The following is a 54,828-nucleotide window of genomic DNA, read 5'->3' as shown; positions in this document are numbered from 1 at the left end:
CGGAGCAGGCCAAGAAGCTGGAGGCCGGGGAGATCACCAGGGAGGACTATGACCGCTGGCGGTACAACTACCCCAAGTACGACACCACCCTGCGGTGGGCAAAAGTTCCCTCACAGGAATTGAGTGATTTCCTGGTGGATGCACTCAAAGATAGCCCCGATACTGATGAATAGACAGCAAAAGCCCTTACCGACGTTGCCATCGGTAAGGGCTTTCTAATATGGTTGTCCTCACTTATAAGCCGCAAAAGAACATTCTTTACCCGCAATCCACTGGGGATACAGAATGATACGGCCTATGGGGAGCGTTATCAAATCGTTATCAAAAGAGAGATATAAAACCGCAAAATCGTTGTGCCGCAACGGGTTCGGAGTTTCAAAAACTCACTCCCACTCCACCGTGGCCGGGGGCTTGGACGTGATATCGTACAAGACCCGGTTAATGTGGGGCACCTCATTGACGATGCGGACGCTGACCCGGTCCAGCACCTCGTAGGGGATCCGCGTCCAGTCCGCCGTCATGAAATCGCTGGTGGTCACACTGCGCAGGGCGATGGCCTGGTCGTAGCTGCGCCCATCTCCCATAACGCCTACCGAGCGCAGGTTGGTCAGCACGGCGAAATACTGGCTCATCGTCCCCTCAAGCCCCGCCTTTGCCACCTCATCCCGGAAGATGAAGTCGGCCTGACGGAGAATATCCGCCTTCTCCTTGGTGACCTCGCCAATGATGCGAATGGCAAGGCCGGGCCCCGGAAACGGCTGACGGGATACCAGATACTCCGGCAAGCCCAGCTCCCGGCCCAGCTGGCGCACCTCGTCCTTAAAGAGCATCCGCAAAGGCTCGATGATCTCCTTAAAGTCCACATAGTCAGGCAGTCCGCCCACATTGTGGTGGGATTTGATGACGGCGGCGTCCCCCAGGCCAGACTCGATCACATCGGGATAGATGGTGCCCTGTACCAGATAGTCCACCCTGCCGATCTTCTTGGCCTGCGCCTCAAAGGCCCGGATGAACTCCTCCCCGATGATCTTTCGCTTCTGTTCCGGCTCGGTAACTCCGGCCAGTTTTCCCAGAAACGTCTCTTCTGCATTGACGCGCACGAAATTGATGTCCCACTTGGAAAACGCCTGCTCCACCTCATCTCCCTCATGGAGGCGCATCAGGCCGTGATCCACAAATACGCAGGTGAGCTGACTGCCCACAGCCTCCGCCACCAATGCGGCGGCCACCGAGGAGTCCACTCCGCCGGAGAGGGCCAGGAGAACCTTGCCCTGCCCCACCTTCTCCCGCACCAGGCGGATGGCGGTCTGCTTATAGTCCCCCATGGTCCAATCTCCCTTGGCGCCGCAGACCTCGTAGAGGAAGTTTCGGATCATGGCGGTTCCGTTTTCGGTATGGTTGACCTCCGGATGGAACTGGACGCCATAAAAGCCCCGGGTCTCATCGCAGATGGCCACATTGGGGCAGGCCTCGGAATGTGCCATGAGGGAAAATCCCTCCGGTACCCGCTCCATATAGTCCCCGTGGCTCATCCAGGTGACGCCCTTCTCCGGCAAACCTTTGAACAGTTTGCAGGAGGTGTTGAAAACGGTCTCGGTTTTGCCGTACTCCCGAGCGGTGTCCGCTTGGGCGGCAGTGACCCGGCCGCCCAGATTGTGGGCGATGAGCTGGCAGCCATAGCAGATGCCCAGAATGGGCACTCCCATTTGAAACAGACCGGGGTCGGCCTGAGGCGCCTTGGGATCGTATACACTTCCAGGCCCGCCTGTGAAAATGATGCCGATGGGCTCCATGGCCCGGAGCTCCTCAAGGGACACAGTGCAGGGCTTGACTTCACAATAGACCCCACATTCCCGCACCCGGCGGGCAATGAGCTGATTATACTGACCGCCGAAGTCTAATACGATAACTGTTTGACGCGCCATACCCATGGCCTCCCTTATCTTTCCTTCTCAATCGTAGTATGTGGGCTGGATGACCCGTTTTTCCCCCAACTCCTCAGGGGCGCCTCCCACAGGCGATCTCCCCGCCTGATCGGCCGACCACAGGAACGCGTCCAGCTCTCCATGTTCAAAGTAGAGGTTCTGCTCTACCTTCTCCTCGTCCCGGACAGGCAAAAAGGCAGACAGCTTTACCGCCCGGTGGCCGCACTGGGGACACCGGTAAGCGATGATGCCGCAGGCATACATGCCCGTTGGGATCTCCGCCTTGCGCTCCACAGGGATGAGGTGCTTGATATAATATTCCGGCTCTCTGTGAGGTACAAAGTGGCCCACCCGCTGCTCCGGCATGGCATAGAGCTGCTTTCGGATGATCTCCATCTCAGTGGTACATTCACTGCACCAGTCGTCGTGGAACTTCTCCCGCAGCTTTCGAAACAGTGCCATCTTACTTCGCCGCCTGGGCTCCCGCGGTCACCAGGGTCTCCGCCATCAGGTCGGCTTTCGAGATGCCGGTGAGAATGTAGTCGCTGTCCATCCGCCAGCGCTTATTGGAGGTAAAGGTATTCACCCGGATCTTCATACCGTCCACGGTAAAGAGAAAACTCACCCGGCTGCTCCCCTCCAGGAAACCCGCGCCGCCCCGGCCGTCGTCCACACAGACGTTGCTCAGCGCGCTGGCGGGCCGGACATATGCCTTGGTGGGATTCCAGCGAAACAGAAGGGCCACCTGGGCGTGAACCAGATCCACCACCACGGTGCAGCCATCGGCGTTAAAGGTGTGGTTGGGCACAAAGCCGGTCTCTTCCAGGCCCGCGAGAGTGCGCCCCTTGGTCTTATCATAAAATTTCCGCCCCAGGAACCCCCACCAGGCCACTGCCAGGCCAAAGCCCAGGATACTGAGGATAAGCCCCACCTGCTCCGGCAGCATGACCCCCAGCACGACGGCCAACACCATGACCACAAATGGGCCAAAAATGTTCAAAAGCAAATAGAGGGGGTTGATCTTTTGCATCTTTTCTACGGTTTCCATGTCTTTTCCTTCTTTCATAAAATTAGTCCCAATCGGACTTTTTATTCTTTTTCCGGACAAAATAGGCGGGGAAAATGCCCAGTTTGGAGCCCAGCATGTGGAGCAGAGGCATTACGACCACTATGGTGGCCAGCTGAACCATAAGTACGGGCGTCTCCGTGGCTTGTTCCTCGTTGAGCACCGCCGTATCCCCCACCATGTCCACGTAAAAATCCGTACGGCTCAAGGGCTCGCTGTGCTGGATCTGATCCAGGAAGGTCTCACTGCTGGTCAGATCCTCATAGACCACCCGGCCAAGGGGCAGGCGCTTGTCTGTGGTATAGTAATCGTCCCCGCCCAGCATCTGGACGCTCTCCTCATTGATCCAGGCGGCCACCAGTTCCCCGGAGGGAAGGGTCAGCGCCTGAAAATATTTCCCGCCGTAATAGCCCGCGCCTCGGTTGCGGTACTCAATACCGGGAGAGATCACGGTAAAGGTATCGTGACTCAGAAGGTCTTGCACGCTCTGTGCCTGAAAGACCTCCTCCCCCGCCGCACCGCCGATCTCACCGTCCACCGGCTTGTGTGCCTCCACCTGGGCGGCATAGTTCTTCTCCGCTAAGATCCCGGCCACCTTTCCTGTGCCCATAGATACTAAAAAAGCCAGGGCCAGGCAGAGCCAAATATCAAAGGGCAGCAGTCTTCTCCTCATGGTTCCCTTCCTCCTTAAATCTTTATAATGTCAACAGGGTCTCTCTCATAGCCGCCTCCTGCCTTTTCTGTCCATTTTATGATCCGTATTATTTTATCTCAAATGTGGGCATATGGCAATACGAAATTTCCCCGGACTTTTCCCTCATATTGCCCCCAAAAACGGCCATACTGGACAGGAGAATATCTGCGAGGAGGCTTCCGCATGGTCATTGCCTTTTTCCGAACTATCATCTTATACCTGCTCATTATCGCGGGCATCCGGCTCATGGGCAAGCACCAGGTGGGCGAGCTGGAGCCCTCCGAACTGGTGCTCGCCCTCCTCATTGCCGATCTGGCCGCCGTACCCATGCAGGACTTCGGGATCCCTCTCATTTCCGGCGTCATCCCCATCCTCACGCTGCTTTCCATGACCATGCTCATCTCCATGCTGTCCATGAAGAGTATCCGTTTCCGGGCCCTGCTGTGCGGGCGGCCCTCCATCATCGTGGAAAACGGCAAGCTCCACCAGCGGGAGATGGCCAAAAACCGGTTCACGGTAGACGAGCTGATGGAAGAGCTGCGGATGAAAGGGATCACCGACATCTCCACGGTGAAGTACGCCATTTTGGAGACCAACGGCCAGCTCTCTATACTCCCTTACGCCGGGGAAAAGCCCCCCACCGCCAAGGATATGGCCCTCTCCCCGGAGGACGGCGGGCTGCCCCTTATCATCATCAATGACGGACGTATTTTGGAGCACAACCTGAAGACCAGAGGCTATGACCTGAACTGGCTGGAAAAGCAGCTCCACTGCCAGGGCGTCAAAAAAGCGGAGGAGGTCTACCTGCTGACGGCAGACGAAGGCGGGCGGGTCTATTTTTCCCGCAAGGAGGAAAAAGGATGAAGCGGATCTGGATCGCACTGGCCATTCTGCTGGCTGTCCTATGCGCCACACTGTATCACAGCGTTTACCTGAGTCATTTCACCCAGGATCTGTCCTCTCTGCTGGAGGCGGCGGAGACAGAGGCAGAGAGCGGAGATTGGGACAAGGCGGCAGCCCTCACCCAAACCGCCCAGGACAAGTGGGCACAGCGGGAGTGCTATCTCCACATCACGCTTCGCCACGATGTGACCGACAATATCTACACCGACTTCCGGGAGGTATGGGAGTTTCTCCACTGTCAGGAGTCTGGAGAATACTCCGCCGCTAACGCCCGGCTCATCGCGGGACTGGAGCTTCTCTCCGAGGCGGAACGGCTGACCCTTCAAAATGTGCTCTGAGGGAAAAGAGGCGCCTTCCATCAGGAAGGAGCCTCTTTTCAATGCCCTCGATGCTTTTTCCGTTTCTTCTCCTGGCGCAGTTGGAACTGCCGTTCCTCCTCCGCCTCCCGTTCTGACCGGGACTTTTCCCTGCGGATCGTCTTTCCCTCCTGGTGCTGAAGCTTCAACGCCTCCTGGGCCTTGGTGCCCACCGGAGCCCTGGTCAGCTGCCGGGCCGCCTCCCGTCTGGCCCGCTTGGGGTTTGGGCGGGAAAGCCTCGACCTCCCGCCCGGCAGAGCGGGCGAAAACGCCAACTCCCGCCAACGGGCGAGCAAAAGCTGATAGACCTCGCAATCCCGCGGCTCGGCGCCGAAGGTGAGTTTGCAGACGGAGTAGTCCGCACCCTCCCAGCGCTCATACAGTCCTACCCAGAAGGGGTCGTCAAAGTAGACCGTGAATGTACAGACGTCGCATTCCATAGAGCATCCTCCTTTTTTGCGCTTTCCCGGGGAAGGGACAACCAAGGAGGCAGGTTACTGACAGCTTTCGCCGCGCCCGGACTACCCGACCGGGCCGTGTTTTTATCCCCATGCGCTGTGGAACGCTTCTATCATAGCGGCCCGCCGCCCATTTTGTCAAGGTTTTTGACTTGAGGAGGAAAAAGGTGTATCATACCTTCCAGGGGAGGGCTTACTATGGAAGACTTGATACAAATATTCTACTTTATCCTGGGCCTTCTCCTGCTCTTTGCCCTTTTGGTGGTGCCCCTCATCCTCACTGTCTGCAATATCTATAACCTTTTTGCGAAGTCTCCCTTTCGTTCTCAGGTCGTGGACGGTCTCACGTTCGTGTTGGGCCCTGCCTACATGTGGTTTTTATCGGCAGTCTGGTCTGCCCCGGAATGGGATGTACCCCTCTGGACAAATATAGAGCCCTACTTTCACACGCCTCTGGCCTCCCGGCACCTGCCCACCCTTCTGGCTCTGGCGGCCTGGGCCTGGCTGTCCTACTATCTGCTCCGGTTCCCCAAAAAGCCTCTGCCTCCTCTGCCCACGGCGCTGTGTATCTCCGGCCTGGAAGCCGGCGCCGTCCTTACCGTCGTCTATATTGTCCAGCTTTCCCCCCATTGGCTGGAGGGCGTCTTTATGCCCCCTGACGTCGTTTACATGCTCCTCTTTCCCATCAATTACCTTCTCTGCTCCGCCCGGCTCCTCCGCCGCGTCATTACGGCCCAGACCGAGCGGTTCCGGGCCGCACCTCCCAAAGGCGCACCCTTTCTGGATGCCTGTCAACAGCTTCTCACCCATAGCTTAGGGTGGATGGGCGCCGGATTTCTGCTCGCCCTTCCTCTGCTGGCGATCCTGCTGGGCGTTCTCGCGCTCTTTGGCCAGGCCCCTGACGCCGCCGTCCGGGCCTTTACCGAGACCAGCGACTGGGCCTTGTCCCAGAATATCTCCCCGCCGCCCATAGAGTACCACGGTCACTATCTATGCACCGTAGCAGTGGGCGGACATCCCCGGTTGGTCAAGCCCACCCGGCAGGGCATCCGCCACGGGCAGCGTATCATGGTCAACCGCCAGCTGTGCGTGGCCAACGCCTTTGAGCAGCTGCTCATGGAGCGCGCTCCCCGGCTCCACAAGGCAGTGCGGGGCTTTTACGACAACCACGGCTATCCCCTCTCCCAGAAGATCACCACACCTCTGCGAGCCGACATCACCTATCTGCTGATGAAACCGCTGGAGTGGCTGTTCCTTCTGTGTCTCTACACCTTCGACGAAAAGCCGGAAAACCGCATCGCCATGCAGTATACCGGGAAATAAAAAACGCCCCGCCAAAGGGCCGGACTTATAAGGAAGTATTTTATGTAGGGTACGGAGCGACTCGCTATGAGTTGCTCCGTATTCCTTTTTATGCCGGGATTCTGGTGGCTTCTTTGGGTTGAAGTTCGTCCATGAGTTTCTGTATCTCCTGCTCCGTGGGAACATCAATCATTCCCACGCCGGTGAAGTAGATATCCACCTTCACATGGCAGTGCCCGTCGTACTTGTCGTTGTTGTGGATTTCGATGCGGCGGATCAAGGTGTTTACCAGCTCAGGGGTTAGCGTCCTGACCTCAGAGAATTTCCGAAGGGTTTTCAGCAGCAAACGGAGGTCTACCTTGTTCTGCTCGGCAGTACGGAACTTTTCTTTTGCTTCAGATAGCTGTACCGTTAACTGCTTCTGCTCAGCTTCATAGCTCTCGGTCATTTTCATAAACCGCTCATCGGTGATTTTTCCATCCATGTTCGCTTCGTACAGTCCTTGGATTGCTCTGTCTATCTGCTGGATGCGGCGCTCTCCATTCTCGACAGTAGTTCGGAGCGTTTGCAGATCCGCCTGTCTGCCCACACTCTGCTTCTGTGCCATCAGGTAGAGGAATACTGGCTCATAGCAGCGGATGAAATCAGACAGGTCACTGACAGCTTCCAGCACGATTTTCTCCAGTACCACATCCCTGATATAGTGGATTTTGCACTTTCCCCGTCCGTCCTTGTAGTTAGAGCATCTCCAGAACTCCTGATTCCGTTTCAGACTTTTAGCGGCGCAGAAGTGGAGCTTCGCTCCGCAGTCCGGACAGAATACCAAGCCGGAAAACAGGCTCTTTCTGCCTGTGGCTGTAGGTCTGCGTTTATTCTGACGCAGCTCCTGTACCCGCTCCCACAGCACTTCGGAGATGATAGCTTCCTGTGTATCGGGAATGATTTGCCACTCTTCCTCCGGTTTATAGACCGTCTTGTGTACCTTGTAGCTGACTGTGGTTGTCTGAAAGTTCACCGTACAGCCGGTATACTGACGATTGGCTAAGATGTTCTCCACGGTACTGCTTGACCATTGGTACGGTTCGGCGGGAAGAGGGTTGCTGACCTTTCTCCCCATAGAGTGATAGTAAGCTGTAGGAACTAAAATCTGCTCCTTTTCCAACTGCTTGGCGATTTGCAGCGGTCCTCTTCCGGCAAGGCACAAGTCGAAGATTTTTCGTACCACCTCGGCGGCTGGATCGTCTATGACCCATTGTTTTGGGTTAGCTTCGGACTTCTTGTAGCCATAGGGCACAGAGGAAGAAATACGCTCGCCCTTTGCTGCCTTGGACTGCCACACCGCCCGTATCTTCTTGGAGGTCTGGGCAGCGTACCACTCGTTGAAGATGTTGGAAAAGGGCATCAGCTCTGTTCCGGTGTTGCTGCAGGTATCCACATTCTCCTGAATGGCGATGAAACGGATGCCAAGCGTGGGGTATTGGATTTCAAGATATTTGCCCACTTCAAGATAGTTTCTGCCGAAGCGACTGAGGTCTTTGACAATGATTGTTGAGATCTCGCCAGCTTCCGCCATGCGCTGCATCCGCTGAAAACTCGGACGCTCGAAGGTCGTACCGGAGATTCCGTCGTCTCCTGATGTCAAGAGAAAACCAAAGAAATTAAAGAATTTTTCATCACTTTTTATCGGTCTGTGTCAAATCAGGAATCATAATCCACGGCACATTAAATCTGTGACGGAGAACACGCCAATACCAGCGGAGTTCAAATCAGCAATCAGTTCCATCACCCAACCACTATCCCTGCCCAGACGGGCAAAGTCTTTTATCAACAGAGCGTCGGCCCGTCCTTGCCGAACAGCTTCAAGAAAATCATTCAGCCCAGGCCGGTCAAAGGTCAGGCCGCTGGCCTCGTCCTGGGATTCTCCCACAACATTGAGCTGATGCTTTTCTGCAAAGCTGCGAAGATAGTTCATCTGATTTTCCAAAGCCCATGTATCAGGTGAGGCAACGCGCCCATAGAGCCAATATCGTTTCTTATCCCTGTTCACGCTCCGCAGCCTCCTTTTTTGTGGTATCGGCAAGTAGCCGTTGATATTCGTCCCCGCATTTCCAAACGATCTCGATAGAAGTAGAACTGTAAATGTAGATGTTTTGGATCAGCAAATCCACCAGCTCCCGTGTCAATGTCCTGACATTGGTATAGGGAATGATGTTGTAGGTGGAGAGTTCTTCTTCCTTTGCCCGCCGTTTGGCATCCCCCAGCTCTTTGATTTTGGTTTCAAGCCGCTGGATATGTTTTTCGCACTGTCCTCGCTTATGCTGGTAGTCCTCCGCGCTGACTTTGCCGGACACCATATCCTCAAAAGCCGCCATCTTTTCCTGCTGGCGCATTTGGATTGAGTTCTGGTGTGCTTTGATCTGCCGGTCAAGGCGTTGGTTGTAACGGGTATCTTTTGCGGACTGGCGCTGCTTCGCCTGAACCGCCCCTCGGACAAGCTGGGCCATCATGCGGATAGCTGCCAAAACCGTCTGTTCCAACTCCTTTTCATCTATCCTGTCCTGTGGGCAGCCTATATCCGGCTTATACCTGTCGGTCCGGCACACATAGCAGGGGTGGGCAGATTGCAGCCGCTCCATCGCAAGCCCACAGTGGCCGCACCGGATCTTCCGATAGAAAACCCGTGTGCTTTCCCCGGCAGAGCCGGGATGGGAGTTGCGGTTCAGGCTCTTGGCCGTATTGAAAATCTCCTGCGTTATGATTGCCGGGAACGCTCCATCCACAACCGTCCACTGATCTTCTGTGACAGCCTTGACCCGGCTGGAGCCTACCTTTTTCCGGGTGGTCTTGCCATAGATCGCTTTGCCGGTGTACCGCTCATCATCCAGTATCTTGCGAACCATAGCAGAAGTCCAGTAGTTTTTGCTCTGGTCTACACAGTTCCACCTCCGGTTTACTTTTTGGAGCCGTTTTCTTTGCAGCGGGGTCAGTACCCCTTCTGTATTAAACTTTCTGGCAATTTCCGTAGTAGACAGGCCGCTGGTAAAGAGGTCAAACACACGCCGGACCACGGCGGCGGCATCCTCGTCCACCAAAAGAGTGTGCTTATTCCCAGGCGCTTTCTGATAGCCAAAGAACGCATAGGGGGCAACACAGTAGCCTTTTTCGGCAAGCTGCTTTTTGGTCGATCTCACTTTTTCCGACAAGTCCTTGCTGTAAAGGTCGTAGATCACATTTCGGAAGGACACATCAATCAAGCCCGCAGAACCGTACTTGTGATCCTTGCTGTCGTAGGAATCATTGATGGCGATAAATCGCACGTCCAGGAAAGGGAAAATCTGTTCCAGATAGTCTCCAACCACGATATAGTCGCGGCCAAACCGAGACATATCCTTGACGATGATGCAGTTGATCTTCCTCTGGCGTACCTGTTCGAGAAGCCGCCGGACGGCTGGCCGCTCCATGTTCGTCCCAGAATAACCGTCGTCACAAAATTCGAGAATCTGCGCCCCGGCAAATTCAGGCCGCAGCTCAATGAAACGGCGGATGTAGGCACGCTGATTGACAACGCTGTTGCTTTCGTTTTTTTCATCGGACAGGTCGCCGTCCTCGGCGGAGAGCCGGATGTAAATGGCGATCACATAGTTCAACATCTGCTGTAAGACCTCCGGCATCGTGCTACACCTCCTCCTGAAACAACTTCTTCATCTCGTCCTGATAGTTCAACACGATATGTACCTGCTTGTCCTCATTCACATAGATCTTCTCCACCAGCGCCAGTAGCATCTCACGGGTCGGCTCTTTTTCATCCCGGAACTTGGCAAAAGCGGAAAACCATTTATTTTGTTTGGGGCTTGCCTCCGGCAAGGCGTCCTTTTCAGCCTGCAAATCCCGAAGGCGTCCCTCAAGCTGGCGGGCTTCATCCTCATACCGGCTTTTCCCGAACAGATAATCCGCCTGCGTTACAATACCGTCCACATAGCTTTCAAAGAGCGTCTGACGGAGTGTGGCCAGCTTCTTCAATCGTCCCTGCACCGATACGATCTCATTGTCAAGAGCCGTCCTGCGGCTTCTGGCCGCCGAGGACCGGCTGACCCTTTGGATGACCGCCTCCGCATCCGTGAGCATCGCCATCTGCAATCGAAGGACCTCATACACGGCCGCTTCCAAATCGCTTTCCCGCAGGCCGCCCGCATTGGGGCATCCGGCATCCAGAAGCATAGCGTGGCGGGGGCAGATAAAGTGGTACGCCACTGTTCTGCCTTTGTTGTAAACGCTCTTATAGCGTGTCATATTGTGCTGGCAGCACGCGCATGCCACAAGCCCCTCAAAAATGTTTTCGATGTCAAAATGGGCGTATTTCCCCAGACGGCTGTGGTATTCCTCGTGCTTGGCTTTCAAAATGGCTTGAACCGCGTCAAACAGCTCCTGCTCAATGATCGCCTCATGGGTGTTGGGCACAATGATCCACTCTGATGAGGGCATGGTTTTCTGCTTCTGCCCAGCGTGCAGCTTTGTGATTTTTTTGCCCTGAGCCATGTGCCCCAGATACACCGGATTCTCCAAAATATGCTTCACTGTCTGCGTTTGCCACGGAGCATTTTCGGAAAACCTTTTGGCGAATATGATGCCCTGTAAATAACGGTGATAGTTTGGATTGGGGATCTGCTCGGCGGTCAGCGTTCTTGCAATCGCGGCGTTACTCATTCCATCCTTTTTCATCCGAAAAATGCGCCGTACCACCTTCGCCGCGTCTGGATCAACGGCCAGCTTATGCCGGTCCTCCGGGGATTTCACATAGCCATAGGCGGCAAAATTGCCGATAAACTCGCCGCTGCGTTTCTTGGTGTCCAGCGCGGAATACACCTTTTGAGAAATGTCCTTGGCGTAAATGTCGTTCATCAGGTTTTTCAGCGCGATGGTCATGGCCTCTCCGCTGTCCGCCCGGATACTGTCGTAGTTGTCGTTGACGGAGATAAACCGCACTCCCATGAAGGGCAGTACCTTTTCCAGAAAGTTTCCGGTTTCCAGGAAGTCGCGCCCAAACCGGGACAGGTCTTTCACGATGATGCAGTCCACCCGGCCTGCTTTCACATCCTCCATCATCCGCTGGAATCCAGGGCGCTCAAAATTTGTCCCGGTTTCTCCGTTGTCACGATAGCAGTCGTACAGCTCCAAATCAGGGTGCTTGGCGATATATCCGCACAGATAGTCGATCTGCGTTTGCAGGCTCTCGCTGTCCTTGCGGTCACGGGTGTCCATGATGGAGAGGCGCACATAAAGGGCTGTGCGGAAAATCCGCAGAACGGCGGCCTTGGGCAGCTCATCAACCGGAACACCCTGTGCGGCTGCTATCTGTTTTCTTCTGCTCACACGCGCCATTTACACCGCCTCCTTTACCGTGGAGGCTGCCTGCGTCGCCTGACGCTCCATATACTGTTCGATATAGGCTGCCGCCGCCCTGTACTCATTCTGGTACTTAAAAATGATCTCAATTCGGTTCCCTTCATAGACATAGATGCGGTCGATGATTTTCACCAGGATTTTGCGCTCCATCACATCCACATGACGGAAGGACTTGAAATGGGCGATCCATTCCCCCTGCGGGGAACCCGCCCGCACAATGGCGTCCAATTCCTCCTGCCGCTTGCTGATGGCCGCCGCAATCGCCTCACACTTTTCCGTGTAAATCCGCTGATACTGCTTGAACTCATCTTCATTCAGCAGATGGTCCACGAACTTCTCATAAGCGGACATTTTGAACCGCATGGTCTGTTCATAATCGGCTTTCAGCTTTTCAAGCTGCCGGTCGATCTTTCTGGCCTCCATGTCCTCTGCGGGGAGGGCGGCGATGAATTGCAGGGTTTTCTCAATATTAAGCACCGTTTCCATGTGAGCGTGGATACAGTCACGAACCGCATCCATCAGCAGGGCCTCACTGATATTATGGGTGGTGCAGGCGGTTTTGTCCGCCCGGTTGGTGGAACAGGAGTAGTAAAAATATTTTTTCCCGCCTGCCGGAACGGTCTTGCGGATCATGTTCTGCTTGCAGTCGGCGCAGAACAAAAGTCCCGAAAAGGGATAGACCGTCTTTTTCTGTACGGCGATTCTGGTATCCCGGCGCAGCAGTCCGCTCACGGTACGAAAATCCACCTCGCTGATGATCGGCTCATGGGCGCCGGGGACCCTGATCCACTCGTCCTCCGGTTTCTCCATCAGCTTCTTGATTTTATAATTTGGCCGCCCGGTCTTTCCCTGAACCATCACACCGATATAGAGGGGGTTCTTCAGGATGCGCCCAACCGCTACCGCCGACCACTTGGCCTGCGGGTTGCTCTTGAAGCCGGAGATATATTTCATCCCCAGGGAACGCTTGTATTCTGAGGGAGAGAGGACCCCATCGGCGTTCAGCCGGTCAGCGATCCCCTGCTGGCTCATTCCTTCCAGCTTCCAGCGGAAAATATCCCGCACCACCTCGGCGGCGTAATCGTCCACCACAAGCTGATTTTTGTCGTCCGGTGATTTCAGATAGCCGTAGGCGGCAAACGCCCCTACAAACTGACCCTTTCGTTTCTTGACCTCCAAATGGCTGCGGATTTTCACCGAAATATCCCGGCTGTAAGAATCGTTCATCAGGTTTTTGATAGGCAGCAGGATGGTGCTGGCCTGCCCCTGTGCGTTGGCGGTATCGTAGCCGTCGTTAATGGCGATGAACCGTACCCCGTGGTCTGCAAACTCCTGTAAGACCTTTCCGGTTTCAATATAGTTGCGCCCCAAACGGGACAGGTCTTTTACCACGACGCAGTTGACTGCGCCGGAACGCACATCCTGTAAGACTTCCTGAATCCCAGGACGAAAAAAATCAACGCCACTAAACCCGTCATCCTTCCTCTCGGCATGGATGCGGATTTCTGGCATTGATTTCAAAAATTCCGTGATAAATTCCCGCTGATTCTTGATGCTGTTGCTTTCCGGCTTATCTCCATCATCATCAGACAGCCGGAGATAGATGTCGGCGTTATAAACAGCCTGCGCGGTCAAATTTTTCATAACAATGCCTCCAATCGTTTTGTTTGTCAGTCCCAACAACGATTGGAGTGCGAGTTTTGTCCGATTTCTATTATACAGCAGGGCACAGTCAGTGTCCAGGTGTTTTTTTCGGTTCCATTCGTGTCAGGGATTTACAGGGTACGGAGATAGCTTTCAAATTGTTCCTCCATTGTGGTTTCCTTGGCCGCCTCGGAAAAGCCGATTTTCACGACGATCTTTCCGTGGCGGAAGCAGTAGGGGTTGCGGATCTGGCGGATGAAGTCCAGCACCCGTTCCTCTCTTGGAAGTTCTGTGTGGATGGATATATCCCGAATATCGACAAGCTGTTCTGGATCGACCGTCTTAATATCAACGGCGGAGAGCGTATCAAGCTCTGCAAGCGTGAGTGATTTCAAACAGGTTCCTCCTTTCTGCCTCTACCAATCTATTCAGAAGGGCGCCTGTCCTATGCCAGAGAACGCAGACCCACGCTGATTGCCAGGGCTGTGTCGATCTCCTTCATTTTTTTCTTGCTGATCTGCCCGATATATCCCCGCAGTCTCCGGCGGTCAACCGTCCGTATCTGCTCCAACAGCAGCAGGGAGGTAGGGGCAAGGCCCGGCACATCCTCCAACAAAACATGGGTAGGAAGGTGGGTCTTATCCCTTCGGCTGGTGATGGCCGCCGCCACCACGGTAGGGCTGAAATAGTTTCCCACATCATTTTGGAGAATGAGGATAGGGCGCGTTCCGCCCTGTTCTGAGCCAATCACCGGGTCCAGGTCGGCATAGAACAAAGCGCCGCGCCGGATCGCCTTTCGCCGCATAAGAATGACCTCCTGAATATAAGTAAGCCGGAAACAGGGCAGGCCCCGAAAGGCCCGCCCCGCGTCCGGCGAAATTTTCCAATCTGTTTTCTTTCATTGTGCTATTTGTCCTCGACACCCCGCACATGGGAAGTCATCAGCGGCCAGCAGCGAACCGGCCCACGGGAATCTCACCCCTCCGAGGATCTCTCCGAGCTGTCCCCATTGCGTGATCCTGCGGTCAGGCAGGGCTGTGGCTGGACAGGAGTACCATTGTACCCTTTGCCGGTCATGGCCGCGCCGGGAGCTGCCCGGTTTTTACAGACCGCCGTTTCTCGCTCATATAGGCAGGATGACAGCAAGACCAATGAAAGAAAGTAGGTGGGATCTGCTCATCCGTGCCGTACCTCATGGCGCGGCTTCTGAATCGGCTTTTGCTCATCGCACTGGCAAAGGGGAAGTTACCGATGAATGAGTATGCGGTTGTCAAGGAACAGGCGAAAGGGGAGGTTCAGAAAGAACTCCTTTCACCCATCGTCCTGAAACCGTGGGAGTGTCAACCCTGCTCCGCAAAAAATTTTTTCAATTTTTCGATGGCAAGGTTCAGGGATTTGGCAACCGCCTGATGGCTTGTCCCTTCCAGCCTGCCGATCTGCCGGGTGGACAGACCCCTAAAAATATACAGACAGAACCTCCGCTTTTGAATTTCTGTAAGTACATCCGCCTCAAAGAGTTGTTCAAACGCTTTCCGTGCACATAAGCGGTTTCGAAATTCAGTCAGTTTTTCCTCCCACTCCTCATCCAAAGGGCGAGTGGCACAGACTTTACTTTCTTCCAGGCCGGTAAGAGAGTCATCTTTTCGGGTCTGGGCGCTCTCCGCCCGATCCTGCTCATAGTAGATTTGATCAGACTGGGCTTTCAGCTCTGCAAAGTCATGTTCCGTTTTGTCAGGGTTCTCCTCCAAATAATCCTCCAGCGTGATTTCTATGATTTCATTATGAAAGCGATAAACGATGTTAGGGCTGTTTTTATTTATTGCATAGTCGCTTTTGCGGTAATTATACAATTTTCTTACCTCCGATTTATTTTTTAGAAAACAAATCGGAGGTGGCGGCCCCCTGATTCTTTGTCCAGGGAGCCTTAAATGAAAGCGGCTGACTTTGTATTGGGATACAAAATCAGCCGCTTCCTGGATATGTGCATTGAGAAGTCCAACAAGGCCAGCAGCACCGGAAGGCGGAGGTTTGTCCCCACTTGGGGCAAACTCTCGCGCACAAAAACGCTGACCAACGCCTATTGAAAGTTGTCCATTGAAAGCCGTGTGTCGTTGATGTGGGACAAAAAGCAACTTCTCAATGCTGTGGATTTTCTGATCCATAGCATTGTTACTCCTTGTCCGCTGTTATGCGGACGGCACACAGGCGGTTGGCATCATCCCCTTTCTTCCATTAATGTGGCAGTTTTACGCTACCGCCTTTGTGATTATCTCTAATTGTAAGTGCTAAAGTTTAAAGAGGTATTGGCGGTCTGATCTGCGCTATTTAAAAAAGGCGACCCTTATCTAAAGATAAGGCCGCCTTAAACATTGGATATATAAGATTCTGATTTTATATTTGCTCATTAGCCTTATCTAGCTTTTCCAAGGGAGAAGTCAACTACCACAATCAGAATCTATCATAGGAAATTCATCAGGGTTTCATTAAAAAATGTAAAATTCACTTAAAATAGAATGACTTTTTACAATTTTAATGGCAATTCTATCTTATATCCTACACGAAAAACAGTTTTAATGTATATAGGATGCTTAGGGTCATTCTCAAGCTTGTTTCTTAATCGCCAAATAGTATTATCGACTGTATTGGTGCCTAACTCATAATCTTCAGACCATGCGGCATGATAAAGCTGTTCACGGCTAAATACTTGCCCAGGCGATTGCGCCATACAGTGGAGAATTGAAAATTCACCATAGTTTAAGTGAATTTCTTTTTCCGCTTTAAATACTTGCCGCCGTTCTGGGAATATTGTGATATCACCTAAGCTCAAAACCATATCAGCAGGTTCAGCAGCGTGAAATATCTTAATATTCTCATTGTTTAATATATTTATGATAGATTGAAATATATCCCCGCGTGGATCAGATGTTCGTATAACGATAATTTCTTCCATACTACACTATTTGTCTCCAATTTTTCTGAACTAGCATGGTTAAGTATATAGATCAAACTTAAGATATATATGTATTATGATATGCAAAAGGTATTCGTTGTAAATTTGGATTTTTTAGCGGTAAGAGCGGCAATCAACATCAGATTGCCGCTCTTATTTTAACTAGATTCTAGAGCTATCTTACTCTTTTGTGTAGCATAACTTACTACAAGAGATACATTATCTCTTTGCCGTTACTGCGGATGTTTCGACATCAATAGAATCAGATTCAGATGAGCTATTCCCGGCGTATGCAGTTACGATTGCTTTATATTCTTTACCAATAGTTCCGGTAAATGTTACACTACTGTCACAGAAACTAGTGTTTGATTTGAGCATACCTGTCGTGCTACTACTAGAATAATGTTTTACTTCCACCCATGCACCATTTCTCTTCTCATAAACATATATGTCTTTTGCACCAACAGAACTCATTCTTGATTTTGCAGTTACCTGAAAGTGAATTTCAATCTTTCCGCCTGAAGATGTACTACACCATGCTTTTTGTGCCTTAAGATAAAGACTGGCATAAGGAACGATGCCATCAGAAATATAGTTATTACAATCTTCGATTGCATGAGCGGTTACAATTTCAGCGGCAGCCGCATTTTGCATAAGGAGAGAAAAAGTGAACAGGGTCATTAAGAATACAAAAAAGTATCTTTTCACGATAAATACCCCCCATGTTTTACTACTGATTATAAATCGATTCAATCATTTTTTTGAGAGTATCAACGCTAATATTGCCGCTAATGGAGCATTCGTAGTTCTCAACTGTCCAGACAGCAGTATAATCACCTAAGTTAGACATAATATAATGGCTAACTCCTCCCACAATAAATTCATCCACAGGAGAACTGTCTTTTTGATACCAACTAGATTCATTCTCTGGCAAATGGTCATAGAGATTGATTTGGATAGAAAATCCTCCAATTTGATCTGAGGATTGGTAATATTCATATATCGTTGTGCGATCCGAATGAACATTTACTTGGAACTCTAATAGAGAATAGTCACTTGGAATCCATGATGGTAAGAGAGGCTGAGCAACTCCAAGGACAGACAACACTTCACTTGCAGAATCACATGATTGGAGTGCCATTTCATCGGTAGATCCATTTTGGGTGCACGTACTTGATTCGACTTCTCCTGAATAATTGACCTGAAATAGTTCTTGTGTCCATGATTTGAAAATAGACACTATATCTATCTCATAAGCAAATACGGTTACAATTCTAATTAAAAGTGTACAAATAACTGCAGCGGTGATTCGCACAAAAACGCGCTTCCGAGTAACAACAGATTTCTGTTTTGCTCCATTTTTGGATTCTTCCGCAGTTATTCTATCCTGAATAATCGTGTCATTTGATTCGAAATTAAACTCATCATCCTCCCTCTGTTTTAATAGCCCAACAATAATCTTTATTTCGTCTACTGATAATCTGTCAGGCTCTGCACTATTTAGGTCTTCACGGAGAATAGATCTCAGATCGGCGCTACTTATTTGAGTGAAATCGTTTATGTCTTTGTCTTGTGGGGTTCCACTACCGTGCAAAGTGAGCGTCCTCCTCTCATTAAGGTATGTAAGATATAAATGGATACGTCACAATTTTTTCTAATCCTTTTGAATTTCTTTGCGCAGTACACTTTTTGCCCTGAGTATGCGCATTTTACATGCAGACACAGATAGATTATGTCGTTTTGACAATTCTTCATACTGATAACCATCACAGTATCTTTCACAAAGCAAAGTCCAATCTATTTCGCTTAGATGATGCTTATAGCTTTCATAAAATAGTATGTTAGATTCAAATTCTGCTGTCGTTGGAAAAATCTGATCAAACATAGACTGGGTTATCTTACTGATAATTTTATTTGGCTTTTGTAAATCTCTATTTTTATTTCGAACTACATTTTGCAAAGTACGATACAACCATCCTACCTGATTGTTGCTGCTCTGCAAATCTGCTATCTTTTGAACTGCAATAGCAAAGGTTTCTTGCACGACATCTTCCACATAATCTGAATTATATAAAATATATCCGGCATAGTTAATCAGATTTTGATATTCCGAACTATATAGTTCTTCCAGTAACTTAGAATCATCAGAATTCATTTTGTCTGAAATGAAGTCTGTTATATGCACCTGCTACTCCACCTCTTTATACACACTTCACTATTTAAAAAACAACGGGTTTTGGTTTTGACTATTCTAGATCTGAAAAATATTCTACAATTAGTTTTAATGTTGCTGACGCATAGTCTCGATGGAGCGGATTTAGCTTATCCAACTTTGCCGAGAGTTCCGTGGCATCATTTATTTTTCCAATATAACTATCAGTTCCTAAAGCCTCATCAGCAGAAACTTTTAAAGTATTGATAATTTTAATTAAAGTATCATATGCAGGTTTTTTAGTACCAAGTTCTATTGCCGCTAGAAAGGCCACACTTATATCCAGCATTTCCGCAAAAGATTCGCGGCTCAAATTATTATTCTGCCTGTATTGACGGAGAAAATTACCAATACCACTTGACATCATTTAGAATACCTCCGGTATGTCTTTTTACTTTTAGTATAATCAAATATTCAGAAGCAAAAACAGACCCTCGGTATCAATAGATACCAAGGGTATTGATTTTCGCTATAATTTATGTTAAACTGATATCATATTTATACTTAGCTGTATATTTTTCGGAGCTTCTTTATAGCGCGATTTTTAATCTGATTGACATTTTGGCGAGATACTTTCATTTCTTTGGCAATCTGACTGACCGAAGTTTCCCAGAAGAAAAACTTAATGATGACCTCTTTTTCGGCATTTGTTAGGTTGCATCCAGAAAGCATTAACTTAAACTTAGATAAGTGTTCTTCTTCTGGAGCAGGAGCATTTTCCATATAGAATTGCTGTGACTCTGTTAGATCGCTGACATGCTGCTCTTTAGAAGAGAGTATGTTTGCTCGTTTTGATAATTTAAAATAAGTATGATTGATGCTCTGTGTAATATAATTGACAAGGGCACCATCACCTGTTTCTGAGAAATCTTCGATTTTTATTTTGTAAATAACTTCGATAAGGGAAATTACCAGATCGCTGAAAGCATCTTCGTAATGAAGTTTATATGCATACTTGTGCAGTAGCTGTTGAAAAGTCCTGATAAGATCAAGCATGCAGTTTTGATTTCCACGTTGTGCTTCTAATATTTTTCCCGATAGCATATTTCTCACTCCCAATAATTTGAAGGGAATTTTGAGAGGGATATATGAGCTACGGTACAATATAAAAAGCGTTTTCAGAGTGAAATTGTAAACTAGTGTTGGTATATGTAATATATTTCTATATCTGTCACTGTTGAGACTAATTTGATCTGATATTTAAAACAAAAGTGTGACGTTTTTTATCCCTTATGACATTTTATTGTTAGAAGGGAATTTTGAGAGAAGGTGCAGTTACAGTAGACTGTTATACAAATATCCATAATTTTCAATAAGTCGGCAAACACTAAAGCGGAAGAAAATTTGTAGATATCAAAGGAGGTCAAAAGGGCAAGGCAAAAAACTCTACTATGTAAGCGCTGGAATAATCGAAAGAATAAAGGAAGGTAGCAGATGAAACAAATGCTAAAAAGAGCTTGTATGGGTGTAGTATTGCTCATACTTACACTAACAATGGCCGCATGCTCCACAGAAACGATTGAGCCAGCTACTAGTAAATTTTCTACCGGAAGTGACGATGCGAACACTATACCAACTGATGATTTAGAAACATCGCTTTTGCCAAACGAAGCCTTTGAAAATGTACTACTTAATCAAAGGCAGTTTTTTTACACTAATTCTAACAGCAATCCCATCTATCAAAGCGATGTATACCTCTCTGAGATTGCAGGGGAAGATCAAAGTACGATGTCCCTTCCAAAGTTTGCTGTTGTAGATATGGATGGAGATGAGTTGCCTGAAGTTGTTTATCAGCGGGGTGACTACATGGGATTTATAGTCTTACGCTATAAAGATGGCGATATTTATGGTTACGATGTTAATTATAGAGGGCTTACGGGCCTCAAAAAAGATGGCTCTTATTCGACGTCTAGTGGCGCCAGTAACACTTCCGTTGGGAAGATGCGTTTTCTAGGTGAATTGTTTGATACCGATGTAAAGTTTTCTTCAGTTGAACAGGAAACGGTAAGTTACTACTTAAATGGTACGGAAATAGACGAAGTTACATTTAATCAGCTGTGGGACGAATATGAAAAATTACCTGATGTAGATTGGTATGAATATACAGAAAGCGCGGTAAAAGAATGGCTGCCGCATTATTTTGAGGCACGGGAAGCGGCGATATCATATGAGTACCATTCTACTCCAATGCAGGATTACCTAGATTCCTTATCTGATTTGTTGTATAACGACTATTCAGCCCATGGAGACAATACTGAAGATGAGTATAATGCCATTTTTCAAAATTCCTATGATGGATGGGATCAAGCAATGGCAACAATCTACACTCTATGTCAAGACAAGCTCACTGGATCAGCTAAGGATGTACTTGAGGCTGAACAGCAGCAATGGCTTGATATGCGTGAACAGATGGCCTTAAACACTCCAATCTTTTTAGTCACTGACATGACAAAAATGCGTACTTATGATTTAATTTCTCTCTACTTTGAGGACCATTTTTACGATTGACACTTTTAATGCTCATCTGAACTAAATCGCCCAGAAGTCAGACTATAAATGTAATAGTAACAATTTATAGCAACTGCACATAGATATGAAAAATGGCGAGACTTATCGTATGCAAGCAGTAGAAGCTATTTACAGCAACAAATAAAACTCTTCAAAATATACAGAGGCGGCACACCGAGTGTGCCGCCTCTGTTGCTATTCAATCATAGACTTTCTCCCAATCATTATCCTTGATGATCCACTTAGCCCTCCAGCGTGGAATCGAATGAAGTCCTGGGTGTACCTGTAAGGCCCCAGGCCGGTTTCCTTGGCAGTTTCAATCAAACTATAAAGGACTGCGCTGCTCCGGGGTCCGCCAGGTGTATCGCAGAACAGGAAGTCCTTCCGGCCCATCACAAAGGGCTTAATACTGCGCTCGGCGCGGTTGTTTGAGAATTCCAGCCTGTCGTCCTCCAGATAGGGTCACTGTTCCAGAAGATAGTGCAGAGTCTTGCCCAAGGCGGACTTCGGTGCGGTCTGAGTCTTCAGTGCATTTGCCCATGCCAACAGAGCCTCTTTTCCTGCTCCAGACGCCTAGTAAATCGTTCTTCTGCTGTCAACACGACAAAGTCGTGCTCCAGCTGGAACAACCTTGCAAAATAGCACAGGGCCGCTGCCGGTTTAGAAGCAGGCTGCTCTTCCATAAAGGCGTGAAAATATTTTTATGCTGAGTTTACTTTTTTGCCGGAAAAAGCTTTTTAATATTTAGATTTGCAAATCTAAAAACAAATTAAAGGAGACTTTTTTCATGGCAAAGACTGTGCGATACGTCAGTACCAGTAGCGGTGTGAATGTGCGAGATGCCGCCGCTGGCAACAAAGTCCGTTCTCTGCCTCAGGGTACCCTGATGATCTATGACACCGCGAATGCGCCTGTCAAAAAGGCTCTGAACGGAACCACCTACACCTGGATCAAGGTCACCTATTACTATCAGGGCGCCAATGATCAGTACCTCATGGCCACCGAAGCGACGGGGTGGGTGACCCAGGACAACACTACTAAGGTTTCCACCACTGTTCCGGGTAAGTCTTCTGTCTATTCCGGCAATCAGTCGTATAAGCAGAATGAGCGCCTGGTAAACGCGCGGTACATCTTCGACTATCTGCGCTCTCTTTCCTCCACCAAGCGTTGGAGCGTCAATGCCATCTGTGCTACGCTGGGTAACATGGAGGCCGAAAGCGGCATTACTCCTGGCAAGTGGGAGGTGCCGGAGGAGGACAGTAAGGGCTTCGGTCTGGTGCAGTGGACTCCTGCCACCAAATTCATCGATGAGCTGAAGCCTGGCGAAAGCAAGACCGACATCGATGTTCAGCTGAGACGCATTCAGGCTGAGGTGGATGGTACCTATAAGCAGTGGACCTCCAATTCTCACAGCCCTGCGATGACCTTCTCTGAGTACACTAAGAGCACCAAGTCCGTCGCTACTCTGGCGGAGTATTTCCTGCGGTGCTACGAGCGGCCGGAGATCACCACCGGTATGGTGTCGGAGCGGAAGCGTTGTGCGGAAAAGTGGTATAACATCCTGTCTGCGGTGGGCGATATCTAAGCGCTCAACAAAAAAGTGACACCGTTACGCCTCTGAAATAAGGTGCCAAACAATAAAAGTGCCAGGACGAGTTACCTTGTTCCTGGCACTTTTCATTTATCAACATTTGTGAGAATAATGTGAATTAAACTAAGCGAAGTGCAAAGGAGACAATATGGACATTTCTTCATTTGGAATTACTGGGGTAGCTTCGATTACTGCTATCTGCTTCCTGGTAGCTGAAATAATAAAAGCCACCAAACTAAACAAAAAATGGATACCCCCAATCTGTGGTATTTTAGGCGGTGTGATGGGACCAATAGCAATGAAGATTATTCCATCTTTTCCTGCTTCGGATATGCTTACCGCAGTGGCTGTCGGTATTGTTTCTGGCTTATCCGCTACTGGTATCAATCAGACATATAAACAACTTACAAGGAGATAACCATATGGAACCGGAAATAGTTGTTGCGCTTCTCTCTTTAGTGGGGACACTTGGTGGTTCTTTCTTAGGTGTATTAGCTTCAAACAAGCTAATAAATTATCGAATCCAGCAATTAGAAAAAAAGGTCGAAAAGCACAATAATTTAGTCGAGCGCATGGTACTTGTTGAAACAGAAGTTAAATCAGCTCAGCATCGATTAGATAGCTTGGAGCACAACTAAAAAACAGAAAAATCACAAGACTTCCTGATGAAATATCTTATAGCGAAATTTAATCCGAGATAGTAGCTGGCCTAAACGACTGCTACTTTTAAACACCTAATACTATAGAAAATGTTAATTTCCTATCATCCAGCAATGTATAAACACTAAAAGTGTATGCTTATACTAGAAGTATTTTCTTGCTATTAGATTTATTTCTTCATCTGTAAGTATCTGTTCACCTGTACGGTTCAAGGGGGTACAAAAATGGACTGCCCCCCAGTCCATGCAGCATCCGGGCGGCATTTTTGCCGTCCGGTCTTTCTTTAAAACCATTGGCAAAGGAGTAAGCCGGAAAAAGGAAAAGGGCGGACTGCTCCCCAGGCGTGGAGTCAGGCGCAGAAGAATGGACATTTTCGGTTTTCTCTGCTTCTTCGCCAGACGCAGGTAGGGTCGATTCGGCGGGCTGCTCCGGTACGGGCGGCTGCGGCGCATCGGAGCAAAGGGTATAGAGGTTGCTGGTCTGGCCGCCGTTTTTGCGCTCGTCAAACCGGGCCTGCTTGATGATATAGCCAGCTTCCACCAGTTCGTCCAGCGCCCGCTTGACCGTAGAGATGCCATAGCCGCACTTGGCGGCTATGGTCTTGATGGACGGAAAACACTCGCCCTCCTTGTTACAATGCAGAACAAGGACCTGAAGCACTAGCCGCGCCCTCGGCCGCAATTCAGAGGAAAACGCCCTCTCCATGTATTCAAACTTTGCCATTCTGTGATCCTCCCATTCTGATACTCACTTAGTTACAGCCGCCGTTCTCCCATGATATACGGTTCCACCAGACGCTTATACAACCTCCCGTTGGTCCGTTCTGCAAATAGGTTATGGGATGCCTCCGCCATTTCCATCTCGCCGCCAAACAGCTCCCGGCAATATTCCCGGAACTCTCCCGGCACACTGATGGCCACCGGACGCACTTCCAGCCCGCCGCAGACCTCCAGCGCCTTGTGAAAAGCCGGAATCTCATAGGGCAGGACGCTCCCGCACAACAGCCGGTGATCCGCTTCCCGGAATACTGAGGTGGGCGTCTGTATCACGCCGCAGTCGTAGATGATAAACTGATACTCCCGGTCCGGCTCATTGGTCAGGTAGCAGTCAATCCCATCAATCGTGTAATGTTCGCCGGTAGGGGCCGCTTCATAGACATTGAGCAGGAGCTGAAGGTGCCGGTTGGTGTTGACCTCAATGTAGGCGACCTCCGCGCCTCTGGCGGCCAGCCACGCCGCCAGATTGAACGCCGTCACCGTTACGCCGCTTCTGCGCTGCGCCCCTGCAACGGCAATACGGATATTCTTAGCGTTCCAGCGGTAGGGGATGATCTCGGCCTCCGGTTCAGGAGTCGGTTCCTGTTGGGATTCTGGCTGGCTTGATACAGGCGCAGGCGTCACATACCGCTGCATCCCCTCATCGGACAGGGCCTCCCGCAGTTCGTCGGCGGCGTCCTCCAGCGTTTCCGCCGTAATCAGGTTCACCACCCCAATGGACAAAAGCCGATGGATACAGCCGCTCATATCCTCACAGCCGGACAGGATCACGATGATACGGGCAGAAAACATCATCTGGAAGGACCTCAAAGCCAGGGTGAAGTCCTCGCCGCTTTCCTCTATACAGGCCGCGTCAATCAGGAAGAACTTGGCCGTGGCATAGTTTCGCATATCCTTGGTGACAAAACTTTTCAGGCTGAACTTCCCAACCAGCTTTTTGGACGGCAGGAGCATTTCACGGGCCGCGCCGTCGATCAGCCCGCTTTTCTGGTTACTTGTCAAGTACAGCAGCATACGATGTACCTCCCATATCCATGTTTTCCACCGCCCTTTCCGGCTCTCCTGTCAGCAGAAGGACAACGCCAACCACTACAATGGCGATGTAGATCAATAATTCAATCAGTTTATTTCGGTTGTTCATACCATGCTCCTTTAATAGATCGCCCAGAAGGGGCCGCCAGCGGCAGCGCCTTTTCTGGCTTCATCCAGAATAATGGAGAGGTCCCATTCCTGTTCGCTCCGCTTGCGGCTGGCAGGGTCGGCCACCAGGATTTTCCCCTCCGCAGTTACACCGCGCAGGACAATGAAATGCCCGGAGTTGGTAAAGTGCCCTTTTGCCATGATCGCCACAACCAGCTTCCCATCCGCCAGCGCGTCTACCATCGCCTGCGGGTCATCCGGGGGAACGCTCTCCCAGGACAGGCCGTAGGCTTCGGCTGCTGCCGGGATCAGGCTGTGGTAAGAGCCGTTCCCTTCGCAGCGGTGTCCATTCGCTACGGACCATTCGCTGAGTTCTACTGGGTCATGGGGCGTCCCGGTCAGGGTCGATGTGACAATCGCCATCGCCGTGGGGCCGCACCCGGCCTCGCCAATCGTGCCGGATGTGCCGTACATGGTATCTGCCCACCGCTCATCCAGTTGGTTGTAATAGATGACCTCCCGGCCCCCATCGGTAAAGATCACGCCCTCGTAGCTTTGGCCGCTGCCCTCGATATAGTCCTTTTCATAAATGCCGAGCTGCTGGTTATAGCCGTACTGGATTTGAAAGTCCTGCACCACACCCACCTCATCGCCCACCAGCCATTGGGACAACATAGAGAACGGGCTGGTAATCAGGTATAGGATAAAGGCAATCAGGAGCAGCAGGCCCAGGACCGGGGCTAAAATGAGAATGAGCATCCTCCTGCGGCTTTCCTCATCGGTCGCCGCCCGCGCCGCCGCTTGTGCCAGCAGCTTTGCAGTCAACGGATCAATCGCCAAAACAACACCTCCAATCAGCCCATTTCCGCGCCTATGTCCGCCAGCATCCGGTCAAACTGCTGGCGGATTTTTTCCCGTTCCCGCCCGGCACTGTCATCCATCACAAACTCCTTTTTCCCATCCTCATTCTCACGCACGGAAACCGCATAATCCCCGTTTGCAATAAAGAAGGAAGTATAAAGAGTTTGGATGGCCGGGGCGGGCATCCGGGAAATCTCAAAGGGCGTGGCGGCGCACTTGCTGTTCCAGGAAAAGAGGTTGCGGGCCGCATCTGCCGTCAGCTTCATCCAGTCATAGTCAAATTCTTCTTTCTTCATCAGGGCGCCAAAGTCAATCCCGTCCGGCGAAAAATACCGCTCCACCTTTTCGGCAAGAGCCGGGTGGGATGCCATCAGGTAGAGGGCCGCCTGATAGGAACAGTCCAGCTCTCCGCCCCGACAGCGCATCGAGGACAGCTTGGTTATCAATGATTCATACCGTTCCGCATGGTTCATAAAAACACCTCCATAATTTCGGGAATAAGTACGGCGGCTGGGTACATCCCAGTCGCCAGAGTGTTACCGGCCGCCCGCCTTGCCCATGTAGGCAAACTTGTAGGCCGGAATCTCAAAATTGACATGAAGCCGCTTGGAGCCGACCAGGAACAGGGCGTGTCCCCGGCGCTTGCTCTCCAATAACTCCTGCTCGGCGTCCGTCAGGTTGTAGAGGTCAGTTGTTTCCTGAAGGTTTTTGCCGTCGCAGCCCATCAGGATTTTGTAGCAGGGAATATCCAAAAGTGCCTGCCCGTACATCTTGATCTCCGGCGCCAGGAAATCCACCACCGAATGAGAGATGATCGCCAGGGCGGACTCATATTTTCTGGACCGCTTCTCCACATTCCGCAGGAAGGCCAGGGATTGCGGCACCTGCGGGTCGATCATCAGGTATGCCTCGTCGCATACCAGAAGCACACGCTCCCCACGATTGTTGCTCATCTGCTCCCAGCACCAGGTCAGCAGATTGAAATACTGCGTCCGCTTGATATTGTCCGCTGCGTTTTGCAGGCTGTGGGTATCCAGGCAGACAAAATGGGAGTCTGCCTCCAGTGTGCTGTGCCCGTTCCAAAGGAAGCTGTCGCTGCCCTTGGCGGCGTCATACAGCAGCATGGCAAGGTCACGGAATACCGGATTGTCTGGATTGGCCTCGGCTTTCTTTTCAATCAGGCTGTGGAGATCTTCCATGATGGGGAAATCTGTCGCTTTGAGCTGGCGAATATCTGTGTCCCAGAAGATGCCGAACTGGTTATATAGTTCAATAACCGTCTGCTTCAGGACGGCCTTCTGCATATCGCTCAGGCTCGGCAGATACAGGGAGAAGATGATCTCCAGCGTTTTGATATGGAGCGCCATATCGGACATTCCATTTCCCTCATCCGTATAGAGCTTGTCGGTTTCGTCCTCATCGTCACGGGGCGCCGGTCTGATCTGCAAAAGATTGGAGCGGCCGTTACGCCCGCCGCCTGCGTTCAGCCAGTTCCCGCCCAGGTTCCGGCACATATCCTTGTATTCGGATTCCGGGTCGATACAGAGGATTTTGGTCCCTTTCATATACTCCGACAGCATGATGTGCTTGACCACGGTGCTTTTGCCGATACCGGCCACGCCCATGACAACGAAGCTGCTGTTGGTGCGGTCGTTCCCGCGTGTCCAAGGGTCCAGGATCACCAGCCCGCCGCTGCTGTCCTTGGCAAAATAATAGCCCCGGCCATCGCTGTAACCGGAGCTTGCAAAGGGGAATCCGCCCACAAAGGTACTCATGGGGATAATGCGGGAAACAATACTGTCCACCGTCCCGTTGGCGGGATAGGTGGGCGAAATGCTCTGAAACCCCTCCTTTTGCAGATTGGCGAGGGTGCGGACCTTGCATTTCTGAACGCTGAACGCGCTCTCCACACGGCGGCAGATTTTGGAGAAGGCCGCCTCGTCCTGCGCCACCGGCATCACCGTGAGCGACATCATGGCGACGGTTTCGCCCTCCTGGTCGATCTTCTGCATGATATGCTCCCCGTCCTCGGCGGCTTTTTCCGCCCGCTGACGGGTCAGCGGGTCTTTGGCGCTGTCGGCGGCGCCCCGCTGCTGGACAATGCTCTTGGAGAGGGCGGAGATCAGGGTGCTGTTATCAATCGGGGTGATCCCCACCGATACAATGGTGCTGGGGATGTTCGTGATTTTGGAGAGCCAGCCCATCTCCACTTTTTGCGGATAGCGGACCGCCCCATAGACCTTTCCCATATTTTCACCGATGACCAGGCTGTTCCGCTTGATTTCCAGCCCCATCGGGGTAATGACATTCAGCAACGCTTCATTGACAGGGAGCGTTTCTTCCTTCTTCTTGGTTCCTAACAATGATACACCTCCAAATCAGCGGCACGAGTACGGCACACCGATATAATCTAAGACAGCGCCCAGCTCCAGCTCATGGATGCAGTAGTGGTACTGCTGGGGATGGGTTTTCTCCATGAGCTGAAACCGATTCGGCTCATGCTCCAGATGAACGCCGTACATACAATACATGCACCCCGATCTGGAAACGCCGGTGGTTTTCAGAGTCGGGGCGCCGTTCCTCTTTTTGACCTCCACAATATCCCCATAGATGGGCGCATAGGGGATGCCGGTCATTTTCAGGTAGAGCAAAATATCTTCCTCCCGCCAGAACGCAAGGGGCTGGCTGAGGGGACGCCTGCGTTCATAGCCGTTGCAGCCAAATTTAAGGTAAGACTGCTCCCGCAGCTTACTCTCACAGGCCAGCACTCCCGTAATGGGATGCCGCCCGGACTGCCGTTCAAACTTGTTCAGCGGGGCCTTTTTCATGTGGTAACAGCACCGGGCTGAAACCGCAAAGGGGGCGTCCAGAAGATACTTGTATTTCTCACAGTTGTAGATCGACTTCTTTCCGTTCTTATCCAGCAATTCACCGTTCAGGCGAGCCAAACGGTAAGGCTGGCCTTTCCGTGCGCCGCTGACGGCATCGGACACTTCCTTGGAAATGACCGGATAGCCGTATTTCTCAATGATCTGCGTAAACGGATAGCGTGGGCGAAGCCAAATCACATTGTCTTTCGTTTTTACAAAATCGCGCAGTTCGGGGTATTCCAGCCCCGTGTCCACATACACGGCGGGAATATCCGGGCAGACCTGCCGTGCCAAATCAAGGAGTACCGTGGAATCCTTACCGCCGGAAAAGCTGGTAAAGACCTGCCCGCTGTACGCCCTGTACCATTCCAATATTTTCATCTGCGATACTTTGATCTTTTCTTCGAGGCTCCAACCCTGCATGATGTTCAAATCCTGCCGGGTGTGCTTCATTCTTACACAACACCTACACTTTCTAAAATCGGGATCGCCGCTTCAAACCCGGCGTCCTCCAAATGGACATAGGCCGGGTTGTTCACCAGATTGCACAGCCGTACAATATCCTGCTGCTCCAGAATCTCGGTCTGGATACCGCAGTCGGCAAAATAACCGGACAGATATTTCAGCTTTTGCAGCAGCTCCCGCTCTACACCATCAACCGCCTTGTCCCAGATTTTGATGTAAAACTGCCGTTCCACCACCTCGCCGGAGAGGGCAAACCCGCCCATCTCCACGATCTCATGCTTCAGCAGCTCCTTTTGCTTGATATTGGAGGAAGCTGTGAGGGTAGAGGACAGTTCCGCCATCAGGGGAGAAATATCCACCGGGCGGGAAACCGCCAAAAGCTGAAACGGATATTGGCCGCTGGACAGGCTGACCGTGAGCTGCTTGGCGATCAGCCGCTTTTCATTCTTGCTGAACAGCTCCGTGCTGATGGGAAATATTTTCAGGTACGCCAGCGCCATGCCGTCACGGGTGTAAAGGAAGCTCCCGCGAATATCCTTGACATTGACAAACTCATTGGCCGTCATCTGCGCCAGTTCTTCCTTATCCCTGCTCTTGGCTTTCTTGCGCCTTTCTGAAAATTTCAAAAAAAGAAGCGTACCGCCTCCCAGCAGTACGCATACCAAAATCATAATGATCGGCAGCAGCAACCTATCAACCTCGCTTTCCTTGCCGCAGTTTACAGTTCCAAATCATCCTCGTCCTCCAGTTCTGGTTCCGGCTCATCAGTATAGTCCGGCAACACATCCTCAACCGCAAATCCAAAACTGTGCCCGCCGACCCAGTCCACTTGAACAGAAGCATACAGTTCTTCAAAGTTTTTGCTGAAATAGGCCAGTTCTTCTTCGCTGGCTCGTTCTGTTTCACCTTCCCCGTAGAGGTAGGTTCCCACTTCCGCATAAACCCGGTCGCTTTTCGGCAGGCTTCTCAAATCATCCCGGATGATTTCATCCTCCAGGAGATCCTCCGCACAGTCCGGGCTTCCGGGAGCGTAGTATTCTTCCAGCAGGCCGGAATCAGAGGCCAGGGTCACAACAGAAAACATCTTGCTCATTTTGAACCACCACCTTTCCGGCCCCCGAACATCAGCCGCAGAAATTCCTCCGCATCTTTTGCTGACCGCACCTCAAAGGTCACGGCGGAAGGCCGTGGCCCTGTGAAGTAGTCCCGGAAACAGGCGATTTGTTCTTCGGTCAGCGATACGCCATGCCCCTCCGGGGTGTCGCCATAGAGAAAGAATGTCCCGTGAAGCGTATCATTCCCTAACTGGCGATTTACAGGCAGGCCCAGCCATTTGCCAGCGGCGTTACAGCACAAGACGGTTTCGTGGGGCAGGGAGATACATTCGATCTCGCCGCCGACAAGGGTCTGATGGTGTTCCAGGGAATCCTCCAGCACAGCGGTATAGGGTTCCTTTCCCGGCTCAAATATCATCACTTTGATTTCTCTATTGCTGTTCATCTTTTTTCCCTTTCTCATCATGGGTTCCCCGGCGCGATATGCCAGTCATCGTAGAGGGAGCCGCTGATGGTCACAGAATCAGTGAGATTGGCGCAGAGCATCCCTGCCGGGGTCCAAATGTCCATCACATGGGTATTGACTGTATAGCTCCCATCGGGGAACCACACCGGCGAAAAATGGACCCGCTGCTTGTAGGTGCTGTAAATATTTTCGGCAAACTGGAACCGTGCTGTTCTTCCGCTGGAGAGCCGGTCCAGCAGGCGCCAGTAGGTCGTATAGTTAAATTCGGGGAAATAGGAAACCGCCGTCTGGCCGTAGGTGTAGTGGGACATGGGCGCCGATGTGCTGACTGTGGCGGTGACGGTGTTGCTCACGCCGTAGCCGGATTTCATGGTATTCCCGGCTGCCGTAGGCACCTTCTCATCCGGTTCAATCCTCGTGGTGGCGGTCATGGAGGCGGAATAGTTGTCCCGGAAGAAATCATACCAGCCCTCATCCACCCAATATCCATCATCATCGCCGGTGCTGTGCCACACCCAATACGGGTGCCACTGTGCCCACCACACGCTCCATGCGGCGTAGGACTTTTCCTCCCGGCTGGGAACGCCGCTAGACCGCCAGCTTCCTGCGGTGTCGGTGGCCTTCGGGTCCGGCGGGTCGTTGCCGGAAAGATCAACCACTTTTGCCTTGATGGTAGTCTGGCTCAGAGTCCCCCGGTTTGTGCGTACTGTGATGGTAATATCCTGCGGTTCGGACGGGGTATGCCACTTCACCCACGCAAGCTGACTGTCCCCCTCCGGGATGACGATATTTCTCATGCGGTAGGTGCTGCCCTTGATGGTAAAGGTCACAGTGGCGGGGCCGTCCGGGTTGATCTCAGAACCGGCATAGAGCGTCACCGGCGTTATCACATCGGTGTCCACCCGGTATTCGTAGTCATAGTCGGTGGGTTCCGGCTGCTCCGGGGGCTGTTCCTCAAACCGGACAATGCCCATGCCCAGGTAGGCGATGATAGTATCATTGGAACAGGTCTTGTTCGCGGGACCGGAATAGGCCGCAAAGCCTAAATCCGAATATTCAAGGTACATCGCCAGCGGGAGGTTTTTATGGGTCAGGCTCGTCATGGTCCTGCGCAGGGCGCCGCCCGTCTGGTTGTCGTAGAGGGCCGCTTCATGGGCGGTCATGGCGTACATAACTCCATTGTGCTTGAAGTAGGCCATTGGCTCCAAAAGCAACTTATACTCGCCGCCAATCAGTTCATCATAGTTGATCCCTGTCTGCTGCGCCACCAGCTCGACCGCATACTCAGAACAAAAATATTTCTTGATGGCCTCAATATTTGCCTTGGTACTGCCGCTGCTGATAATGCGGGGCATAGCCTGTGCAGGCGTATAATAATCGTAATTTCCTGTGGTGGGGGAAATGCCCGTCCCTCTGCTGTATTGGATTTTGCTGATCTTTCCAAAATGAATTTTAATCGTAGGATTTTTGTTTGTCAGGTCGAAGGGAGTAGAAACCGGCTGGCCGGATTCTGCGTCCACAACGGTAATCCTTACGCCATCCATGCCGGGGTTCCATGAGTTCTGCGAGGTCCCCTGTCCCATGCTGCCGCCACCGCCGTCCACATTCCCGCTGCCTCCGGTGTCGGCCAGGGCGCTCATCGGGCAAATGCCCAGAATAAGCAAAAAGCTCAAAAAGAAGGCAAAAATCCGTTTCAAAAGCGCACCTCCAGTCTGCTGATTTTTGAAAAAGAGCATAAAAAGAGTACGGCAGAAATGCCGCACTCCTGTGCCAAGGGTCATCCCATGATGCCGACTTGCTTATTTATATCTCCATCTGAATCAATATTGTGCTGCACAGAACTGCCGCCCTCGTCAGGAATCCAGCCGAAGCCCTCAATGTAAATAGAGCCGTTCTGCGTATCGCCGTTCTGGGGCTGATTGGCAGCGGGATCGGAAACAATCGGCTCATCGTTCTCGCTGGCCGCCTGCTGTTCCTCCGGGGACGGTGCGGGCGGCGGAGTGGTTTCCGGCTTTCTCTCACTGTCGGTCAAATCAACATCCACCTGATCCTCCTGCTCCACATCCAGGACAGGATCAGCCTGTTCCTGCGCAGGGGTGTTTTCCGGCGCGGAAACATCGGGGACCTCCACTGTGGGCGTCGTGGTTTCTTCCTCCGGGGGCTGGCTCACATCCTCCGTGGTAACATCCGTAGGGGCGGCGGCCGGGTCCGTCCCGGACGGCTGACTGCTTTTGCCGAGCATGGACACAGAAACACCGATCACGATCAGCAGCACCGCCGCCACACCGACGATGGCAAGCAGTTTTTTATTTTTTTCGTTCATCTGGAATCCTCCTTTTAAGGTGAAATTATATCAAAAAATCAATGTGTTCCTCTGCCCTCATTATATCAGTTGCACAATACCGGAGTCCAGGTGGAAGAACACACAAACATTTTTTTGCGCTATGGGAAACCGCCAGGCAGAAATAGACAAAATCTAAAACCGGGGAACATATTTGGCGTTGAGCTTCATGGTGATCTGCATGGGCGGCAGATGGCCGAACCCAAAGGAAAGGGGCACCTCCACCGTGACCGTTCCCGTCACATTGAGCTGCGTGATTCCCTCCGGCGCGGAGGGTGCAAACGGGGCGTTTTCCAGTTCCATGCGCAGATCATAAAAGCGATATTCCAAATCCGGCCCCGCGTATTTCAGATACCGCCCATCCTCGTACACCAGGCCCAACACCTGTTGCAGCCGGTCATACACATTCCCGGTAGTGACATTCTTTGTCCAGGACGAACCGGAAAGCTGGTAGCCTCCCGAATACCCTTCCCGCAGGCCGGGGTAGGCTTCATCCCAATTTTCCGTTGCCACCGCTACGATAGCGGATTGAACAGAATCCCGGACGCCCTGCGCCACAATCATCAGCCGCATATATTCAAACACCACGCAGGCCAAAATCAGGCAGCAGACCACCACCGCCAGAATCATGGGCGTGCCCTGCCCGGACCTGTCTTTCAAAACTGTTTTCAGCCTGTTCATTTCCAATACACCTCCGAGGCTCCTGTGGCCCGTGCGGTGAGTGTGACCGGGAAGGACGCAAACTCCCCGAACAGGCCGAGATTAACGGTGGTGGTAAGCGTCACCGTCACCTCGTTGCCGAGCTGGATTTTGCCGGTGTCGCTCCATGAAATATCCGGGTCAAGCCCTGTTTCCTCCCGGAGATCCGCCGCTTTCGCGTTGGTGGCGGAACCGACCCGCCCATTGATCTCCGCTGTCCGCACCAGCTCATCCGCAAACACATCCAGGTTTTGTTTCGCCACAAACACCGGGGCGATGCGGACCACCAGCGCCAGAACAAGCGCAACGGACAGGACAAGGACGCACACATCCACAAAGCCCTCCCCGCGTTTTTCTTTCAGCAGCCGCCTCAAACAGCTACCTCCCTTCATCAGAACAAATCTCCAAAGGCTTCCAGGACCACATAGCCCAGAACGCCCAGATACATCAGCAGGAAGCAGCCCAGGAGCATAAAGGAATACTTCCGCATTTTTCCCGGCTGCTTCATGGCCTCCAGCTTCAGCTTTTGGAGTTCAAGCTGCTTGAAGGTCATGGAGAGCATTTGGAAGTACATAATGCCGTTGTCGCCGCGCTTGACGGAGATCAGCCCGCGCACCACATCGGAGAGCATGGTGCTTCCGATCCGGCTCTCCCAGCGCGTCAGGGCGTTTTCCTCGTTGCCGGAGGCCATATCCGCAATCGTGATCTCCAGCTCCCGCTTCATGGCGTGACCGGCGTTGTGCTGGTAGGCTTTCAGGATATTCAGTACATCACGGGAGGAACGAAGCTCCTGCTCCACGGTATTGACAAAACGGGGCAGCTCCGTTTCAATTTCTTCCCGCCGCTGCTGGACGATCTCATCCGCCCGTTTCTGCTCCTTGAAAAAAACAGCCACCGCCAGAAAGAGGATCACCGGCGCCAGAATAGGGAAAATCAGCAGGGCCGGGATCACCAGCAGTCCAATCAGGCCAGCCTTGACCCAGGCTGCCGCCACATAGGTTTCCGGGGACATTTGAATTTCGGCGGATTTAAGCTGGGCCTCCAGCTTGCGCCGTTTATAGGCGTCCAGCCGAACCAGAGGCGCGGCCTTTGCCGCCATGTCGAACAGGATGGCGTTCATGCTGTTCTTTTTCGCCTTTCCCCGATTTGTGACGGTCAACACGGCCTTTGTGCTGGCGGAAGTGGGCAGCCGGAGAAGTCCGGCCAGTAAAAAGAACGCTCCCAGGCCAAAGAGTGTTCCGAAGCATAGTAAAATCAAATACAACCTGTTTCACCTCAATTCCTTGTAATACATTCGTTTCGGGCCGGTGTTCCGGCTCTCCGTCCGGGGGCGGCCCGGTACATTCCAGCTCCCGCCGCCCCGGAGGCCCGGCGCGCAAGCCATAGAGGAAACTGCACCCGTTGAATGTGCCGTCCGTGCAGAGCCGTGTCACCTCGGCCGTCCGTCCATCGTCCAGATACCGGGAGATCGACCGCCCCACAACGGCAACGCCATGAAGTACCCCTGACTCATCGGAGAGCGCCACACAAAATTTACAGCCCTGTGCGCGCCCGCTGTGGCGGTGGTGCTTTTCAATAAAGCGGTTTGCCTCTCGCAAACTGATTGGAATGATCTCCGCGATGCTCACCTCCCAATGAAAAAATACTCACCGGAAGGGTGAGTAAAAATGGCTTTTTGCGCTTTGAATTGGAAATATCAGGTTCCTTCATTTCCGCAAACTCAAAATAGTGGAAATATCCCACCTGATTTTGGAGTAGATAGTTCCACTTATCTTTTATACTCCACTGGCTTTGTCAGCCGGATGACCGCCGCAAAGGAAATGAGCAGCACCAGCAGACACACCGCCAGGATGCCTTTGCCGAAGCCCGTGTTCACCAGCACATTGTACCAGTCTTTGTTCAGGAAGTAGAGCAGAGGGATGTTGCCCACCAGCAGGAAGGCCATCGTGATGAACTCCTTGAACGGCTCGTACATCAGGTAGTCCAGCTCCGCCGCCACGATCCGCATATCGGACAGCTTGCCGATGATGGGGGTGAGCGTGCTTTTCAGGCTCTTATCATCCTGACAGGCGATGGCGGCGTCCACCCATTCCCGGAAGATGTAGTTGTCCAGCTTGGGCTTCATGTTGGAGAGGGCCTGCTTCACATCTGCGCTTATCATGCCGGTTTCCGCTAAAAAGCCCCGGAACACATCGGCAACAGGCGGGTTCAGGTAGTGGATGTTTTCCTCTATGGCGGTGATGATGCTCTCGCTGCGCAGATAGGAGCTGGTGATGATGGACAGCCCGGTTTCAATCTCGTTGTTCATCAGCTTTTTATAGCTGTGGGAGGTGAACAGGACATACCAGAACGGGATCAGCCCCATGCCCGCCGCCAGAACCGGCAGCATGAAATAGTTTTGAATCACAATGCAGATCACCGCGCCCATAGCCGCCAGGAACAGGGAAAGGGCGCAGAGGGCGGCAAACTTGCCGCCCCTGCCGGTCAGGATCATCATTTCCTTGGCTTCCCGCACCGTCTTTTGGATGCCCTTGGCCCCTCTGGGGTGGTTGAGCTGCCCGATCTTCTTGGAGATCGGCGGCTCCCGGCTGGCAAAGGATTTCGTCAAGTCCTCCGCAAACTCAAAGGGCGTCATGTTCAGCAGCAGGAAAATGCCGGCCAGCATACCGGCAAAGGCCAGCAGAATCAGTACAATCAAGCGGTTTCCTCCTTCCCATCGTTTATATCCATCCGCCCACCGGCGATCTGCTCCAGCAGGCGGGGCGGCATCCCATTCTCCAGCAGCCGCTTTTGCAGGCTTGCCGAGATCGTGGACACCTTTTGAAATTCACCGCGCACTTTTATCTTGCCGTCCTCCACGGCGGTTTCCGATACATGGTAGCGGTAGAGGGTGTGGAGCTGCCGTGTACCGTCCTCCAAAATCTCACATTCAGTAATTTCCATCACCCTGCGGCTGTTGTCCTCCAGCTTCTTCACAAAGAGGACAATGGGAAACGCCTCCGTCACCAGGTTATACAGGGTCTTGTCGCCCATATCGTATTTCTGGGTACACAGCGTCACCATGCGGTAGTAGGTGGCCTTGCAGCTATTGGCATGGGTGGTGGTAATGACCGCGTGGCCGGTGCGGGCCGCCTCCTGCGCCGCAAACGCTTCCGCCGACTTCATCTCGCCCACGCACACCACATCCGGGTCGCAGGTCAGGGCAAACTCCAAAAGCCGCTCCTGATCGTAGTTCTGCTTGGGGTCATCGGAAAAACGGGTGACGGTGTGGACTACATTGTTGAGGACATTCCCCTCGGCGTCCTCCTTCACCAGATCAAACTCCCGGCACCCGTTTTCAATGGTGAAGATTCTCTTTTCATTGGGAATGGTAGAGAGAATCCAGCTCATCAGCGTGGTCTTGCCGCTGCCGGTGGAGCCGGTGACGCAAATGGACAGGCCGAACCGCAGCACCGCCGCCAGGAAATCCAGCATTTCGGCGGTGGCCGTCCCATAGCGGACAAAATCATCCCGCCCCAGCTTTTTGGGGTTTACGATTCGGATGGAAGCCGCCACGCCCTTGTCCTTGTCGGTCAGCGGATTGCCCAGAACCGTGATACGGATTTTATTGGAGAGATGGCCCACCACTCCCGGCTGGCTGTTGTCCAGGATCATCCCGGATTTATGAAGCAGCCTGCGGACCACATCCACGGCGTGCTGAGGACTTTGGAACCGCTCCTTGGAGGGGACCACGCGCCCATCCGCATAGGTGATCTTGGTGTCCTTCCAGGAGTTGATGTTGATCTCTTCCACATCGCTGGCAAAGAGGTAAGGAGTCAGGAAGGAGAACTCGGCCATTTCCGTATAGAGCTTGTCGATCAGGGCCTCGTGATCCATGCCCTCTACGCCCAGGCTGTAATCATTGAGATACTTGGCGATGTAGGCGGTGATCTGCTGGCGCTGTTCCTCCGGGTTGTCGGTTATCAGGGTGGAATACTTGCTGGCAAGGTACTCCTGCACCTGTGCCAGCACCTCCGCGAATGAGCGCGTGTTTTTGCTGGTGTTGAAAAAAAGGCCGATGTTATTTGCCATCCCCGAACACCTCCGCAGCGATGGCAGCGATGACCGGCTCGTAGCTCTTTGCCTCTTTCCCGGCAAGCGGTTCCAGCAGCTTCAGCGTGGCCGCCTGTTCCTCCACAATGGGAAGGTAAGGCAGCCGGTACTTCACCCCGCCAAATGAATTTTCGTATTCCATACCGCCCTGATAGGGCCGGGTGTTGGACAGCGCCCGGATGTGCTGCTCCGGCTTGAATTTCCGGTCCTCGATCAGCGGGAGGTAGGACGCAAAATAGGAGATCGCTTTCAGGTCGCACCCGCATACACGCAGCACATCGTCCGCCACCTCCAGCGCCGCCGTTGCCAGCACATTCCCGGTCAGGACACTGGTGCAGTCCACGATCACATAGTCCGCGATATGCCGCAGAAGCACCAGCATATCCACCGCCTTTTCCTTGCTGTACTCTGCGTAGGTAAACACATTTTCCCCAGCCTTGTAGCCCAGAAAGCTGATATAGGGGTGCTTTTCACAGGGGACACAGGTTTTCAATACCTGCTCCTGCGTCATGCCGGGAGCGGACAGCAGTTCGCCCACGGACACCTCCGGCAGCTTCCCCTCCGCAGCCACAGCCGGAAGCGGGGGCGCGGTAAGGTCGGTAAACACCAGCACCACATTTTTCTTCCGCTTGGCAAGCTCTGCCGCCAGCTTGACCGCCGTGACCGTCTTTCCGGCGCCGGGGCTGCCCCATACGGCAAGCATCTGTTTCTGCTTATTCGCCATCCGTTGTTTCCACCTCCTGTTCCTCTGTACTCTCTGCGGGCTGCTCACCGTCAACAGGGGCCTCCGGCTGGCTGCTCTCGTCCCCGGCCTCCGGCTCGGCAAAGAAGGCGTCCTGCGCCGCCAGGAACTTTTCGGCATTGGCGCGGGCGCCCCGGTAGACAAAGGCCAAGTGGAGGCTGTTGGATTCCTCCAAATGAGCTAAGAGCTGGGCCTGTTCGCTGTTCACCAGCAGGGTGATGGTGGCGGGCAGGGTTTCCTCCGGGTTTTCTTCTTCCTCATTTTCCACCGGTGCCTGATATTCCTTGTCCGCGCCGGAACTCTGGGTGGCGGCCAGGACCTCCACATATTTCAGCTCCGGGGGCTGGGTGGTTTCGCCGGTGTCCTTGTCGGTGGCAAAGAGCATGATAATATCGCCCGCCTCCACCTTACCGGAACCACCCTTGGCAAAGGTGGGGATGGTGACGGAGATCGCTACCTTGGAACCGTTCAGTCGGGTCAGGTACTCGTACTGCGTCAATGGCTCAGAGGACAGCCACGCCGTGTTCACATCGGTATTTTTCCGCAGCTCCACATAGGTGTATCTTCCCACCACCTCATCCAGCGAGGTGGCGATACTGTCCTCCATGCCGGAGGCCCCTCTGGTGTAGACCTCCACCATGTCCGCCGTGATGTATGTCCCCCGTGGAATCACCTCGGCTTTTACCCGGACGGCCTCCGTCTGGGCTTTCAGTCCCTCGTTGAAAAGCGGCGTGATTCCAAAGCAGACCAGGACTGCCAGCAGGATGCACACCGCGCCGATGACCGTCCGGCTCCGAAAAATATTCTTGTTCAACTTGATACCTCCACTCGTTTAGATTTGAAATACAAAAGCAGTCAGCCAGTAGGCGGCCACACCGCCGAAGCAGAAAAAGGGGGCCAGGGGCAGGCGCACCGCAGACAGCGGCCGTTTTTGCACACGGCATTCCACCATCCCGGCCAGCACCGCCAGCGAGAGGGAAAGGACGGCCTGTACCAGCCCCGGCCACACGCCCAGGACAAATCCGCAGGCCCCCATCAGCTTCACATCCCCGCCGCCAATGGCAAACCCGTCCCGTTTTATCAGAACCGCCGCCAGCAGGAAAGGGCCGCCTACCAGAAGCAGCCCCGCCGCAGACGCGGCAGGGCGGAACCCGATCAGCCCACACAGAAAGAGCAGGATCGGGATCAGGTTTGGGATCTCCCGGTTTCGCATATCCCACACAGCGGCGGACAGGAGCAGCAGGCCGAACAGAGTGCCCTTGACCATGAGCGGCGTCACCGCTCAACCTCCCCGGCAGGCTCTAAATCGGGATTATTCAGTTCTTCTCCATAGAGTTCATAGTAATCCTTCAGCTCCTGCGGCGGTTCCCCATTCACATGAAACTGACAGGAGCGAAGCTCTTTTTCCCGGCGCTGTACCGTATCCTGCATCGTATCTACAATACAGTCTAAAAAAGAGTAATCGTTATCCATCCACTCACTGAAAAGAACCGCCAATGGCTGCGGATAGGTCAAGAGGACATTTACCGTATCTTCAGGTAATTCATCTTCCATCTGGCATAGAAATTCCTCTTTTATCACTTTCTCATAAGCGCACCCCAAAATCTCTTTGGGCGGCAGAGCGGCGATCTCCTCCATGCGGGCGTCAAATTCCGCCTTGGCCCGATTGTAGAGAAGATCCGCCCGATACCCGGCGCCCTTGTCCTGGAGGAAGTAATAGACTACCTCGCTGATGTTCTCCGGGTCCATACAGCGGTCCGGGACGGGTGTATTTCGGAAAGTCCACGCCTGTTCCAGTACATTGTCCATCGCCAAAAGCATATCCCGCTGCGTATCACTCAGGGGGATGTTCTCCAATTCACTTTTGATGGCAAGCATCCCCTGAATCCGTGCAAAATAGGGATCGTCGGGCGCCAGTTCCTCCAGCGGTCTGGCCGCCTTATGGATTTCTTCGTCCAGCTTCTCTTTCAGTTTCTCTTGTTCCAGTTAAACCACCTCCTGCGGTCAGGCATACAGCCCGGAATAAAGAAGAATGGCGGTCAGTCCGGCCGCTATCCCGATCATTAGGGGCCACGGGTTCCATCCCTTTTGAAACATCATTTTGATTCCCCCTGTTCCAACGCCTCCTGCGCGGCGAGAATCTGCCTGCCCACGGCATAGACCACTTGAATGGTCACAGAGTTTCCCGCCTGCCGGTAGAGCTGATTGTCGCTGTTGACCGCCCGCGCCCGGTCAAACATTTCATCGGTAAAGCCTTGCAGCCGCCAGCACTCACGGGGCGTCAGCCTTCGAATCAGGCCGCATCCCGCAAACGGCGTCCCCTGATTGCAGGAGGTTTCCAGAGTGCCGGTGCAATCCTTTCCGACACGCCCACGCCTTGTCCGGCTGTCCGGAAACGCCAGATTGACGCTGTCCCCGCAGCGGGCAACCGCGTAGCCCTGTTTTGTGGCCTCCCGGATGTGCATACCGTAAGGGCATTTTTCACAGTCCTGAAGGAAAACGCCGTGGCGGTCCTGTGTTGTAAGCGTGAAGGCCGGTTCTCCGCACTCCTTGATCCGCCGCCCATTCTGCTTTTTTTCTTCCCGTTCCGGGGTAACGACAGCGCGGCAGCCGTAGAACACGCCGGAGTTATCGCCGCCCCGGTTGGTGATCCCGCTGTTATACTTGGTCTTGATGCACCGTGCATGGCTCGTCAGTTTGGGATTGCCATTACAGAGGTCAACGAAATACAGCCCGGTCTTTCCGCCCCAGCCGCCGGATTGGGCGGCCATCGTGACGCTGATGCCGGACGGGTCGTACACCCGCTGGCCCTGCATCCCGCCTATGAGTTGGACAAGAGCTTTTCCACGGCCCGCTGGGACAGGAAATACTTTTGGTCCACCTCCGGCTCCAGGATGTCGGCAAGCGACAAGGTAGACCCGCTCTCTGTTTTGAGGGGGGCCGAAATCCTTTGTATTGAGAAGTCCGTACTCGATATGGTAGCCGAGTGAGGCCAGCGTATCAAGAACGGCCGCAAAGTCCCATCCTCCATGAATGGACAGGAGATTCTTAACATTTTCAAGGACAATCCATGTGGGTCGATTTTCAGGACTTTGGCCTTTGACGAGTTCAGCAAGCGTAAAAAAGAGTCCGCTTCTTGCTCCGTTAATCCCTCGCTGACGGCCGCTGACCGAAATATCCTGACACGGGAATCCCGCTGCCCACAGGTCTGCTCTGGGGAGTTCTGCGGGGGTGACTTTTGTGATGTCCGCCGCATACCATTCATCCTCCTTTATATCGTGAATGGCTCTGTAACTGCGGTCGGCATATTTGTCGATCTCACAATGCCCCACACAGCGCATCCCGCACAGTTCAAAGCCCTTGCGGAAACCGCCGATGCCGGAAAAGAAGTCAAGGAATGTCATCTGCGCCATCGGCAGCCTCACATTTCTAACGCCATATCCTCATCAAGCTCTTTCTGTCCGTCATTCTCCATTTGAGCGATCGCTTCCTGTTCTTCCTCCAATTCCATCAGCTTCATAAAGATGGCGTTTGCAACGCACGGATCAATCTCCGTGACATACCGGGTGGTTGGGTCAACATGGTTTTCATCCCTCGGCGTCCGGGCGTCCGGGAAATCGGTCTGTCCGGCCCGGTCAAGCACCGCCTGATCGAAACGGGAATCCCAATCGGAAAACTGGACGGTGCGGGAGAGGACATAGATTGCCCGCTCCACGCCATAAAAGCGCACCAGCTCTCCAATGAAGGAATCCAATTCCCGGCTGTTCATGACGGTCATGGCCTTGGCCTGAATGAAATTCCGGCAGTCCATGTTGATGTTATAGCTGTCGCACCAAAGAGCCGCCTCATCCTTTCGGGCGGCTTCTTCCAGCGACGGATAGTAAACGGGAATGGCTGCGTACATTATTCAAGCCCCCATTCGTCCCCGTAGCGGTACGGGTAGATTTTCTGCCCGCTCAGGAACCGGACCAGGTTCTGCACCTGATCCACCACGGACAAATTGCTCTGGTCCTTGGTGGTCATCATCACCGAGCCAAAGATACCGGTCAGCGCCAGGACTACGGTGGTAGTCACATTGGCGGTAAACAGCCAGACCAGGGCGGCCGCGCCGCCCATCACCAGGGAGCCAATCAATGCCTGAAAGAGCTGCTTTTTTCCAAAGCCTGTGAACAGCTCCGCCTCCGGCTTCACGCCCAGAGGGATATACAGTTTCAAATCCTCGTCCATTCGCACCTCCTACGAATAGTAATACAAAATCAGGTCTTTGATCTGCCAGATGGATTCCGCGATCACATAGAAGATCACGGTGTTGCGGGCGCGTTTCTTGTACTGCGCCGCCTGTTCCTCGGCGGCAGCCAGCCGCACCATGCAGTAGATAAACCTCGCCGCAGCGCCCACACGCACCAGCAGGATGATGGCCTTTGAGAGATCGTCCATTGTCACCATCCGCCGTCACCTCACTTTCCCATGCCCCTGACCATCTGCACCAGGCGCACGGAATGGTATGCGTTGTTGACAATGGCTCCGCCACCGCCGCCTCCGGTCGTGATGATGAAGTCCTGAAGGAACTTCGGCGTCCGCACGGCCAGAATCATGCAGGCCACGCCCCAGAAGATGTGCATATTCATCATCAGCCCCACGCCCAGCTTGGCGAGGGCGATTTGGATAACCACCGAAAGGGCCGATTGAAAAAACTTGCTCATGTAGGGCTTGAACACGCCCTTGTCATTGTCGATCAGGCCCACGCAGGCCAGGGGCATCCCTACCCGCAAAATCAGAATCTCCAGCCCCCGCATAAGGAACTGGAAGTAGAGGATAAAGTACACGATAACGAACACCAGCCCAAAGATAGCAGTCACAAGGCCGAGTGTGGAGATGCCGGACACCCAGCCCGCCCAATCGTAGGCGGTGGCAAGGCCGATGGCCTCCAGCATCTTGTTACTCATTTCCTCCACGATCCCGGCAAGCCAGCCGTACATGGTGGGGAAACAGACCGCCACGGCCATCGCCTTGAAAAAGTTGGTCAGCAGGGCAATCGGTTCTTCATCCGCGTCGCCGTCAGACCACAGCACATAGGTTTCAAAGCCCTTTTTGAGAAATTTCAGGATGATAAGCGATACGCCAAAGCCAAACACAATATCAAACAGGGCTTCAAACAGATCAACACCAGCCAATGTGGACATATACTGCTCCGCGTACAGGGTCAGCGGCACAATGCCCTCCATCAGCCCGTCAATGTAGGCGATGGCTCCGTTGAGCAGGGCGACGATCAGCAGAACCAAAATATATTCCAACCAGCGGCCACCTCCTTTCCGGGGGCGGCCGGGGCCGCCCCCTTGTCGTATGAATGGAAAACGGGGCGGGTCAGGCGGCAGGCGTCCCGCCGCCCTCCGCCAGCGCCCGGTCATACTCGGCCAGCACCACGGCGGACAGCTTCTCCCGCAGCTCCTTCGTCATGGGGAAGCACTGTTCCGTCCATTCGCCTTTTACATTCCGGCGGCTGGGCAGGGACACGAACAGCCCCTTTTCACCCTCCACCACCCGGACATTCTTCACCAGAAAGCAATCGTCCAGGATGACGCTGCACACCGCCCGCAGCTTGTCGGGACCGGTCAGCGTCCGTTTGATCTCCGCTCTGAACTCCATAGAAAACCTCCTTGATAAAAAGTGTGGCGGGGCATAACGCCCCGCCGGTTCCGCCAAACATCAGCCCGCGTAATCGAACATATCCTTGATGCGCTGGGTAATGGTCGGCAGCACAGTGCTGTCCACAATGAGGTAGAGGCCCGCCAGGATCAGAGCGCCCAGGACAATGGAGATCAGCACCGTGATCGCCACATCAAGGGTGCCCTGCCCCTCACGGTTTACCAGCGCCTCCTTCGTGCGGCCTGCCAGCTCACGGGCCTTCTGCTTGGCCGTCCAGATGGAAGTCATAGCCTTAACCTGAGTGTTGCGGATGAAGTTAGCCATAATTTTTTCCTCCTATTGATGAAGTGATTTATTTAGTAAGGCGTGGGAATCGCCTGTACTACGAAAAAGCCCCCGGCTTACTGATAGTAGCCGAGGATCAGGTTCAGAGTGGCGGAACCAAGAACGGCGCCGATGCAGGACACCACGGCCACCACAATGCGGTTATTCCATTTCTTTTGATCCATCTCGTCAGCCATTCCGCGCCGGATGCAGAAGTAGATGATAAGCAGGCCGGACACCACCGGGGCCAGGACCATGAGCCAGGTGGTCAGGTCGCCAATCAACTGCTCGGTGCCCGTCACAATCTGGCTGTCCTCCACACCAGCCGCATAAGCCGGTGCGGACATGAAAAAAGAGGCGGCAAGTGTGGAAAGACCGACACCTGCCGCCCGGACGGACTTACGCAACCCGCCCATCGTCTGTTTTACTTTTTCTTTCATCAAAACCTCCTGAAATTTATTCATCATCAGAAGCGCCGCCCCCTGCGTTTTTCTGCTGCGCAAGGCGGCGCATGATGTCCTTTTGATAGTAGACCCAGATATTCCACAATGCGATCTCTTGCTTGGTATCGGTGATAACGGGCCGTTTGTTTTCCCGCTCCTCCCGCAGCTTCCGGTTATGCTCCATGTCTCCCATGCCCAGCATTTGATTGAACAGCCATTTGGAGAGGTCGGGGGCGTACATCATGGCCGGATGGTCCCGGCTGGTGATGATCTGATAGGGCCGCTTGACGCGCCGGACCTCATCCGTATTGAGTAGCTTACGCTCCGTCAGGCTGACGCTCTGGGAGCTGGACGGTGTGGTGAACCGCCCGTTGCTGGCCGAGAGCTGATAGCTGGATGTGGTGTAGCTACCCAGCTTGTCCGACATTTCCCGCAGGGTTTCCGGGTCATCGCTTTGGAGATAGGCCCAGATCTGGCAGTTGCCCTTGATGGTGTTGGCGATGTTGTCGCTGTACTTCTCCTTGAGCTGATCGAACCCCTGCACATAGAGGGCATAGCGCATCCCGCGCCCTGCCGCCACAGTGAGCTTGTTCGTCATATCGCTGATGGGGGTAAAATTTCCAAACTCATCCAGCAGGAAATTCACCCGCCGCTCCAACCGCCCGCCCCGGCGATCCGCCGCCTCCGCCAAAAGCTCATACTGCTGGGACACAATGAGAGAGGCAATCGGGTAAAAGGTGGTTTTCTCGTCCGGCAGGATCACAAAGAGTGCCTGCTTTTTAGTTCCCAGGTCGGAGAGCGTAAAATCGCTGGTATGGGTGATGGCGTAAATGGATTTCGAGGTAAACAGCCGTAGGGTGGTGAGGGCGGAGGTGTAAAAGCTACCTCTGGTGCGGGACGGGGCCACATCGGAGATGGAGAGCAGCGCCCGCGCCGGGTGGGTTGGCGACTGCTTTTTCAGATACTCCAGCAGGGGCATTTTATTCCCGATGGTACGGCACATCTCGGATATGAACCAATACACATTGGTCATATTCTGAAATTCCGGCCGCTTCTGGTTATCGCACACCACACAGAGGATGGCGGCGGCGATGATGGAACACTCGCCGTTCGTCCAGATTTTCTCTCCCTCCGGCTTGCCTACCAGATTATTGGTCAGATCCCAGGCCAGCATTTCCGCCCGGTCTGTGTCACCCTCGTTGATGGCGTCAATGACAGGCTGGAGAAGGTTGTAGCGCATACTCTTGGCCGGGTTCTTGAAGTCCAGCACCAGCACTTCATACCCCAGCTTTTTCAGAAATTCAGAGGTGTAGTGGAACAGCTCGGCCTTGGGGTCCGAACAGAAAATAGATTCCCCGGCAAGCCCCAGAAGGCAGATGCTCTCCAGTACCAGGCAGCGGGACTTGCCGGAACGGGTGGCGCCCACGCAGAGCAGGTGGCAGTCATCCCCCACAAAATAGATTTTTTCCTTGTCGCCCTCCTTTTTCATGCCCACCACCACGCCGCCTTTCGTCAGCGGGGCAGGCGGCGTGTCCTTGGGGATCACTTTAGGATGCAGATTCAGTTTCAAACAAACACCTCACTTTTTCATAAAATCCAGCCCATCACAACCGGTTTTCAGTAGTTCCCGCATGGCCGGGTCATGCGGGTCCAGGATGAAGCTGTCAAAGGCTTTTTCTTTTTCCGCGTCGCTCATCCAGCGGGCCGATCCATGCTGATACTGACCCACCGCCTTGGGGGTCTTGATCTCCGGCGTGATGGTATCCAGGTCGGATTCATAGGGCCGCATATTGGTGAGAAAGAACATCACGGCCAGCACACACACAAATCCTTGCAGGCAGAGGTACAGCATCAAATGTTGGCGGCTGGAAAACAGGCTGGCAAGGCAGTCCCCGATAGGAAGGAGGGAGAGCCGGGTGATTTTCCTCGTCAGCAGCCCATGAACAGCGGTGGAGAAAAAGAGATTCAGGACTGCGCCGGAAACAAAAATCAGCCCGCAGACCAGCAACTTCCCCTTGGTCCTCATGGCTCCAATTCCTCCCCATCCTCCAGTTCAGGGGCAAGGTTCTGTACGGCGGCCTCCAGCACCGCTTCCGCCGCCTCGCTGCGGATCGGCTTATCCGCGATCCATGCGGCCAGACTTTCCGGCTTTACGATACCGTAGAAGTCCTTGCGCTCCCAGTGAATGTACCGCCCATCCAGCAGGTTTTCCGCATAGACCGCCTGCCCTCTGGCTCCATAAATGCAGCCAAACCCGTCACGGGCATACCACAGGGAATCGTCTGCGGTCAAATCCATGCTGCTGCCGTAAGCCTCCGGTTTTAGGACAAGAATCTGTCCCTCATAGCTGCTCTTGCTGCTTCCCTCAATGCAGTCATCCAATCTAAGGAGGTGATCCTGCTGACGGATTTTAACTTTCTCCTGTACCATATCTTCCGGCACATAGAAAATGGGCATATAGAGCTTCTTTGCAAGTTCAATTTCTTCCCGCATCCCGGAAGAAATGGTGCTGCCCACTACCCAGAGGTCATCGCAACGCCACATCAGGTCGCGGCCCATCCGCAATCCCTGTTCACGCTGCTCCGGCTGTTCATCATCCAGATATTGCGTGAAGATCGTGTGGGGCGCCAAGGGAATCACCCCGCAGGATGCCGCATACGCACAGTAGTCCCTTGCTCTTTGGATATTCCGCTCCACATCCCCGCGCAGGGGGGATGAGATATAGACCAGCCGCAATTTATCACCTACCTTTCCAAATCCAGCCCATCCAGCTCTACATCGCTGATGGACGGCTCAAAGCCGGTGTCATAGGACACATCATCAAGCTGCCGGATAGCCTCCAATTGTGCTGCGGCCTTGGGGTCGATCACAAGCTCCTGCTCCAGCAGAGCGTCGGCAACAATGGCATTGGAAACTGGGTCGGTAAAGCACAGGGCCTCGCCGTCCTGTGTGGCCTGCTCCATGACGGACTCCGGCAGGATTTCCTCCGCAACGGCCTTGGGGATCTCAAGCCCCCGCTTTTTGGTGCCGACGATTTCATAGATACCCACGGCGATCTCGCCGCAGGTGATGATGTTTCCCCATATATCGGGATTTGGGCGCCCGTCACGCATACCTCACACCTCCATCTTCCTCATAAGGCATAAACGCAATCACAGAGAGATAGTCCCTCCCCAGCCGCCTCAAAAGCGCGTCCTGATGCTCCATGACCTGATCCACCACATTTTCCGGGCAGTACCGCATCAAATCCTTTACATAGCTGCCCACATCCAGCCCGATAGGGTCGGCCAGATATTCCTCGTCTGTCATGCCTTCAAGTTGCTGGTTCAGGTTGTGCTTATACATGAGAAACCGGGCGATAGCGATGGTCTGATTCCGCTTGCTGTTCATCATAGGCTATCCTCCCATCTCCATTTCATCATTCAGCCCAAATTCCATATCAAAATCAAAGTCCATGTCGGCCTCCCGCAGCTCCGGCATGATTTCCTCGATTTTGTCAAGAATCCGCTCCACAGATTCACGGGCGTCATTGGAAACATCGTGATCGAGTATGCTCATTTTGACCAGTCCGGCGTGAAGGACCCGCAATTCTTCCTCGCTGAATAGGGCCTTTTCGTCCACCAGGCCGCTGCGCTTGGCAAAATCCTGACCGGCAAACTCTTTGTTGTAAAAGACCTGACGCGCCAGCATTTCCCCGGAATCCGGGGCAGTGCGGTAGGTGGAGAACACATAGCCGAACAGGTGATGCTCCTTGCAGGCCAAAGTCACGCCGTTGTATTCCGCCAGCTTGTAGGAACCGTTGGGCAGCTTTTCGTTGGCGTCCGTGTAGGGGCAGTCCCGGCAGATGCCCGCCTTGACCGCCGTGTTCTGGGCGGTGTCGTTGATAAGCCGCATGACCTTTTCTTTCACAGCAATAAACGGGTTCTGGATCACCGTATCCGCCTTGGAAAAATAGGCCACAAGCTGATTTTTATAGTAGATGTCCGCAATATAATCCGAAGATTGGGACCGCTTTACATCAAAGCCCTTTCGGGCGAGCTGTTCAAAGAACAGCCGGTAAAAATCTGTTTTGCTCCGCAACCGGCAAACCTCCTTTTTACGAGTAACCCTTTCGTTTCATCACCTTTTTGAGAACTTCAATGAAATCAAAAATGCGCTCTGCCGCCGCCTGACTCCGGGGATAGGTGTGCGGCAGGGGTGGGCGCTTCTTCCGCTTCAGATCGTACCAGAGGCACCCGCCGTCCTTTCGGCTGGGGAACATACAGGACGGAACGGAAGTCCGTAAAGTAAAAGGGCACCCCCGGCAGGGATGCCCTTTGGGGTACTCATACAGCCGGGCCGTCAGGCGGGTCACGCCATAGGACCCTCTGGGGATAGACACCGGCACCCCGTTGTGCTTATAACTCGTTGTTACTGTGTTCATCCAATCTCCTTTCTCGAACCGGGCGGCCGGTTGTTGTATTTATCGGGACATAGAAGCGGGAATAAAAGCGGAGAAAATCATCAACTTTTTCAAGGGACTTTTCCTGCAAACCAAAAACTTTTTCAAGCGACTTTTATCAGCAAGTATCAACTTTTAGAAAAAATCTTCTGCCTCGAATCCAGCTTTCCAAAAGAAAATGCCCGCCTGATAAACAAGCGGGCATTTCATTGAGCTGTGTCTTTAATATTCAGAACTGAGCAGAAAATCGGCTATGTGCATGGTCTTGATCCCCTCGTAATTCCCCCCGGCAAATTCGTCCGTTGTAAGAACATATTTGGGGTAATTGTCGTGTATTTCAAGCAGCCGCTCATATTCCCGCTTTTCTGTCTTTTCCGAATTGATCTCCTGTGTGACCTGAACATAAATTTTCTCGTTCTGCCGCACCGCTACAAAATCAATCTCTCCATCGCTGGTCTTTCCCACATTGACGGTATATCCCCGGCGGCAAAGCTCCAGGTACACAATGTTTTCAAGGCTGGAAGCCACGCTGTCCGCGTTATAACCGAGAACGCTGTACCGCAGGGCGGTATCGGCCAGATAGAACTTTTCCTGAGTTTTCAGGATTTCCTTTCCCTGCAAATCGTATCTGGAGCAACGGTGAAGCAGATATGCCTTTTCCAGCTTTTCCAAATAACTGTAAACCGTTTCATTGTCAAGGGCGCGGCGCTCTGCTTTCAGGTAGTCCGCAATCGACTTTGCCGAAAAGGTGTTGCCGACATTGTTGAAGGTATATTTGACAACGCGCTCCAGTTGGTCGATTTTTCTGACCTGATTTCGTTTTACAATGTCTGAAAAGATTGTGGAATTATATATATCCCTGACAATCGTGTAGATCTCATCCTGAGAAAACTCCTGCAAATGGGTTGCCGGGAATCCGCCCAGACGGACATAATTTGCAAGCTCGGCTTTGGGTTCCCCGACAGTCGTGAACTTGCTTCTGAACATCAGATATTCGCTGAAGGACAGCGTAAAAATGCGGAAAGACACATACCGGCCAGTAAGGTAGGTGGAGATTTCCGAGGACATCATCCGGGAGTTGGAGCCTGTGATATACAGGTCAACATCAAAGTCGGACGCCAGGGAATTTACAACCTTTTCCCACCCCCTGATCTCCTGTACCTCGTCCAGAAACAGGTAGGTCTTTCCGTCCGGGCAAAGACGCTCCTTCAACTGTGCGTACATCTGCTTTGCCGTCATATCCTCAAATTCCATAGAATCGTAACGGCAGCTTATCATGCGTTCAGCCGGAATATTCCGCTCGGTCTTTAACCGTTCCATAATCATCTTCAATATTGTGGATTTCCCGCAGCGGCGTACCCCTGTGAGTATCTTTACAAACGGGGTATCGGCATAAGCCATGATCTTATCCACATATAACGGCCTGTCAATCATCGTGACCACCTCCATTTGTAAATAGTATATCGCAAAACCTGTTTGCGGTCAATTAGTTTTGCGATTATAAACCGCAAAACATTTCGACAATTTATTTGACTGCGGATTAGCCCAAGAAACACTACGGTTCCATACCCCTGTCCTTGTGCCGTAAATACCAGTCCTTTTTGGCGGCTTTGGAAAGATCACCTCCCATAGCCTTTTGGCAATCGTCGTACTCCATACCCATGTTGACGGCGTTCTGTTCTAACGCCATCAGGATTTCACAGATCAACCGCTCTGTATAGTAGGCTTTTCGGGCCTCGGCATACTCAAAAGCTCCGGTTTCCCGATCCTTGCGGAGCATGGTGCGTATGGCCTCCAATACCTTGTTGGCAATCAGTTTGTCCGCCTCCGCGATTCCTTTCTGCCGCTGTTCCTCCACATGGGCAGGGTCAGCGTCATAGAGCATGGAAAGCTGGCACTTGGCGTCCGCATACTCGTTTACCAGATCACCAATGTACTTACAGTCTGTTTTTAAGCTGCCGATAAAAGCATTCAGTTCGGCCTTAACTTCCTCCGGCAGCAATTTGTAGGCCAGACGGCCTTTTTTGGGCATCTTTTCTTTCAGGACAAACAGGCCGGGGATAAATCGGGCCATCCCATCCGCACTCAAAACACCATCAAGTGGGGCGGCTCCCAGCTCATCATCCGTGATATGGCCAAAGGCTTCCCGCAGTCGCTTGTATTCGGTAGGATGAAGCTGCTCCATATATTGCTCAAACTCATCAACCAGATCAACGGCAGCAGTAGTAAGCCGCTCTCTGGCCCGCTGCTTCGTTTCACAATACGCCTGTATTTTCTCCGCAAAGGTGTCACGGATCAACTGCCTGCGTATTTTATCCGGGATGCTGGGGTGAACAAAGGGGACCATAGTGCGCTGGTTCTTATCCCAGAACACCACATGGATGTGCGGATGGCCCCGTTCATTGTGGTGGGCAGCCACCCATTGTAGGTTCTGAACCCGGATTCCATTATACTTTGCCAGCGTTAAAATATGACGCTCCATATAGTCCTCCCAGGCTTTGCGATCGGTCAGCCCCAGCTCGGCCGCTGTTTCCGGGGAAAAGGAGATGATCCCTCGATACATATTCACTCGGCGGCAGGACAGCTCCCGCACCAGACGGGCCGCCTCCTGCCAGGTTGCAAACTCCTGTACCTCACCGGGTTCCAGCTTCCCGAACAGACCGTGGCGCATCCCCTCATTCTTTACCGCGCCGGGACGGGTGGCAATATAGCCGATGTGGGCATAGTTGCACTTGGGCGTCTTTTTCTGATTGGGGTGCCGGTGGCGCTGTTTATAAATCAGGATCGACACGACTGCCCCCCTGAACAGCTCGAATCGCTTTTTTCATTTCCTCGTCATCCAGAAAAATACGCAGGGCGTCGGCGTTCTTTTGGTTTGCAAACGCCAACGCCTTTTTTCGGGCCGCCGCCTCGATCTTCTCAAAAGAGGAATAGCGGTCCCGGTCGATCAGGTCTGCGATAATGGCGATATTGGCATAGTAGCCTGCGGCGGATATGATTGTCAGGCGGTTGATAAGTCCGGCCAGCCGGTTTCCCAGCCCCTTGATCTGGCCGCTGAGTTCCTGCCGGATCACGCCGCTTATCATGTCGATGTTCTCAGCGGTACTTTCCAAATCCAGGTATTCATCAATCGCCCGCCGTACCTCCTTAGAGAAGTCCGTCCCATTTCTGGCCGCCAGCTTATTGAGCGCCCGAATGGTGTCCGGGGGCAGATGGATGGTTTTGCGCTCGGTTCGGATCGGGGATTCTTTCAAGTCAAGCCTCCCTTCCATAAGGTGTGACAAAAATCACACCAAAATCAAAAAATCATACCTTGTAAAATTCTCAAAAACCCGTTGAAAGCACGGCTTTCAAGCAGTCGGCCCGCCGTCAGGTATGACGGCTATTCCTGCCTTAACCTGGGAAACACAGGCTGCGCCTGCGTTTCCCGGTTGCGGGGCGCCCCGGTGGGGCGGTCAATACGGATGGAATGAGAAGTGAGAGGGTCAGCGTTCCATCTCGTCCTCCGGTTCCTCGGCGGGTTCCCAATCGGTGAAGATCTCCGCCATGATCTGCTCCTTGCTCCCACGGACGGAGCTGCCCTGCGTTTCATAATCCCGCAGACCGTTCATCCGTTCCGGGATAGCAAAAAAGGCAAAGCGCCCGTCCTTCATCTGCGTCAAAAGCCGCATTTCACAGCCGGATGAGGGGTCCATGCCGCTCATCAGTTTTTCTAATGTCCCCACCTTTTCTGCCGCTTCACGGACAATGGAGCGGAACATATCGGACGGGATCTCTACATTCCAAACAGCGTAATCATCACGCCCGTGGCAGGTGATGGTCTGAATGGCCGTGCAGGGAACGCCGGTGAATTTATCTAAAGCGGAGGATAGCAGTGCCTCGGCTTCCGGCTCCAGATAGCCGCACAGATCCAATTCCACCGAATTTGCGACGGCTGCGGCCTCTTTCCCGGTCAGCACGATGTCCACATTGTTTCTCTCATAGGAAAATCCACGCCCATTCAGCATCAGGGAACACTCGGCGGCGATGCGGAACATCCGGAAATAATCGTCCGCCGTTTCACCCAGCGTCTTGCCGGTGGCGAAGGATTGAAAATACCGTTTGCCATCACTGTTTCGACAGGCCAGGGAAATATCCAGGTAAATTCCCTCGCTGGAGCCGAAATTCGGGATGCAAAGGGCTTCTTCAAACTCAGGCAATTCACCAGACAACTCATCAGAATATAAAAAGTATTCGTCCGGGAGAAGTCCGTGAGTCTCCAAATGCGTTTTCAGCTTATCAAAGGTTTCCTTGGCGTCAGCCATGCCGATGTGCTTGACCCGGTGGTTCTCATCAGGTTTGCTCCATCGGTCCAGCTCAAACGAATGAAGCGATCCGCTTTTTGTCAAAGCGGGATTTCGTTTCGGCACATCAAAGCCATATATACCGGGATTTTCGGTATATTCCTCGTACTTCTGGCACATATTTCGTGATAAAATTCCGTAAATCCCTGGCCGTTTATCCGCTCTTTACATTCTTCAATGAGATCACACCACTGGCGACAGGCTTCATCCATCATTCTTGCTCTCTGAATAAACTGGCTTTTACTAAGCACCTGTATCAAGCCTCCATTTCTTGTTCATCTTCATTTTCGGGTTCTTCAACAGCGCCCTTGTTAAATTCCGCCTCCAGCTCTGCCATCCGCAGACGGTCTAAATCCTCCACGGTGCGGCCTTTCCGCCGTTCCACCAGGTCGGTATTAAAATCATTCAGGTGTGGAACATGGATAGCACACTGGAAACCCCGCCCGGTATAT

68 protein-coding genes and 1 pseudogene (2 of these 69 running past the window's edge) are annotated in these 54,828 nt (G+C 52.7%); 8 read left to right on the top strand and 61 right to left on the bottom strand.

The features are described from left to right. A protein-coding gene (locus NFR87_RS00855; RefSeq protein ID WP_019541686.1) for a helix-turn-helix domain-containing protein crosses the window boundary here: on the top strand, positions 1-173 show its end. The gene continues 361 nt to the left of window position 1, outside the view; 173 of the gene's 534 nt are visible here — the last part of the coding sequence; its start codon lies off the left edge, out of view; the stop codon is at positions 171-173. Between the two features lie 210 nt (positions 174-383). Here the strand turns inward: NFR87_RS00855 and guaA are convergent, their stop codons facing one another. Genes guaA through NFR87_RS00835 form a run of 4 tightly spaced genes read right to left on the bottom strand, consistent with a single transcriptional unit; the run spans position 384 to position 3,664 of the window. Beyond that, positions 384-1,925: a glutamine-hydrolyzing GMP synthase gene (gene guaA / locus NFR87_RS00850; RefSeq protein WP_251444965.1), complete on the bottom strand. Its 1,542-nt coding sequence runs from the start codon at positions 1,923-1,925 to the stop codon at positions 384-386. A 27-nt stretch (positions 1,926-1,952) separates the two neighbouring features. Then, a complete protein-coding gene (locus NFR87_RS00845; RefSeq protein WP_251444963.1) occupies positions 1,953-2,387 on the bottom strand; it encodes a hypothetical protein in 435 nt (144 codons plus the stop codon). Position 2,388: 1 nt separating this feature from the next. Continuing rightward, positions 2,389-2,973: a hypothetical protein gene (locus NFR87_RS00840; RefSeq protein ID WP_251444960.1), complete on the bottom strand. Its 585-nt coding sequence runs from the start codon at positions 2,971-2,973 to the stop codon at positions 2,389-2,391. Between the two features lie 22 nt (positions 2,974-2,995). Further along, positions 2,996-3,664, bottom strand: coding sequence for a hypothetical protein (locus tag NFR87_RS00835; RefSeq protein ID WP_251444957.1), 669 nt, complete (start codon positions 3,662-3,664; stop codon positions 2,996-2,998). 204 nt (positions 3,665-3,868) lie between these two features. Here NFR87_RS00835 and NFR87_RS00830 point away from each other — a divergent pair, with 204 nt between their 5' ends. Further along, entirely contained in the window at positions 3,869-4,549 is a 681-nt protein-coding gene (locus NFR87_RS00830; protein WP_251444954.1) for a YetF domain-containing protein, read from the top strand. Beyond that, positions 4,546-4,926, top strand: a complete 381-nt coding sequence (locus tag NFR87_RS00825) for a DUF4363 family protein (protein ID WP_251444951.1) — start codon at positions 4,546-4,548, stop codon at positions 4,924-4,926. Before NFR87_RS00830 ends, NFR87_RS00825 begins: the two co-directional genes overlap by 4 nt. Positions 4,927-4,964: 38 nt before the next feature. Here the strand turns inward: NFR87_RS00825 and NFR87_RS00820 are convergent, their stop codons facing one another. After that, entirely contained in the window at positions 4,965-5,384 is a 420-nt protein-coding gene (locus tag NFR87_RS00820) for a YjdF family protein (RefSeq protein WP_251444948.1), read from the bottom strand. 216 nt (positions 5,385-5,600) lie between these two features. On the opposite strand from NFR87_RS00820, the gene NFR87_RS00815 reads away from it, so the two are divergent. Continuing rightward, positions 5,601-6,725 (top strand): DUF6688 domain-containing protein, encoded by a 1,125-nt coding sequence (locus NFR87_RS00815; protein ID WP_251444945.1) that lies wholly within the window; start codon positions 5,601-5,603, stop codon positions 6,723-6,725. Between the two features lie 88 nt (positions 6,726-6,813). Here the strand turns inward: NFR87_RS00815 and NFR87_RS00810 are convergent, their stop codons facing one another. The 14 genes from NFR87_RS00810 to NFR87_RS00745 form a co-directional block, all read right to left on the bottom strand. Next, a complete protein-coding gene (locus NFR87_RS00810) occupies positions 6,814-8,346 on the bottom strand; it encodes a recombinase family protein (RefSeq protein WP_277613112.1) in 1,533 nt (510 codons plus the stop codon). 63 nt (positions 8,347-8,409) lie between these two features. Beyond that, positions 8,410-8,751, bottom strand: coding sequence for a recombinase family protein (locus NFR87_RS00805; RefSeq protein WP_009259823.1), 342 nt, complete (start codon positions 8,749-8,751; stop codon positions 8,410-8,412). After that, a complete protein-coding gene (locus NFR87_RS00800) occupies positions 8,738-10,375 on the bottom strand; it encodes a recombinase family protein (RefSeq protein ID WP_055271830.1) in 1,638 nt (545 codons plus the stop codon). The genes NFR87_RS00805 and NFR87_RS00800 overlap by 14 nt, the downstream gene beginning before the upstream one ends. Positions 10,376-10,379: 4 nt before the next feature. Next, on the bottom strand, positions 10,380-12,083 hold the full coding sequence (locus NFR87_RS00795; RefSeq protein ID WP_009259762.1) for a recombinase family protein: 1,704 nt from the start codon (positions 12,081-12,083) through the stop codon (positions 10,380-10,382). After that, positions 12,084-13,751, bottom strand: coding sequence for a recombinase family protein (locus NFR87_RS00790; protein ID WP_009259761.1), 1,668 nt, complete (start codon positions 13,749-13,751; stop codon positions 12,084-12,086). It lies immediately after the preceding gene. Positions 13,752-13,882: 131 nt separating this feature from the next. Next, the gene (locus NFR87_RS00785; protein WP_009259760.1) at positions 13,883-14,146 is read right to left on the bottom strand and encodes a DUF6870 family protein; all 264 of its coding nucleotides are present in this window, start codon (positions 14,144-14,146) and stop codon (positions 13,883-13,885) included. Between the two features lie 50 nt (positions 14,147-14,196). Beyond that, on the bottom strand, positions 14,197-14,556 hold the full coding sequence (locus NFR87_RS00780) for a type II toxin-antitoxin system PemK/MazF family toxin (protein ID WP_009259759.1): 360 nt from the start codon (positions 14,554-14,556) through the stop codon (positions 14,197-14,199). Between the two features lie 535 nt (positions 14,557-15,091). Then, positions 15,092-15,913 (bottom strand): sigma-70 RNA polymerase sigma factor region 4 domain-containing protein, encoded by an 822-nt coding sequence (locus tag NFR87_RS00775; protein ID WP_227123786.1) that lies wholly within the window; start codon positions 15,911-15,913, stop codon positions 15,092-15,094. A gap of 359 nt (positions 15,914-16,272) precedes the next feature. Then, positions 16,273-16,701 carry a winged helix-turn-helix domain-containing protein gene (locus NFR87_RS00770; protein ID WP_049893321.1) on the bottom strand — a complete coding sequence of 143 codons (429 nt, stop codon included), beginning with the start codon at positions 16,699-16,701 and terminating at the stop codon, positions 16,273-16,275. A 219-nt stretch (positions 16,702-16,920) separates the two neighbouring features. Continuing rightward, positions 16,921-17,409 (bottom strand): hypothetical protein, encoded by a 489-nt coding sequence (locus NFR87_RS00765; protein ID WP_140402454.1) that lies wholly within the window; start codon positions 17,407-17,409, stop codon positions 16,921-16,923. 22 nt (positions 17,410-17,431) lie between these two features. After that, positions 17,432-18,295 (bottom strand): DUF4367 domain-containing protein, encoded by an 864-nt coding sequence (locus NFR87_RS00760; RefSeq protein ID WP_009259754.1) that lies wholly within the window; start codon positions 18,293-18,295, stop codon positions 17,432-17,434. Between the two features lie 60 nt (positions 18,296-18,355). Next, entirely contained in the window at positions 18,356-18,886 is a 531-nt protein-coding gene (locus NFR87_RS00755) for an RNA polymerase sigma factor (protein WP_084461887.1), read from the bottom strand. A 61-nt stretch (positions 18,887-18,947) separates the two neighbouring features. Beyond that, positions 18,948-19,280: a helix-turn-helix domain-containing protein gene (locus NFR87_RS00750; RefSeq protein WP_084461886.1), complete on the bottom strand. Its 333-nt coding sequence runs from the start codon at positions 19,278-19,280 to the stop codon at positions 18,948-18,950. 137 nt (positions 19,281-19,417) lie between these two features. Then, positions 19,418-19,957: an RNA polymerase sigma factor gene (locus NFR87_RS00745; protein WP_084461885.1), complete on the bottom strand. Its 540-nt coding sequence runs from the start codon at positions 19,955-19,957 to the stop codon at positions 19,418-19,420. A gap of 390 nt (positions 19,958-20,347) precedes the next feature. Here NFR87_RS00745 and NFR87_RS00740 point away from each other — a divergent pair, with 390 nt between their 5' ends. Further along, positions 20,348-21,421 (top strand): lysozyme inhibitor LprI family protein, encoded by a 1,074-nt coding sequence (locus NFR87_RS00740; RefSeq protein ID WP_009259982.1) that lies wholly within the window; start codon positions 20,348-20,350, stop codon positions 21,419-21,421. 279 nt (positions 21,422-21,700) lie between these two features. Here NFR87_RS00740 and NFR87_RS00735 read toward each other — a convergent pair. Next, positions 21,701-21,880, bottom strand: a pseudogene (locus NFR87_RS00735) (IS66 family transposase); the annotation flags it as partial. 328 nt (positions 21,881-22,208) lie between these two features. Here NFR87_RS00735 and NFR87_RS00730 point away from each other — a divergent pair. The 3 genes from NFR87_RS00730 to NFR87_RS00720 all read left to right on the top strand — a co-directional run bounded on the left by NFR87_RS00730 (position 22,209) and on the right by NFR87_RS00720 (position 23,650). Next, the gene (locus tag NFR87_RS00730) at positions 22,209-23,006 is read left to right on the top strand and encodes a phage tail tip lysozyme (RefSeq protein WP_009259983.1); all 798 of its coding nucleotides are present in this window, start codon (positions 22,209-22,211) and stop codon (positions 23,004-23,006) included. 154 nt (positions 23,007-23,160) lie between these two features. Beyond that, positions 23,161-23,430 (top strand): phage holin family protein, encoded by a 270-nt coding sequence (locus tag NFR87_RS00725; RefSeq protein ID WP_081029175.1) that lies wholly within the window; start codon positions 23,161-23,163, stop codon positions 23,428-23,430. 4 nt (positions 23,431-23,434) lie between these two features. Then, positions 23,435-23,650, top strand: coding sequence for a hypothetical protein (locus NFR87_RS00720; protein ID WP_009259985.1), 216 nt, complete (start codon positions 23,435-23,437; stop codon positions 23,648-23,650). A gap of 217 nt (positions 23,651-23,867) precedes the next feature. Here NFR87_RS00720 and NFR87_RS00715 read toward each other — a convergent pair whose 3' ends face one another. The 41 genes from NFR87_RS00715 to NFR87_RS00520 all read right to left on the bottom strand — a co-directional run. Further along, positions 23,868-24,395: a helix-turn-helix domain-containing protein gene (locus NFR87_RS00715; protein ID WP_009259986.1), complete on the bottom strand. Its 528-nt coding sequence runs from the start codon at positions 24,393-24,395 to the stop codon at positions 23,868-23,870. Positions 24,396-24,427: 32 nt separating this feature from the next. Continuing rightward, complete coding sequence (locus NFR87_RS00710; RefSeq protein ID WP_065533980.1) at positions 24,428-25,462, bottom strand: hypothetical protein; 1,035 nt, start codon at positions 25,460-25,462, stop codon at positions 24,428-24,430. Further along, on the bottom strand, positions 25,440-25,589 hold the full coding sequence (locus NFR87_RS00705; RefSeq protein WP_164998286.1) for a hypothetical protein: 150 nt from the start codon (positions 25,587-25,589) through the stop codon (positions 25,440-25,442). The genes NFR87_RS00710 and NFR87_RS00705 overlap by 23 nt, the downstream gene beginning before the upstream one ends. 11 nt (positions 25,590-25,600) lie before the next feature. Further along, positions 25,601-26,428 carry a C39 family peptidase gene (locus NFR87_RS00700; RefSeq protein WP_055271778.1) on the bottom strand — a complete coding sequence of 276 codons (828 nt, stop codon included), beginning with the start codon at positions 26,426-26,428 and terminating at the stop codon, positions 25,601-25,603. A 14-nt stretch (positions 26,429-26,442) separates the two neighbouring features. After that, a complete protein-coding gene (locus NFR87_RS00695; RefSeq protein WP_055271780.1) occupies positions 26,443-26,922 on the bottom strand; it encodes a hypothetical protein in 480 nt (159 codons plus the stop codon). Positions 26,923-26,985: 63 nt separating this feature from the next. Next, positions 26,986-28,812: a VirB4 family type IV secretion system protein gene (locus NFR87_RS00690; RefSeq protein WP_055271783.1), complete on the bottom strand. Its 1,827-nt coding sequence runs from the start codon at positions 28,810-28,812 to the stop codon at positions 26,986-26,988. Between the two features lie 15 nt (positions 28,813-28,827). Next, the gene (locus NFR87_RS00685; RefSeq protein ID WP_055271785.1) at positions 28,828-29,772 is read right to left on the bottom strand and encodes a phosphoadenosine phosphosulfate reductase family protein; all 945 of its coding nucleotides are present in this window, start codon (positions 29,770-29,772) and stop codon (positions 28,828-28,830) included. A 2-nt stretch (positions 29,773-29,774) separates the two neighbouring features. Continuing rightward, the gene (locus NFR87_RS00680) at positions 29,775-30,410 is read right to left on the bottom strand and encodes a hypothetical protein (RefSeq protein WP_334265767.1); all 636 of its coding nucleotides are present in this window, start codon (positions 30,408-30,410) and stop codon (positions 29,775-29,777) included. 92 nt (positions 30,411-30,502) lie between these two features. Next, positions 30,503-30,877 carry a hypothetical protein gene (locus NFR87_RS00675; protein ID WP_055271787.1) on the bottom strand — a complete coding sequence of 125 codons (375 nt, stop codon included), beginning with the start codon at positions 30,875-30,877 and terminating at the stop codon, positions 30,503-30,505. Next, positions 30,874-31,302 (bottom strand): DUF3846 domain-containing protein, encoded by a 429-nt coding sequence (locus NFR87_RS00670; protein ID WP_236940201.1) that lies wholly within the window; start codon positions 31,300-31,302, stop codon positions 30,874-30,876. Before NFR87_RS00670 ends, NFR87_RS00675 begins: the two co-directional genes overlap by 4 nt. Continuing rightward, positions 31,302-33,041, bottom strand: coding sequence for a DUF8193 domain-containing protein (locus tag NFR87_RS00665; protein ID WP_196033221.1), 1,740 nt, complete (start codon positions 33,039-33,041; stop codon positions 31,302-31,304). The genes NFR87_RS00670 and NFR87_RS00665 overlap by 1 nt, the downstream gene beginning before the upstream one ends. Before the next feature lie 41 nt (positions 33,042-33,082). Continuing rightward, the gene (locus tag NFR87_RS00660; RefSeq protein ID WP_065533978.1) at positions 33,083-33,628 is read right to left on the bottom strand and encodes a DUF6550 family protein; all 546 of its coding nucleotides are present in this window, start codon (positions 33,626-33,628) and stop codon (positions 33,083-33,085) included. 153 nt (positions 33,629-33,781) lie between these two features. Further along, on the bottom strand, positions 33,782-34,327 hold the full coding sequence (locus NFR87_RS00655; protein WP_009259999.1) for a hypothetical protein: 546 nt from the start codon (positions 34,325-34,327) through the stop codon (positions 33,782-33,784). Continuing rightward, positions 34,324-34,737, bottom strand: coding sequence for a DUF4320 family protein (locus NFR87_RS00650; RefSeq protein WP_055271709.1), 414 nt, complete (start codon positions 34,735-34,737; stop codon positions 34,324-34,326). Before NFR87_RS00650 ends, NFR87_RS00655 begins: the two co-directional genes overlap by 4 nt. After that, the gene (locus tag NFR87_RS00645) at positions 34,737-35,465 is read right to left on the bottom strand and encodes a secretion protein F (protein ID WP_243425254.1); all 729 of its coding nucleotides are present in this window, start codon (positions 35,463-35,465) and stop codon (positions 34,737-34,739) included. Before NFR87_RS00645 ends, NFR87_RS00650 begins: the two co-directional genes overlap by 1 nt. Next, positions 35,401-35,973, bottom strand: a complete 573-nt coding sequence (locus NFR87_RS10495) for an XF1762 family protein (RefSeq protein WP_390368592.1) — start codon at positions 35,971-35,973, stop codon at positions 35,401-35,403. The genes NFR87_RS00645 and NFR87_RS10495 overlap by 65 nt, the downstream gene beginning before the upstream one ends. Before the next feature lie 140 nt (positions 35,974-36,113). Further along, complete coding sequence (locus NFR87_RS00640; RefSeq protein ID WP_055271713.1) at positions 36,114-37,043, bottom strand: type II secretion system F family protein; 930 nt, start codon at positions 37,041-37,043, stop codon at positions 36,114-36,116. Beyond that, positions 37,040-38,416, bottom strand: a complete 1,377-nt coding sequence (locus NFR87_RS00635) for an ATPase, T2SS/T4P/T4SS family (protein WP_055271715.1) — start codon at positions 38,414-38,416, stop codon at positions 37,040-37,042. Before NFR87_RS00635 ends, NFR87_RS00640 begins: the two co-directional genes overlap by 4 nt. Further along, positions 38,406-39,161 carry an AAA family ATPase gene (locus NFR87_RS00630; RefSeq protein WP_065533977.1) on the bottom strand — a complete coding sequence of 252 codons (756 nt, stop codon included), beginning with the start codon at positions 39,159-39,161 and terminating at the stop codon, positions 38,406-38,408. Before NFR87_RS00630 ends, NFR87_RS00635 begins: the two co-directional genes overlap by 11 nt. Then, complete coding sequence (cpaB, locus tag NFR87_RS00625) at positions 39,151-39,993, bottom strand: Flp pilus assembly protein CpaB (RefSeq protein ID WP_065533976.1); 843 nt, start codon at positions 39,991-39,993, stop codon at positions 39,151-39,153. The genes NFR87_RS00630 and cpaB overlap by 11 nt, the downstream gene beginning before the upstream one ends. A gap of 18 nt (positions 39,994-40,011) precedes the next feature. Beyond that, a complete protein-coding gene (locus NFR87_RS00620; protein ID WP_055271721.1) occupies positions 40,012-40,458 on the bottom strand; it encodes a prepilin peptidase in 447 nt (148 codons plus the stop codon). Continuing rightward, on the bottom strand, positions 40,455-40,988 hold the full coding sequence (locus NFR87_RS00615) for a DUF3848 domain-containing protein (RefSeq protein WP_251445148.1): 534 nt from the start codon (positions 40,986-40,988) through the stop codon (positions 40,455-40,457). The genes NFR87_RS00620 and NFR87_RS00615 overlap by 4 nt, the downstream gene beginning before the upstream one ends. Before the next feature lie 287 nt (positions 40,989-41,275). Further along, positions 41,276-42,592, bottom strand: a complete 1,317-nt coding sequence (locus NFR87_RS00610; RefSeq protein WP_009260010.1) for a DNA cytosine methyltransferase — start codon at positions 42,590-42,592, stop codon at positions 41,276-41,278. A gap of 8 nt (positions 42,593-42,600) precedes the next feature. Next, entirely contained in the window at positions 42,601-43,083 is a 483-nt protein-coding gene (locus NFR87_RS00605) for a DUF3849 domain-containing protein (protein WP_009260011.1), read from the bottom strand. Further along, on the bottom strand, positions 43,083-43,406 hold the full coding sequence (locus NFR87_RS00600) for a hypothetical protein (RefSeq protein ID WP_009260012.1): 324 nt from the start codon (positions 43,404-43,406) through the stop codon (positions 43,083-43,085). The genes NFR87_RS00605 and NFR87_RS00600 overlap by 1 nt, the downstream gene beginning before the upstream one ends. Before the next feature lie 9 nt (positions 43,407-43,415). Beyond that, entirely contained in the window at positions 43,416-43,625 is a 210-nt protein-coding gene (locus NFR87_RS00595) for a hypothetical protein (RefSeq protein WP_009260013.1), read from the bottom strand. 11 nt (positions 43,626-43,636) lie between these two features. After that, complete coding sequence (locus tag NFR87_RS00590; protein WP_065533975.1) at positions 43,637-44,473, bottom strand: conjugal transfer protein TrbL family protein; 837 nt, start codon at positions 44,471-44,473, stop codon at positions 43,637-43,639. Positions 44,474-44,543: 70 nt separating this feature from the next. Continuing rightward, positions 44,544-44,825 (bottom strand): SpoVG family protein, encoded by a 282-nt coding sequence (locus tag NFR87_RS00585; protein WP_065533974.1) that lies wholly within the window; start codon positions 44,823-44,825, stop codon positions 44,544-44,546. Between the two features lie 60 nt (positions 44,826-44,885). After that, entirely contained in the window at positions 44,886-45,149 is a 264-nt protein-coding gene (locus tag NFR87_RS00580) for a DUF6133 family protein (protein ID WP_065533973.1), read from the bottom strand. A gap of 77 nt (positions 45,150-45,226) precedes the next feature. After that, the gene (locus NFR87_RS00575) at positions 45,227-45,589 is read right to left on the bottom strand and encodes an Mbov_0395 family pilin-like conjugal transfer protein (protein ID WP_055271749.1); all 363 of its coding nucleotides are present in this window, start codon (positions 45,587-45,589) and stop codon (positions 45,227-45,229) included. Positions 45,590-45,605: 16 nt separating this feature from the next. Next, positions 45,606-47,162, bottom strand: a complete 1,557-nt coding sequence (locus NFR87_RS00570) for a VirD4-like conjugal transfer protein, CD1115 family (protein ID WP_065533972.1) — start codon at positions 47,160-47,162, stop codon at positions 45,606-45,608. Positions 47,163-47,171: 9 nt separating this feature from the next. Beyond that, entirely contained in the window at positions 47,172-47,618 is a 447-nt protein-coding gene (locus tag NFR87_RS00565; RefSeq protein ID WP_065533971.1) for a TRAG family protein, read from the bottom strand. After that, positions 47,615-48,328 (bottom strand): DUF7768 domain-containing protein, encoded by a 714-nt coding sequence (locus tag NFR87_RS00560; RefSeq protein ID WP_009260020.1) that lies wholly within the window; start codon positions 48,326-48,328, stop codon positions 47,615-47,617. The genes NFR87_RS00565 and NFR87_RS00560 overlap by 4 nt, the downstream gene beginning before the upstream one ends. A gap of 8 nt (positions 48,329-48,336) precedes the next feature. Continuing rightward, positions 48,337-48,705 carry a hypothetical protein gene (locus NFR87_RS00555; protein ID WP_065533970.1) on the bottom strand — a complete coding sequence of 123 codons (369 nt, stop codon included), beginning with the start codon at positions 48,703-48,705 and terminating at the stop codon, positions 48,337-48,339. Then, positions 48,698-48,985: a hypothetical protein gene (locus NFR87_RS00550; RefSeq protein WP_009260022.1), complete on the bottom strand. Its 288-nt coding sequence runs from the start codon at positions 48,983-48,985 to the stop codon at positions 48,698-48,700. The genes NFR87_RS00555 and NFR87_RS00550 overlap by 8 nt, the downstream gene beginning before the upstream one ends. Positions 48,986-48,988: 3 nt before the next feature. Next, on the bottom strand, positions 48,989-49,672 hold the full coding sequence (locus NFR87_RS00545) for a hypothetical protein (protein ID WP_009260023.1): 684 nt from the start codon (positions 49,670-49,672) through the stop codon (positions 48,989-48,991). Positions 49,673-50,255: 583 nt separating this feature from the next. Continuing rightward, complete coding sequence (locus NFR87_RS00540) at positions 50,256-51,467, bottom strand: ATP-binding protein (RefSeq protein ID WP_065533969.1); 1,212 nt, start codon at positions 51,465-51,467, stop codon at positions 50,256-50,258. A 121-nt stretch (positions 51,468-51,588) separates the two neighbouring features. Next, positions 51,589-52,824 (bottom strand): MobP3 family relaxase, encoded by a 1,236-nt coding sequence (gene mobP3 / locus NFR87_RS00535; RefSeq protein ID WP_087359744.1) that lies wholly within the window; start codon positions 52,822-52,824, stop codon positions 51,589-51,591. Beyond that, entirely contained in the window at positions 52,805-53,287 is a 483-nt protein-coding gene (locus tag NFR87_RS00530) for a ribbon-helix-helix domain-containing protein (RefSeq protein WP_009260027.1), read from the bottom strand. The genes mobP3 and NFR87_RS00530 overlap by 20 nt, the downstream gene beginning before the upstream one ends. Before the next feature lie 231 nt (positions 53,288-53,518). Continuing rightward, positions 53,519-54,496 (bottom strand): hypothetical protein, encoded by a 978-nt coding sequence (locus tag NFR87_RS00525; RefSeq protein WP_009260028.1) that lies wholly within the window; start codon positions 54,494-54,496, stop codon positions 53,519-53,521. A gap of 136 nt (positions 54,497-54,632) precedes the next feature. Then, a protein-coding gene (locus tag NFR87_RS00520) for a DUF3991 and TOPRIM domain-containing protein (protein ID WP_055271843.1) crosses the window boundary here: on the bottom strand, positions 54,633-54,828 show its end. The gene runs 875 nt beyond the window's last position; 196 of the gene's 1,071 nt are visible here — the last part of the coding sequence; its start codon lies beyond the right edge, outside the window — the gene reads right to left on this strand; it ends in the stop codon at positions 54,633-54,635.

The organism is Vermiculatibacterium agrestimuris (assembly GCF_943193085.1).
Taxonomy (GTDB): domain Bacteria; phylum Bacillota; class Clostridia; order Oscillospirales; family Oscillospiraceae; genus Vermiculatibacterium; species Vermiculatibacterium agrestimuris.
This window is presented reverse-complemented; position numbering and strand designations above follow the sequence as displayed.

Bases quoted from the DNA above. Each gene is read 5' to 3' on its own strand.
- NFR87_RS00830 (WP_251444954.1), top strand. From the start codon at position 3,869: ATGGTCATTGCCTTTTTCCGAACTATCATCTTATACCTGCTCATTATC.
- NFR87_RS00740 (WP_009259982.1), top strand. From the start codon at position 20,348: ATGAAACAAATGCTAAAAAGAGCTTGTATGGGTGTAGTATTGCTCATA.
- NFR87_RS00575 (WP_055271749.1), bottom strand. From the start codon at position 45,589: ATGAAAGAAAAAGTAAAACAGACGATGGGCGGGTTGCGTAAGTCCGTC.
- NFR87_RS00745 (WP_084461885.1), bottom strand. From the start codon at position 19,957: ATGCTATCGGGAAAAATATTAGAAGCACAACGTGGAAATCAAAACTGC.
- NFR87_RS00720 (WP_009259985.1), top strand. From the start codon at position 23,435: ATGGAACCGGAAATAGTTGTTGCGCTTCTCTCTTTAGTGGGGACACTT.
- NFR87_RS00615 (WP_251445148.1), bottom strand. From the start codon at position 40,988: ATGGACAATGTACTGGAACAGGCGTGGACTTTCCGAAATACACCCGTC.
- NFR87_RS00635 (WP_055271715.1), bottom strand. From the start codon at position 38,416: ATGGCAAATAACATCGGCCTTTTTTTCAACACCAGCAAAAACACGCGC.
- NFR87_RS00770 (WP_049893321.1), bottom strand. From the start codon at position 16,701: ATGGAAGAAATTATCGTTATACGAACATCTGATCCACGCGGGGATATA.
- NFR87_RS00580 (WP_065533973.1), bottom strand. From the start codon at position 45,149: ATGGCTAACTTCATCCGCAACACTCAGGTTAAGGCTATGACTTCCATC.
- NFR87_RS00685 (WP_055271785.1), bottom strand. From the start codon at position 29,772: ATGAAGCACACCCGGCAGGATTTGAACATCATGCAGGGTTGGAGCCTC.
- NFR87_RS00835 (WP_251444957.1), bottom strand. From the start codon at position 3,664: ATGAGGAGAAGACTGCTGCCCTTTGATATTTGGCTCTGCCTGGCCCTG.
- guaA (WP_251444965.1), bottom strand. From the start codon at position 1,925: ATGGCGCGTCAAACAGTTATCGTATTAGACTTCGGCGGTCAGTATAAT.
- NFR87_RS00705 (WP_164998286.1), bottom strand. From the start codon at position 25,589: ATGAACAACCGAAATAAACTGATTGAATTATTGATCTACATCGCCATT.
- NFR87_RS00750 (WP_084461886.1), bottom strand. From the start codon at position 19,280: ATGATGTCAAGTGGTATTGGTAATTTTCTCCGTCAATACAGGCAGAAT.
- NFR87_RS00650 (WP_055271709.1), bottom strand. From the start codon at position 34,737: ATGAAGGGAGGTAGCTGTTTGAGGCGGCTGCTGAAAGAAAAACGCGGG.
- NFR87_RS00595 (WP_009260013.1), bottom strand. From the start codon at position 43,625: ATGGTGACAATGGACGATCTCTCAAAGGCCATCATCCTGCTGGTGCGT.
- NFR87_RS00780 (WP_009259759.1), bottom strand. From the start codon at position 14,556: ATGCGGCGAAAGGCGATCCGGCGCGGCGCTTTGTTCTATGCCGACCTG.
- NFR87_RS00825 (WP_251444951.1), top strand. From the start codon at position 4,546: ATGAAGCGGATCTGGATCGCACTGGCCATTCTGCTGGCTGTCCTATGC.
- NFR87_RS00600 (WP_009260012.1), bottom strand. From the start codon at position 43,406: ATGGACGAGGATTTGAAACTGTATATCCCTCTGGGCGTGAAGCCGGAG.
- NFR87_RS00695 (WP_055271780.1), bottom strand. From the start codon at position 26,922: ATGAACCATGCGGAACGGTATGAATCATTGATAACCAAGCTGTCCTCG.
- NFR87_RS00585 (WP_065533974.1), bottom strand. From the start codon at position 44,825: ATGGAGTTCAGAGCGGAGATCAAACGGACGCTGACCGGTCCCGACAAG.
- NFR87_RS00800 (WP_055271830.1), bottom strand. From the start codon at position 10,375: ATGCCGGAGGTCTTACAGCAGATGTTGAACTATGTGATCGCCATTTAC.
- NFR87_RS00710 (WP_065533980.1), bottom strand. From the start codon at position 25,462: ATGCTGCTGTACTTGACAAGTAACCAGAAAAGCGGGCTGATCGACGGC.
- NFR87_RS00645 (WP_243425254.1), bottom strand. From the start codon at position 35,465: ATGAACGCCATCCTGTTCGACATGGCGGCAAAGGCCGCGCCTCTGGTT.
- NFR87_RS00550 (WP_009260022.1), bottom strand. From the start codon at position 48,985: ATGATGAACAGCAAGCGGAATCAGACCATCGCTATCGCCCGGTTTCTC.
- NFR87_RS00670 (WP_236940201.1), bottom strand. From the start codon at position 31,302: ATGAGAAAGGGAAAAAAGATGAACAGCAATAGAGAAATCAAAGTGATG.
- NFR87_RS00730 (WP_009259983.1), top strand. From the start codon at position 22,209: ATGGCAAAGACTGTGCGATACGTCAGTACCAGTAGCGGTGTGAATGTG.
- NFR87_RS00540 (WP_065533969.1), bottom strand. From the start codon at position 51,467: ATGATTGACAGGCCGTTATATGTGGATAAGATCATGGCTTATGCCGAT.
- NFR87_RS00525 (WP_009260028.1), bottom strand. From the start codon at position 54,496: ATGTGCCAGAAGTACGAGGAATATACCGAAAATCCCGGTATATATGGC.
- NFR87_RS00820 (WP_251444948.1), bottom strand. From the start codon at position 5,384: ATGGAATGCGACGTCTGTACATTCACGGTCTACTTTGACGACCCCTTC.
- NFR87_RS00815 (WP_251444945.1), top strand. From the start codon at position 5,601: ATGGAAGACTTGATACAAATATTCTACTTTATCCTGGGCCTTCTCCTG.
- NFR87_RS00630 (WP_065533977.1), bottom strand. From the start codon at position 39,161: ATGGCGAATAAGCAGAAACAGATGCTTGCCGTATGGGGCAGCCCCGGC.
- NFR87_RS00555 (WP_065533970.1), bottom strand. From the start codon at position 48,705: ATGCGTGACGGGCGCCCAAATCCCGATATATGGGGAAACATCATCACC.
- NFR87_RS00845 (WP_251444963.1), bottom strand. From the start codon at position 2,387: ATGGCACTGTTTCGAAAGCTGCGGGAGAAGTTCCACGACGACTGGTGC.
- NFR87_RS00790 (WP_009259761.1), bottom strand. From the start codon at position 13,751: ATGAAAAATTTGACCGCGCAGGCTGTTTATAACGCCGACATCTATCTC.
- NFR87_RS00610 (WP_009260010.1), bottom strand. From the start codon at position 42,592: ATGGCGCAGATGACATTCCTTGACTTCTTTTCCGGCATCGGCGGTTTC.
- NFR87_RS00655 (WP_009259999.1), bottom strand. From the start codon at position 34,327: ATGAACAGGCTGAAAACAGTTTTGAAAGACAGGTCCGGGCAGGGCACG.
- NFR87_RS00715 (WP_009259986.1), bottom strand. From the start codon at position 24,395: ATGGCAAAGTTTGAATACATGGAGAGGGCGTTTTCCTCTGAATTGCGG.
- NFR87_RS00795 (WP_009259762.1), bottom strand. From the start codon at position 12,083: ATGGCGCGTGTGAGCAGAAGAAAACAGATAGCAGCCGCACAGGGTGTT.
- NFR87_RS00675 (WP_055271787.1), bottom strand. From the start codon at position 30,877: ATGAGCAAGATGTTTTCTGTTGTGACCCTGGCCTCTGATTCCGGCCTG.
- NFR87_RS00725 (WP_081029175.1), top strand. From the start codon at position 23,161: ATGGACATTTCTTCATTTGGAATTACTGGGGTAGCTTCGATTACTGCT.
- NFR87_RS00605 (WP_009260011.1), bottom strand. From the start codon at position 43,083: ATGTACGCAGCCATTCCCGTTTACTATCCGTCGCTGGAAGAAGCCGCC.
- NFR87_RS00565 (WP_065533971.1), bottom strand. From the start codon at position 47,618: ATGAGGACCAAGGGGAAGTTGCTGGTCTGCGGGCTGATTTTTGTTTCC.
- NFR87_RS00775 (WP_227123786.1), bottom strand. From the start codon at position 15,913: ATGGATCAGAAAATCCACAGCATTGAGAAGTTGCTTTTTGTCCCACAT.
- NFR87_RS00665 (WP_196033221.1), bottom strand. From the start codon at position 33,041: ATGCTCTTTTTCAAAAATCAGCAGACTGGAGGTGCGCTTTTGAAACGG.
- NFR87_RS00660 (WP_065533978.1), bottom strand. From the start codon at position 33,628: ATGAACGAAAAAAATAAAAAACTGCTTGCCATCGTCGGTGTGGCGGCG.
- NFR87_RS00840 (WP_251444960.1), bottom strand. From the start codon at position 2,973: ATGGAAACCGTAGAAAAGATGCAAAAGATCAACCCCCTCTATTTGCTT.